Genomic DNA, 56394 nt, shown 5'->3' on the forward strand with positions numbered 1-56394 from the left:
CCGGCGGGCACCTTTTGCCCGGCGCCCGGCTCCGAACTGACGAATGTCCCGGCCTTCTGCCCGGCGCTGCCGGGCACGTCTGCTCCCTTTACCCAGCGCAATCCTGCGTCCTCGATCGCTTTCTGCGTCTGCGCCTCGCTGCTCCCAACGCCGATTGCGGGCACCGAAGATTCCTTGCTCGGGTCAGGGCCCTTGGAGTAGGTGACCGTGATGGTCTCGCCCGGGGCTACCGGGCCGGAGGGCTCAATGTTGGTGACCGTTCCCTGCGCTGCGTCACTGAAGACCGGGTCGCCCTTGACTGTCAGTCCCAAGCCAACGAGCTGGCTGCGGACCGTGTTGTATGGCTGGCCCAGGTAGGCATCAGGGATCAGGTTGATGGTCTCCGGAGTCGATTGCGTGGGAGTGGGCGTCGGACTCGCGCTCGAGGACGTGGGGCTGGCCGAAGTGGACGTCGGTGAGGCGCTGGTGCTGCTGGGCTTGGCGCTGCTCGACGTGGACGTGGACTCGGCCGGACCGGACGGGGAGAAGACGCCTGCCTGGGTAAGCAGGACACCCACCAGAGCGAAGAGGACGAGCACGATCAGGGCGATGAGCGGCCACGTCCACGGGCTCCGGCCCTTGCGCTGCGGCTCATCCACCGGTTCGTCGTAGCGGTCCTGCTCCTCTTCCTGGTCCCAGCTGCGTTGGGCAGCCAGGGCGTCGGCGCGTGACAGTGTGCTGCCCGGACCAGTTGCACCGGCAGCAGCTCCGGCGGCGAGTCCTGCGGCCGCACCGGCGCCCGCGGCGCCGACCACCGGAAGTGCGGAAGTCGCCGTCGTCGATTTGTCCTTTTCGGGTGATTCAATGACGCCGGTGGCGGCGGTGGGAATGTCCACCGGAGCCGTGATCGGTCCCGTGGCCGCTTCGAAAAGCAACATTCCGGGAACGGTGGCATGCGCAGCGGCGATGTCACCGTTGCGGATGGCTTCTGCTGCCTCGGACAGCTTGATGGCGTTGGCCGGGCGGTTCTTGGGATCCTTGGCGAGCATGGACATCAGGAGGGCCCGCACCGGCGTCGGCAGTGTTTCCGGCAGCGGCGGCGGCGCGTCGTTGACCTGGGCAAGCGCAATGGCGATCTGCGATTCACCGGAGAATGGGCGATGCCCGGTGAGGCACTCGTAGCCGATGACGCCGAGCGAGTAAATGTCCGAGGCGCCGGTGGCCGTCTGTCCGGTTGCCTGCTCCGGTGCGAGGTACTGGGCCGTGCCCATGACCTGTCCGGTCTGGGTCAGCGGGACCTGGTCCGCCAGACGGGCGATCCCGAAGTCGGTCACTTTGACGCGGCCGTCCGGGGTGATCAGCAGGTTGCCGGGCTTGATGTCGCGGTGCACCAGTCCCTGTGAGTGGGCCACCGAGAGGGCACGGGCGGTCTGGGCGATCATGGACAGCGTCCGGTCCGGGGACAGGACCTGTTCGTGCTCAATGATGCTGCTCAGGGGCTGGCCCGGGACCAGCTCCATCACCAGGTAGGCCGATCCCTCTTCTTCGCCGTAGTCAAAGACGTTGGCGATGCCCACATGGTTCAGCAACGCCGTGTGGCGCGCTTCGGCACGGAAGCGCTGGAGGAACCCGGGATCGCCCGTGTACTCCTCTTTGAGCACCTTGATGGCGACAATCCGGCCAAGGATAAGATCCTTGGCCTTCCAGACTTCTCCCATCCCGCCAATCGCAATACGCGTGGTCAGCTGGAATCTCCCGCCGAGGGTGATCCCTGATGTAGGCCTCACTTATTCAACACCGCCTCAAAAATCTTCTTCGCGTTCGGACTGGTTAGCTGTGCACCGGTGGTGATGTCCACGCCCTGCATGACGATGGTCACCGACACCTGGGGGTCGTTGGCCGGGGCGAACCCGGTAAACCATGAGTTGTTCAAGCCGTCGGTTCCCAGCTCGGCGGTGCCGGTCTTGCCGGCCACCTGGACGCCCGGCACGGCAGCCCCGCGGCCGATGCCTTCACTGACTACGCTGGTCATCCACTCGGTGATCTGCCGGGAAATCTCCGGGCTGGTGGACGTCCGGAGGACTTCGGGTTTCGGTTCGCTGATAACGCGCAGGTCCGGGGACCGCACCGTCTTGATCAGGTTGGGCCTCATCTGGACTCCGCCGTTGGCGATGGCTGACGTCATCAGCGCAATCTGCAGCGGAGTAGCACGGACATCGCGCTGGCCGATGGCGGACTGGGCGAGGCCTGCCGGGTCCAACTCCTCCTCCGGGAAGGACTTTTTGGCGTAATCCAGTTTCAGCTGGTCGCCCAGGTCCTGGCCGAAGCCGAACTTTGCGGCCTGATCGGCGATTGCCTTCTGGCCGAGGTCCCGGGCAATGGACGCGAACGGAGTGTTGCAGGACTGCTGAAGGGCGAACGCGAAGCTGGCCGTGTTCTGGGTATAGCAGTTGCCGCCGGCGTAGTTGGGCAGCTTGTACTGGATGCCGGGGAAGCTCATCTCGGCGGGGTTGGGCAGCTCACTGTCCTTGTTGTACTTGCCTGAGCTGAGCGCCGCGGCCGTATCCACGAGCTTGAAGACCGAGCCTGGCGCCAAAAGTGCACCGGTTGGACCGCTGACATTCGGGTTCAGGTTGATTCCGGGGACCTTATTCAGCTCGTTGAAGTTCGCAGCCTCGGCAGCCGCGTCCTGGGTGGCGATCAGGTTGGGATCGTAGGACGGCTTGGAGACCATGGCCAGGATGTCACCCGTTTTCGGGTTCGTCACCACGATGGAGCCGCGCTGGCCGTCCGGAATCAAATCGTAGGCGAGCTTTTGGATCGCAGGGTCCAGGGTGAGTTCCACCGAGGCGCCCTTCGGCTGGTTGCCGAGGAACAGCTGGCCCACGCGGTCCAGGAAGAGCTGGTCCGAGCTGCCGGCGAGCTGCTCGTTGAGTGCACTTTCCAGACCCGTGACGCCGTAGTTCTTGGAAAAGTACCCCGTGATGCCGGCGTACAGTTCGGGCTCCGTGTAGGTGCGCTGGTACTTGCAGCTTTCCGAGGCGGCAACGGACTGTGCGATCGGTTTTCCGCCCACAATGATGGCTCCGCGGTCATTGCAGTAGTTCTGGAGGATGGCGCGCTTGTTCCAGGGGTTGGCCTGCAGTTCGTCGGCCCCTACCACCTGCACATAGCTGAGGGCGCCGAAGATCAGCGCGAACATGGCTACGGCGGCAATCCATGAATTCCGAATGGCGTGGTTCACAGCTGTTTCACCGCTTCAGTTGGCGCGTCGGGATGGGCGGACGAGGGCTGCCGGCCGGGCTGTTTGGCCGGACGCGGCGGGGAAGGCGGAACAGGCTTCTGTTCGCCGGGCGCGGCGCCCTGCGGCATGGGCGTGGTGTCCACCGGGCCGCGGGCCGCGTGCGAAATCATCAGCAAGAGCCCCACGATGATCCAGTTGGCCAGCAGCGAGGAACCGCCAGCAGCCAGGAACGGTGTGGTGAGCCCGGTCAGCGGGATCAACCGCGTCACGCCGCCAATTACCACGAAACACTGAAGCGCGATGGCGAACGACAGGCCGCAGGCCAGCAGCTTCCCGAAGGCATCCCGTGTTCCCAGGGCCGCCCGGAACCCGCGCGTGAACAGCAGCAGGTACATCAGGACGATCGCGAAAAGCCCGATCAGGCCAAGTTCCTCGCCGAAGGAAGCGATGATCATGTCGCTGTTGGCAAACGGGACCAAATTCGGGCGCCCCTGGCCAAGGCCGGTGCCCACGAGGCCGCCGTTGGCCATGCCAAACAGGCCTTCCACAATCTGGAAGCTACCGCCGAACTGCCTCCCGTACACCTCGTCCGTGAAGGCGTTCAGCCACCCGTCGATGCGGAGGCCAACATGGGAGAAAACCTTGGAGGCCACATATCCGCCGCCCAGGATCAGGGCCACACCGATCACTACCCAGCTGATCCGGCTCGTTGCAACGTAGATCATCACAATGAACAGGCCAAAGAACAGCACGGAGGAACCGAGGTCCCGCTGGAAGATCAGCACGCCGATGCTCACCAGCCAGGCGGTGATCATCGGGCCCATGTCCTTGACCCGGGGGAACTGCATCGGGCCCAGTTTGCGGCCTGCGAGGAGAATCAGGTCCCGGTTGGAGGAAAGATACCCTGCGAAGAATATGGCCAAGGTAATCTTGGCGATTTCGCCCGGCTGGAAGGTCATGGGGCCCAGCTTGATCCAGACCCGGGCACCGAGGATTTCACCGGCCGAAATGCCCGGGATCAGCGGCAGGATGAGCAGGAGCGCGCTGGCGGCCAAGGAAATGAACGTAAACCGGCGGAGAATCCGGTGGTCTTTGAGGAACCAGATGACCGCGATGGCCACGGCCATGGCAATCAGGGTCCAACGGAGCTGGTTGTTGCCCGTATCCTCCCCGGGGGCATCCAGCCGGTGGATCATGGCCAGGCCCAGGCCATTAAGGGCCACAACCAACGGAAGTATAACCGGATCGGCATATTTTGCCCGGACGCGCAATACGACGTGGAAGACGAAGGCGGCGGCGGCGAGCAGGCTGGACTGGAACCAGAAATCCTGGTCGAACGCTTTTTCCTGGTCCACGCCCACCAGAGCATTGGCGCCGATGCCCACGGCCAGGGCAAGGATCAGGAGTACCAGTTCGGTGTTCCTGCGCGGCTTGGGGGTGGCCTCAATCTGTGTCACTTGGCCTCCTCGCAAGGGCTGGTGGACGGGCGGGGGGTTGCGGACTGTGTGGCCTTTCCAGGCGGAGCCGCTGTCCCGCTTGGCGCGGGCGCGGCGCCCGAAGCCGACGGGGAGGCAGCGGTGGGCGTGGCTGTAGCGCTGGCGCACTCCTCCGCCGGGGACGTCGTGCCGGTCAGATCAAGATTCTTGACGATCCGCTGCGCATCATAGAGATCCCGGGCCGGGACTGTTTGGCGGACCCGTTGCTGCGAGAACTCCGGCAGATCGGACATGCGGATGTCCGTTACTGTCTCCAGCGTTGAGAGCTGGATTGGTCCGAGCCGCTGGGAGACACCGTTGAAGATGGCAACCCGCGAATCGTATTCGCCGATGTAGTAGCGCGTCTGTGTCCAGGCGTATCCCAGCCACAGCCCGACGCTCAGGATGACGAGCAGGGCCGCCGCCGTGGCGATCGTGACCCAGCGGCGCGGCTTGACGGCGGGCTTGTATTCGTCGGTTTCCTCGCGGTCCTGGTCCGATTTGTGCGTCAGAACGGTCGCGGCCCGGCGCGCCACGGTGCGGCCGGCAATAGTGGGAATGGACCCGGATTCGGCAGCGGCTGCGGCTGCGCCGACGAGCTCATGGGGACGTGTGGAGAGTTCCTCGCGAAGGACGGCGGCAGAGAGGTGCTCGCCCAGGTGCGGGTCCGTTGTGGTGGTTGGTTCACCCGGTTTCGATGCGGGTCCGGAGCGGGCGCCTTGTTCGCCGGAGTCGCTGCCGCCCGTATCTTCGGCAGCTTTTGCCGTGGCATCCTGCGGCAACGGGGCCTTGTCCGGAACGGCCGACTTGTCCGAAGATCCCGCCGTTGTCGTGTCCTCCGAGCCGGCCGGGGGCGGGACGATCTCGACGGCGGCCGTCCGGACGTCGTCGGGCGTTTGTTCCGCGATTTCAAGCATGACAACCGTGACGTTGTCCGGTGCGCCGGCTTCAAGGGTGAGGTCAACGAGCGTTTCGACGCATTCTCGCAGATCTTTGGTTTCGCGGACCGTGCGTTCCACGACGTGTCCCGCAACGTAGTTCAGACCGTCTGAGCAGAGCAGCCACCGTTCGCCGGGTTCGACGTCAAGGGTGGCCAGATCGAGTTCCGGGCTGGCGTCGACATCTCCCAGGACCCGCATCAGGACATTCTTGTGCGGATGGGTTTCCGCTTCCTCGGGGCGCAGCCGGCCTTCGTCGATGAGCCTTTGCACAAAGGTGTGGTCAACGCTGATCTGCTTGAATTCGCCGTTGCGGAGCCGGTAGGCACGGGAGTCGCCGATGTGGGCGAAGTGCAGTTTGCCTTCGGCCAGGAGGAGCGCCGTGACGGTGGTCCCCATGCCGGCGAGCTTGGGATTGATGTGCACCAGTTCAGACAGGAGCGAGTTTGCGGTTTGGATTTCATCCGCCAGCACGGTCCCGGCATCGCCGTCGTAGTGGCCGTGGTCCAGGTGGAGCATGTCCAGTACGGTCGCCGCGGACGCCACGTCACCCCCGGCATGGCCCCCCATGCCGTCCGCCACGATGGCCAGATGGCGGCCGACGTAGGCGGAGTCGTCGTTTTTGGCTCGGATTCGTCCCACGTCCGAGCGGGCGGCGTAGCGCATAATGAGCGGCCGCGTCGGGGTGGAGCCCTTGTCGGCGGGAATTTCCGGGACGGCCACGGCTATGGCCTCAATTCGATGACCGTCTTGCCGATTCTCACGGGGACACCGAGCTCCACCGGGAGGGCTCGGGTGAGCTGCTGGTTGGCCAGGTAGGTGCCGTTGGTCGAGCCAAGATCCTCGATGAACCAGCGGCTGCCCTGCGGGAAGAGCCGGGCGTGCCGGCCTGACGCGTAGTCGTCCTCCAGGACCAGGGTGGCCTCCTGGGCGCGGCCAAGAAGGATGGGACTGTCTGCAAGGGGAATGGTGTGGCCCTTAAGCGGACCCTCCGTGACGACCAGTTGGCGGGCCTGCTGTTTCGCGGGCGGCGGTGCGGTTTCGGCCAGTTCAGGGTGCTTGCGTACCTGGCGGGCGGTCGGAGCGCCCATTGCGGCTTTCCTGCCGATCATCAGGTCGCGGCGCATAGCGGACACGATGCTGAAGATGAGGACCCAGAGCAGCAGGAGGAACCCGAACCGCAGGGCCGTGATGGTCAGTTCGCTCACGGGCGGCCACCGGAGTTGGCGGGCAAAAGGCGGAAGATGATTTTGGTCCGTCCCATCGTGATGGTGGAGCCGTCGGTAAGGTCGACGCTGCCGACGACCTTGCGTCCGTTGACGTAGCTGCCGTTGGTGGATCCCAGGTCGACGGCCTCTGTGGTGCCGTTGGCGGTGCGGATTTCGAGGTGGCGGCGTGAGACCCCGGTGTCGTCCACCAGGATGTCCGCCTCCGAGGACCGGCCCAACACGATCGACGCGGCGTTGAGTGAGTAGCGCTGGCCGTCAATGTCCAGGACCGGCTGAAGCCGCACCGGCTGGCGGCTGGGCGCAGCCGGCACGTTGTTCCGCGGCACGGGAGGGGCCGTGGAAGAACCGGAAGCTTTTTCCGTCTTGGAGTCGATCTCGAAATCGCCGGCGCGGATTTCTCCGTCGGGCCGGAACGAAATCCGGACCGAGCCCTGGAGGGTGTAGCCCTGGCTGCGTACGTGGTTGATCACCACATCGCAGAGTTCTTCGGCCAGGGGTGTGCCCCACTCCTGGGCGCGTTTAAAGTCGTCTTCGCTCAGGCGGACATCAAACACGTTTGGTGCAAGGGTGCGTCCGGCGGCGATGGTGATGGCCTTGTGGTCGACTTCCCGGCGGAGGCGGCTGGCGATTTCCACCGGCTCAACCTGGGCCCGCGAACCGGTGGAGAAGACACCGCGGACGGCCTTTTCGATGCCGCGCTCGACTTTGTCCAGCATTCCCATGGCACCTCTCCTCTCCTGACGGCTGCGGGGCAGCACACGCTTCGGAACTCAGTTCACAACACTGCCGGGAGTGCGCCGGGGGCGGGCACTCCTACATCTGATACTACTGGGCGGGGCTGTGAATGACCTTAATGCACACCGCAGGTGCGGGGAGAATAGTTCGTGTCGGAGCGGGCTGGAGCGGACCCGGGGGCGTTGTTCCACGGGCATATCCACGAGGAGGATCGAGCCGGCCCGGGCTGCACCGAAGCCCGATTGGTGTTTTGCCGTGGTTGTCCGTTATGCTTGATCTCGCTGCTTTTACGAGGCTGGCAGTCCGGAAAACGGGCTCCTGCCGGGTGGAAGAAGTTGCGCGCGAGTGGCGGAACGGCAGACGCGCTGGCTTCAGGTGCCAGTGTCCGAAAGGGCGTGGGGGTTCAAATCCCCCCTCGCGCACGCAATGGAAAGAGCTCCGGTCTTAGGACCGGGGCTCTTTCGCTTTAACGTGTTTAGCGCGCCCAGGCTAAACGACAGTTAACTTCGCTGAAACGGCTCGGGCCGATTCCTGAAACAACCGTTCCATAGTGTCAGAGCGGAGCGGCCTACAAGGCCGCCTGCATACGTGACCGCCTCCCGATTTGGAGAAGAAGAATGACGGCTTTCAGTTCGGACAAAGGCGCCCTGCGCCCATCGCGGCGGATGGTGCTGGCAGGGTTTTCATCGGCGGCGTTGGTGGCACTGACCGGCTGCGGAGGCGGCTCGGGAGCCGCTGCCCCGGCTGCCTCAGGCACCGCGTCAGGGGCGGCGGCCGATTTCGGCACGCTTGAGGTGCAGCTGTCGTGGCTGAAGAACGCGGAGTTCGCCGGGGAGTACTTTGCCGACAGCAAGGGCTATTACAAGGACGCGGGCTTCAGCGCCGTCAACCTGATCGCCGGCGGACCCGGCGGTGCCTCGGCGGAAACCATGGTCCTCTCCGGCAAGGCGCTGGTGGGCACATCGTCGCCCGTGGGAGTGGCGCCGGTGGTCCTCAACGAGGGAGCGCCGCTGAAGATCATCGGTACCACGTACCAGAAGAACCCTTTCACCATCGTTTCGCTGGCTGCCAACTCGATCACCGCCCCGGAGGACCTAATCGGCAAGAAGATCGGTGTGCAGGCCGGCGTGAACGAAACACTCTTCGATGCCCTCCTCGAGGTCAACAAGATTGACCCGTCCAAGGTCACCAAGGTGCCGGTGCAATACGACCCCCAACCACTGCTTAACGGCGACGTCGAGGGGTTCTTCGCGTACCTGACCAACGAAGTGCTCACCCTTGAGCTGGGCGGGCACAAGACGGCGGTCCTGCCGTTTGCCGACAATGGCCTGCCCTTTGTTGCCGAGAGCTTCGTGGTCACGGACGAGTCCATCAAGAACAAAAGGCCGGAGCTGAAGGCCTTCCTGGCGGCGACCATCAAGGGCTGGAAGGACGCCCTGGCTGACCCGGCTGAATCTGCCCGGCTTGCTGTTGAGGTGTATGGCAAAGAGCTGGGCCTGACCCTGGACAAGGAAAAGGGCCAGGCCGAGGCCCAGAACACCAAGCTCATCGCCACTCCGGAGACGGACAGCAACGGCCTGTTCACTGTGTCCAAGGAGCTGATGGACAAGAACATCGAGATCCTCAAGCTGGCCGGCTACGACACCACCGCAGAAACGATCTTTGACCTGAGCCTCCTGGACGAGGTCTATGCCGAAAACCCTGACCTGAAGTAGGACGCATGACTGACGTGAGAACAGAAGCCGTAGCCGGAGGACTGCTTTCCGGAACCGGTATATCGCTCAGCAACCTGGGCAAGAGCTTCCGGATGGGCAGGAAGAGTGTCGTGGCGCTGGAAGACGCCAACCTGATGACGTCCAAGGGAACGTTCCTTTCCTTGCTGGGACCCTCCGGATGCGGTAAATCCACTATCCTGCGGATCCTGGCAGGGCTCGACACCCCCACCACCGGCCAGGTCACGGTGGACGGCCACTCGCCGGCCGAACTGCGGACCCGGCACGAGCTGGGGATTGCCTTCCAGGATCCGGCGCTGCTCCCTTGGCGGAGCGTCGTATCCAACATCCGGCTGCCCTTTGAGGTGGCGGGACTTCCCGTCGACTACGCCATGGTGGACGACCTGGTGGAGCTGATCGGACTCAAGGGGTTTGAAAAGGCGAAGCCGGCCCAGCTGTCCGGCGGCATGCGCCAGCGGGTGTCCATTGCCCGGGCCCTGGCGCTCAAGCCGTCGGTGCTGCTGCTGGATGAGCCGTTCGGGGCGCTGGACGACATGACCCGGCAACGGCTGAACCTGGAACTGCTGCGGATCTGGACGGAGAAGCCCGCCACCACGCTGATGGTCACCCACGGCATCGCCGAGGCCATGTTCCTCTCCGACGTGGTGGCTGTGATGAGCGCCCGCCCGGGCCGGATCAAGGAGATCATCACCGTGGACCTTCCCCGGCCGCGGACGCCCGAAATGATGCGGACGCCGGAGTTCCATGCGCTGTGTGACAGGGCCTCCGAACTCCTGTTCGGCGGCGCCGGCGCGCCCCTTGAGGAAGTGGAGTCACCGTGACGCGGGCTTTCCTGTTGAGTACGACGGCGGCCCGGCCGCTGCCGCCGTGGGCCGCGGCCGGGATCGGCGTGGCGGCCACGGTCGCGCTCTGGTGGCTGGCCGCCGCAACGGTGCTTTCCGGAGTGGGTGCCAGTGCGGACGGCTCCGGCGGCGCCGTGCCGACGCCGCCGGAAGTCCTGGGACAGCTGGCGAGTGACGGCGTCGGGTTTTACTGGCCCAACCTGGCGGTGACAATGGCGGAGGCTTCCACAGGGTACCTGTGGGGAAACGCCGCCGCGCTGCTGCTGTCCGCGAGTGTCCTGGTACTTCCGTCCCTGGAACGGCTGGTCACCCAGTTGGCGGTGATCAGCTATTGCCTGCCCATCGTCGCCATCGGGCCGCTGGCCTTCATCGTCATCGGCTCGCCCGCGCGGGGGGAATCTTCCGGCACGGCCGTCCTGCTGGCAGGCATCTCGGTCTTCTTCACCACGGTGGTGGGGGCCCTGGCGGCACTGAAGAGCGCGGACCGGGCCAGCCTGGACCTCGTGGCCGTCTACGGCGGAGGGCGGCTGAAGCAACTGGTGAAGGTCCAGCTCATTTCCGCACTGCCGGGAATCCTGAACGCGCTGAAGATCGCCGTCCCGGCCGCCGTCCTGGGAGCCGTGCTGGGCGAATACGTGGGCGGCGTGGACCGCGGGATCGGCCCGGCGCTGGTCAATGCGCAACAGAACCTCGAAATTGCCAGGGCGTGGGGAGTTGCCCTGGTGGCGGGGCTGCTTGCCGGTGCCGGATATGGCGTCTTCGCGCTGCTGGCACGATTCGTGACGCCGTGGTCCTCCGGACGCCGGGCGGCGGCATGATGCCGGGATCGGCGGCCGGCCTGGCCGCATTGAAGGGTGCGGGGCGCGCGGTAGTCGGCCTCCTCGTTTCCCTCGTCGTGGTGCTGCTGCTGTGGGTGGCGTTGCTGAAGATCTTCAATATCTCGCCGTTCGTCGGCAAAGGACCGCTGGACGTTGTCAACTTCCTGTTCTCGGTGCCGGCCGCGGAGGCCAACCGGCAGGCCATCCTGCAGAACCTCGGCCAAACCATGGTGGACGCATTCCTGGGGTTCGCCGCGGGAATGGTGGGAGCCGTGGTGATTGCCGGTGTGTTTGTGTTGTTCCGCGGTGTGGAGAACGCGTTGATGCCGGTCGCCATGTTGCTGCGCTCGGTGCCGCTTGTGGCGCTGGCGCCCATCATCATCCTGATTTTCGGCCGTCAGGAGCCGGCAGTTGCGGCCATCGGCGGGATCGTGGTGCTGTTCCCCGCCCTGGTGACGATTGTGTTCGGGCTTCGCTCGGCGTCCCCGGCCATGATCGAAGTGATCGACGTTTACGGCGGCTCCCGTTGGACCGCCCTGCTGAAGGTCGCCCTGCCGTCGTCCCTGCCGGCCTTCTTCACGGCCGTGAAGGTCTCCATTCCGGGGGCGATCACGGGCGCGTTGCTGGCGGAGTGGCTCGCCACCGGCAAGGGAATCGGCTACGCCATTATCTCCGCCGTGTCCCGCGCCAGGAATAACGAGGTCTGGGCATCGGTGGTGGTGATCACGCTCGTTTCGATCATCCTGTATACCGTGGTGGCGCTCCTCGAGGAGGCCATGCTGCGGAGGTCCGGGAGGTTGCCGTCAGCGTCCGGGTAGCGGCGAGAGGGGCGGCGCCTAGCGGGTTACGGCCGGCTGCCGCGTTTCCGCTGCGGGGGCGCCTTCAGCGGGCGCGACGGCGGGCGGTTCCGCCGCCGTCGTCCGTTCCCTGAGGAAGTACACCAGGCCGGCGGCGAGGGTGGATGCCGCCGCCAGGGCGAATAGTCCCGGGACAACGCTTCCGGTCTGTTCCTTGATGATGCCGAAGCCGAACGGGGCCACGAAGCCGCCCAGGTTGCCGAGAGAGTTGATGATGGCGATGGCCGGTGCGAGGACCAGGGGGTGCAGTCCTGACTGTGGGATGGTCCAGAACAGCGGTGACGCGCTCTTGAAACCCATCGCGGCCACAGCGAGGAACACCAGGGCCAGTACCGGGGTGGCTACGGCTGCCGCGAATGTTCCCACTGCGGCAACGAGCAGGGCCACCGCCAGCAGCGGGCGCTTGGACTTTGCCTGGTCCTGCCACTTGGCCGCGAAGTACATGGCGACGACGGCGCAGACCCACGGAATGGCAGACAGGAATCCGACGCTCAGGTCCGTGGTGCCGGGGATCTGCTTCACGATGCTCGGCAGCCAGAAGGTGTTGGCGTAGATGGACAGCTGGACGGAGAAGTAAATGCCGCACAGCAGGAGGATCTGGGGGTTCAGCAGCATTTTCCAGCGGTTGACCTTATTACCCTGACCGCTGGCAGGGGCGTGCTGGGCATCCTCGCTGGCGATGGCGCTGATGAGCGCAGTTTTTTCCTTGAGCGTCAGCCATTTGGCGTCCTCGATCCTGGCGTCCAGGAGGAAATACACGGTGATGCCAACGACCACGGAGAGCAGGCCTTCGAAACCAAAGAGCCACTGCCAGCCGCGGATTCCCAGCGCACCCTGGAGGCTGAGCAGCATTCCAGCGATGGGTCCGGACAGGGCCGCCGCCACCGAGGACCCGGCGATGAAGATGGCGGTGGCCTTGCCCCGCTGGCCGGTTGGCACCCAGCGGGCGAAATAGAAGATGACGGCAGGGAAGAAACCTGCTTCGGCTGCGCCCAGGAGGAACCGCAGCACATAGAACATCGTCTCGTTCTGGACGAACGCCATCAGGAAGGAGACGATGCCCCAGCTGACCATGATCCTGGTCAGCCAGATCCTGGCACCGAACTTCTCCATCATTACGTTGCTGGGGAGTTCAAAGATGGCGTAGGCGATAAAGAACAGCCCGGCTCCGAAACCGTAGGCGGCGGCGCCGATGCCGACATCAGCCTGCAGGTGGTCCTGGGTGTAGCCGATGTTTGACCGGTTCAGTTGGTTGCAGACGAGCATGACCAACATGATGGGCAGGACGCGCCGGAAGAACTTCTTGGTGGCAGACGCCAGATCCGTGACAGCGATGTCTACAGATTGCATGGGGGAAAATCCTCTGTATCGATGAATAAAGCTCAGGCTGCGGGGGACGGTGGCCGGCCCTTGTGGTCCCCGCCATAGCTTCCCTTCGACTTTATTCAGGCGCTGTGATGCACGTCCAACATATCTTTTGCATTGCGTGATACCCACAGGGCACTGCTGAGCTCATTCGCTCAGTTTCGCGGGCCCAACCGGCCCAACCGGCAGCGCGGGCACCGTTACCGTCCCGTCCGGAGCCGCCGCTTTGAGTTGGCCAGATGGCTGCGCATGGCAGCCGACGACGACGGCGCGTCGCCTTCCGCGATGGCCGCGTAGATCGATTCGTGCTCATGGACCACCTGGTCGAAGTGGTCGCGGGCGTAGTGTTCGTCGCCGGTCATCAGCCGGGTGCGGGGCATCGCGATCATGGTCTGGCCCAGTGATGCCAGGCAGTCCGAGTAGAAGGGGTTTCCCGACGCGGCGGCGATGGCCTTGTGGAATTCGAAATCGGACTTCATCGCATGCGCCGGGTGGCCGCTGCTGGAGGTGAAGTCCTCCAGGGCTTTCTGCACGGCCCTCAGCTGCCGGTCCGTCCGGTTCCGGGCCGCCAGGGCGGCGGCCTCCGCTTCAACGCCCATGCGGAACTCGAGGAGGTGGAGCCGGTCCTCCAGGCTGGTCAGCGGCCGGCCGCCGGGGGCCTGCGGATCACCGGCCCGGGGCGGGGTCAGCGCGAAGCTGCCCCGCCCGCGTTCGGTTTCAACCAGCCCCTCAGCCTGCAGCCGGGTGAGGGCTGCCCTGACCACGGTGCGGCTGACGCCGAACTCGCCGATCAGCGTGTTTTCGCTGGGCAGCTTGTCGCCGGGCTGGATGACACCGTCAACAATGCGCGTGCGAAGATCGGCGGCGAGGTCCGCGGTCAGGTTCCGGCTCATGCGTTCAAGGTTACGCGCCGAACTCCACGGACTCGGTGGTCCAGGCGCGGGCCTGGTCGCTGAGGGACACGCCGAGGCCCGGGCGGTCCGGAACCAGCATGCGGCCGTTCTTGGTCTCGAGGCGCTCGTTGAACAGCGGGTCGAGCCAGTCGAAGTGCTCCACCCACGGTTCGCGGGGATAGGCGGCGGCGAGGTGAAGGTGGATTTCCATGGCGAAGTGCGGAGCGAGGCCCAGGCCCCGCTCGTCCGCCAGTGCGGCCAGGCGCAGGAACTGCGTGATGCCGCCGACGCGGGGAGCGTCGGGCTGGATGATGTCGCAGCCGTTGGCATTGATCAGGCCCTTGTGCTCGGCCACGGAGGCCAGCATTTCACCGGTGGCGATGGGGGTGTCCAGGTCGCTGGCCAAATGGGCGTGGCCCTCGAAGTCGTAGGCGTCCAGGGGCTCTTCAATCCAGATGAGGTTGAATTCCTCCAGCTGCCGGCCCATCCGCAGGGCGGTAGCGCGGTCCCACTGCTGGTTGGCGTCCACCATGAGGGGCACGTCCCAGCCGATGTGGTCGCGGATTCCGGCCACGCGGCGGAGGTCCTCTTTACTGTCGGGGAGGCCCACCTTGATCTTGATGCCGCCGATTCCCTCATCGATGGACCGGGTGGCGCGGGCCTTGACCTCATCCAGGGAGGCATTCAGGAAGCCGCCGGACGTGTTGTAGGTCTGGACCGAGTCGCGGTAGGAGCCCAGGAGCTTGGCCAGGGGAAGCCCGGCGCGCTTGGCCTTGAGGTCGTAAAGGGCGATGTCGATGGCGGCCAGCGCCTGGGTGGCCACTCCCGAGCGTCCCACGGAGGCGCCGGCCCAGAGCAGCTTGGTGTAGATCTTGCCGATGTCGTTGGGGTCCTCGCCGATGATTCCTTCGGCCACCTCTTTGGCATGCGCGTACTGGGCCGGTCCGCCTGCGCGCTTGGAGTAGCTGAAGCCGATGCCGCTGTGGCCCTGCTCGGTGGTGATTTCAGCGAACAGGAACACCACTTCGGTCATGGGCTTCTGGCGGCCGGTGAAGACTTTGGCATCACTGATCGGCACGGCGAGGGGAAGCCTGGCGGTGGAAAGTTTCACATGGCGAATGAGATCTACGGTGCTCATGGGTGCTCCTCGGAATCGGAAGGGGGCGTCATCGCCCGCACTTCTTATGATACAAGTTTCTAACTTGTATTACAAGCAAAATGGCCGACCGTGATTTGCGTGCCTAGCCCACCAGCCACGCCACCACGAGCAGCGCGCCGATGCTCAGCAGGGTGGTACAAAGAATGACGTCGCGCGCCACGGTCATGCCGCGGCCGTAGGGGGAGGCGAAGAGGAACACGTTCTGGGCGGTGGGGAGTGCGGCCATGATCACGCTGGCCAGCAGGTGCTGCCCTTCCAGTCCGAAGACAAAGCGGCCAAGGACCCACACGACGAGCGGCATTCCGGCGATCTTCAGTAACGTGGCGACGAGGGTCTCGGTACGGCCGTCGTCTTTTTGCAGCGGGGCCCGGCCGGCGAGTGACAGCCCGAACGCCAGCAGCACCATCGGCACCGCGCCCCCGGCCAGCATGTCGATGGGTTTCTGCAGGAGGTCCGGGGCTTTCCAGCCGGTCAGGGCCACCGCTGCCCCCAGTCCTGAGGCGATGATCATCGGGTTGGTGACGGGCTGAAGAAGCAGCTTCTTCCAGGAAATTTTGGAGCCGGAAACCAGGCCCAGCACCGTGACATAGAACGGAGCCATTACCAAAATCTGCACCAGGAGCACGGGCGCCACGTGCTGCGCCGTTCCGACGGCGTAGAGCGACACCGGAATGCCGATGTTGTTCGCGTTGGCGTAGCTGCTGGCCATGGCGCCGACTGCTGTCTCGGCCGCCGGTCGGCGGAAGAACAGGAAACTTGCCAGGCAATAGAGAAACCCCACTATCGCTGCCGAGAGCAGCGCCAGCGGGGCGTCCGTTCCGAGGGCCGCCCGGATATCGCTGCCGGCCACCACTGTGAACAGCAGGGCCGGGTTGGTGACGTAAAAAGCGGTTCGGGTGAGCGCGCCTTGGACTTCCGGTCCCAGGATCCGAAAGCGGGCGGCGAAATAGCCCACGGCAATGACGGCGGAGACGATGAGTATTCCGGAGACAACGCCGCCCAAGAGTGCGCCCTTCTATTTACCTGTTTTTGGGTTCCGCACGGCCGTCTTCCTGTTCCACCAGGAGGGCCGGCCGTGCGGAAGGTTTCGATATTCACGCACCGGCCAGGGCGCTTAGCGCACCAGGCACGGCCGCTTCGGATCGAACGACCAGCCGTCGATGTAGTACTGCATTCCGATGCTGTCGTCGCGGGCATCCAGTCCGTGCTCCAGGTACAGCTGGTGCGCCCTGTCCAGGGCATCCCGGTCCAGTTCGATGCCCAGGCCGGGCGCGTCCGGGACCTCGATGGCGCCGTCTTTGATCTGCAGCGGGTCCTTGGTGAGGCCCTGGCCGTCCTGCCAGATCCAGTGGGTGTCCAGCGCGGTGATCTCGCCGGGGGCTGCCGCACCGGTGTGGGTGAACATGGCCAGCGAGATGTCGAAGTGGTTGTTGGAGTGCGAGCCCCAGGTGAGGCCGAATTCGTGGCAGAGCTGGGCCACCCGGACGGAGCCGTGCATGGTCCAGAAGTGCGGGTCCGCCAACGGAATGTCCACGGCGTTGCTGCGGATGGCGTGGGACATTTCCCGCCAGTCGGTGGCGATCATGTTGGTGGCCGTCTTGAGCCCGGTGGCGCGGCGGAATTCCGCCATGACTTCCCGGCCGGAGAATCGGCCTTCGGCGCCGCAGGGATCCTCGGCGTAGGCCACGACGCCCTGCATCCGCTTGCCGAGCCGGATGGCCTCCTCCAGCAGCCAGCCGCCGTTCGGGTCCAGTGTGACCCGGGCGTCGGGGAAGCGTTTGGCCAGGGCGGTGACCACGTCCACTTCATCGTCGCCGGAGAGCACGCCGCCCTTGAGCTTGAAGTCGCTGAATCCGTAGCGCTCTTGGGCTGCTTCAGCCAGAGCCACGACTGCCGCAGGTGTCATGGCTTCCTGCCGGCGCAGCCTCTCCCAGCGGTCTGCCGGGGCATCCTCCACCAGGTACGGCAGGTCCGTCCGCCGACGGTCGCCGATGAAGAAGAGGTAGCCGAGCATCGGAACGGAGGAGCGCTGCTGCCCGTCACCGAGCAGTTCGGCCACGGGGACGCCCAGGAACCGGCCGTGGAGGTCCAGCAGGGCCGACTCGACGGCGGTGACCGCGTGGACGGTGGTCCGGAGGTCGAAGGTCTGCAGTCCGCGGCCGCCGGCGTCGCGATCGGCGAATTCCGCCGCGATTTCCCGCAGCAGGGAGCGGTAGCGGGCCACCGGCTTGCCGGCGATGAAGGCCCCGGCCTCCGCAATGGTGGTGCGGATTTTCTCCCCGCCGGGGACTTCGCCGAGGCCGGAACGGCCGTCCGAGTCGGTGATGATCACCACGTTGCGGGTGAAGAACGGTCCGTGCGCGCCACTAAGGTTCATCAGCATGCTGTCGTATCCGGCGACAGGGACTACCTCAACCTTGGCGATCGTGGGCTGGGCGTTCATGCGTTGACCTCATCTTTGGCGTCGGCTGCTTCGACGGTGCCGTCGATCCGGCGGTTCAGGTGCCACGGGTTCGCATCCTGCAGCGGAGCGGGGAGCAGGTCCTGGGGCAGGTTCTGGTAGGCGACCGGCCGCAGGAAGCGGTTGATCGCCAAGGTGCCGACCGACGTCGTGCGGGTGTCCGATGTCGCCGGGAAGGGGCCGCCGTGGACCATGGCATGGCCCACTTCGACGCCCGTGGGCCAGCCGTTGACGATGATCCGTCCCACCTTCTGTTCGAGGGCGGGCAGCAGTTGCGCCGCCGTCGGGTAGTCCTCTTCGGTGAGCTGCAAGGAAGCGGTGAGCTGGCCCTCGAGCCGGGTGGTGGCCTCGATCAATTCCTCTGCGGTGGAGTAGCGGATCACCAGGGACGCGGCACCGAAAATCTCGGCATGCAGCACGTGGTTGCTGACGAAGTCCGCGACGCCGGTTCCGAAGATCGTGGGCGCCGGCGCGTTCTCAGTGGGACCGGCGGTGCCCCGGCCGACCACCGTTACGTTCTCGGCGTTCCCCAGCGCAGCGGCGCCGTCGTTCCAGGAACCGGCGATGCCGGCGGTCAGCATGGTCTGGCCGGAACAGGCGGATACTGCGCGTCCGACGGCGGCAGCCAGTTTGTCGCCTGCCTCGCCGGCCGGAGCGAACAGCAGGCCCGGGGACGTGCAGAGCTGCCCCGAACTTCCGGTGACAGCCGCGACGTACTGCTGGGCGAGTGCGTCAATGTGTTCGGCGGAGCCGTTCAGGGCGCCGGGGAAGACGAAGACCGGGTTGAGCGAAGACATTTCCGCATAGACCGGGATGGGCTCGGGCCGCGCCGCCGCGGTGCGCATCAGGGCGATGCCGGCACTTTGCGAGCCGGTGAAGCCCACGGCCTTGATGGCAGGGTCCGCCACGAGGGCTTGGCCGATGCTGCTGCCGGGGCCGTAGATGAGCGAGAAGACGCCGGGGTGCAGACCTGAGTCGCGGACGGCCTTCACGATGGCCTGGCCAACGAGTTCTCCCGTTCCCGGGTGGGCGTTGTGGGCCTTGAAGACCACCGGGCAACCTGCGGCGAGGGCCGACGCGGTGTCCCCTCCCGCCGTCGAAAAGGCCAGCGGGAAGTTGCTGGCACCGAACACGGCTACCGGGCCCAGCGGGATCTGGCGCTGGCGGATGTCGGCGCGGGGGAGCGGCGTGCGCTCCGGCAGGGCGGGATCGATGCGGACGCCGCGGAAATCACCCTGGCGGACAACTGAGGCGAAGAGGCGGAGCTGGCCGGTGGTGCGGGCACGTTCGCCTTGCAGGCGGGCTGCCGGCAGTCCGGTCTCCAGGCCGGCGCGGGTGATGAGTTCATCGCCGATGGCTTCGATGTTGTCCGCGATGGCTTCGAGGAAGCTTGCGTGCGTCTCGGGATCGAGCGTGCTGAAGGACGGGTAGGCCTCGGCGGCCGCGGCGGTGGCTGCCTTGAGCTGGTCCTCGGTGAGCAGGGTGTAGGCGGGCTCAAGCTGTTCATTGCTGGCGGGATTGAAGCCAAAGGCAGTCTTGCCTTCGCCGGCGACGGCCTGGCCGGCGATCAGCGAATGTCCGGTGAGTGTCACGGTGGTTACTCCTTGGAAGCGGTGGGTCAGGTGGCGGCGGGTCAGGAGACGGTGGCGATGAGTGCCTTGAGGTCTGCCAGGTCCTGCGGGGCCAGGTTCTGCAGCGGGGGACGGACGCCGCCGGCAGAGCGTCCGATGGCGTCCAGTCCGCCCTTGACGATGGAAACGGAGTAGCCCTTGACCCGGTCCCGGATATCCAGGTACGGGATGACGAAGTCGTTGAGCTTCTTGTTGACGGCCACGCGGTCGTGGTTGCGCACGTCCTGGTAGAAGTCCAGGGCGAACTGCGGGACGAAGTTGTACATGGCGCTGGAGTAGGTGCTCATGCCTAGCTGCAGCAGCGGCAGCGCGAAAGTCTCAGCCGTCGGGAGGCCGCCGAGGTAGAACAGGCGGTCGCCGAGCTTGGCGTAAACGCGGGCATCATGTTCGAGGTCGCCCACGCCGTCCTTGAACCCGATCAGGTTTTCGTGCCGGTCGGCCAGGGCAGCCACGGTGGTGTCCTTGTAGATCGCGTTGGCGCGGTTGTAGATGATGACACCGAGCGAGGTGGAACTGCAGACGGCGCTGACGTGCTCGATCAGGCCGCCCTGGTCCGCTTCCGTCAGGTACGGCGGCAGCAGCAGGATGCCTTCCGCGCCAGCCGCCTCGGCGGCCTGGGCGTTTTCAATGGCCTGCGCCGTGGAGCCGCCGGCTGACGCCAGGACTGGAACGATGCTGCCGACTTCCTCGACGGCGGCGCGGACAACCCGGGCCGATTCCGCCGGCGTGAGGGAGAAGCCTTCGCCCGTTCCACCGGCGGCGAAGAGCCCGGCCACCGGGTAGCTGGCCTGCCAGGCAAGGTGCTTGCGGTAGTTTTCCTCGTCGAACTGGAGCTGCGAATCGAACGAGGTCACCGGGAAGGAGAGCAACCCGTCTTTGAGAACGCTGGCGAGTTCCTGGGGTGAGTGTTTGGCCACGATTGTCCTCCATGTCGGCGCCGCAGCGGTGCGGCAGATGATGTCTTCCCCTTCAGCCTAGGGAGCCACGTGATGCCTGTCTAAGTTCATTTTTGTATGCATTGATACCGTTCCTGCATCACGCGGGACGAAGGTGGGCTCTGCCCGCGCAACTAGTTGTCCTGGAACTCGAGCGTCCTCAAGGCCTGGGCGAGTGCGGGGTTGGAGATGCTGCGGCTCCAGATGGCGTGCAGCTCCACCGGATCATCCACGCTGCCCTCCAGTGGCAGGAAGTCGACACCGTGGACGCCCAGCAATGTCGCCGAGTGCGGGACGAAGGCCACTCCTCGCTTGGCCGCCACGAGGGACACCATGGTGAGGATCTGGCTGACGGTGTGGACTACATTGGCGTGCTGGATGGGAATCATGCGGACCACCAGGTCGTAGAAGTATCTGGCCTGCGTTGAGGAATGCATGATCAACGGCTCGTCCCTGAGGTCCTTCTCAGTGATGTCCCGCGTGAGTCCGGCCAGCGGATGGCCGGACGGCACCGCCAGCACCATGGCTTCCCGGTACAGAAGATGCGAATCGAACACTTCGTTATCGAAGGGCGGCCTGGCAAGGCCGAGATCGAGTTCGCCGGAGAGGAGCCCGGCGATCTGCTCACCCGTCACGAGTTCCTGAAGGTCGATGTCGACGTCGGGCAAGTTTGCGGAGATCTCCTCCAGCAGGGGCCCGAGAATGCTGAAGCCGCTGGCTGCAGTGAACCCGATCCGGAGCAGCCCGGAACGTCCGGAGGCGATCCGCCGTGCGGTCACGGGTGCGCGGCTGGCCAGGGCCATCAGTCGGCGGGCCTCGTCCAGGAACGCCCGCCCGGCGGCCGTCAGCTGGACTTTCCGGTTGTCCCGTTCAAGCAGCTCCGCGCCCACTGCCTTCTCCAGCTTCTGGATCTGGCGGCTCAGGGGCGGCTGGGTCATGTTGAGGCGTTCCGCTGCCCTGCCGAAGTGGAGCTCCTCAGCGACGGCGATGAATCCTGCCAGCTGGTCAAAGGTAAACATGATGCCTTCCGGGTATCACTCGATGCATATTTGGGCTTAGACATGCATCATAGTGGCTTCCTACACTCGATACAGCCAACCGGCCGTGATCCGGTTCACAACGTATTGGGGCGTAGCCCTGTAGCGCCAACGAGGAGTTCCAATGATGCACTTCCCCACCCGCCGAGCCGTCCTCGGAACGGCTTCGGCCATTACACTCCTGGCCCTGGCCGCTTGCGGCAACGTCGCTGGCGGCGGCAGCAAGGATTCTTCCAAATATCCCAGCGGACCGATTAGCGTGACCGTCGGCCAGGCGGCCGGCGGCAGCACGGACCTCATTGCCAGGGCTGTCGCCGAGGGTGCCTCAAAGACGCTGGGCACGCCGATGCCGGTAGTCAACAAGCCGGGTGCCAACGGTGCCCTGGCCACCAAGGAAGTGGCGGGCAAGCCCGCCGACGGGCAGAACCTCCTGCTGGTGACGGCGTCGCTCGTTACCATCACGCCGCTGGCCGTTACGGCCGACGAAGCCGTCAACATTGACGACCTGGACATCATCACCGGCCTTTCCCAGGACGATTATGTCCTGGTTGCCAGCCCCCAGTCAGGTTTCAAAAGCATCAAGGACGTGACCAGCGCGGGCCGCAACATCACCTTCGGCACCACGGGCGTGGGCACCGGCAGCCAGCTGGCCCAGACGGTGCTGTTCAAGCAGGCCAACGTGAAGGGCACCGACGTTCCGTTCGACAGCGGCAAGCCGGCGCTGACGGCCGTCCTGGGCAACCAGGTGGAGCTGGCAACCATCCAGCTGGGCGAAGCCATGCCGCAGATCCAGGCCGGGAAGGTGGCGCCGCTGCTGGTCTTCTCCGAGGAGCGCAACACCTTCCTCCCGGATGTGCCCACGGCCAAGGAATCCGGTTATGACGTCCCTGTGGCCCAGTACCGTGCAGTCGCAGCACCCAAGGGGACCCCGCAGGATGTGAAGGACAAGCTGCTGGCGGCCTTCAAGGAGACCTTCAAGTCCGAGGCGTACCAGGAGTTCAACAAGAAGAACATGCTGACCCCCAAGGAAGTCTCCGGGGAGGAAGTGGTCACGCAGTGGAAGGACTACGCAGCCAAGTACAAGTCCCTGGTTGAAAAGTACGACATCAGCCTCAGCGGAACGAAGTGATTCCTGTGAAGGAAACCTCGGCGGACCCGGTGGTTGAAGGCGACCTGCCCGATGACCTGACCCCGGAACAGCTCGCCGCGCAGTGGGAAGACGAAAAGCCGCCTGCCGCCGGCGCCCTGGCCAACGCCGCGTCATCCCTGGTGGTCCTCGGCGTCGGCATCGGTGCAGTGATCCTGTCCGTCGCCATGGGCCTCGGCACTCCGTCAGAACCGCAGCCCGGACTGTGGCCGTTCATCATCAGCTGCGTCATGGTGGCCCTCGGGCTGTTCCAGCTGATTGCGGGCCGGCACAACAGGGACGCGGAAAAGTTCACCCGGATGTCCCTCTCCCCGCTGACCGGCCTGGTAACGCTCGCCGCCATGGTGGCCCTGATGCCCCTCATCGGCTTTGAACTGCCGGCAGTCGTGCTGTGCGTCATCTGGATGGGGTTCCTGGGCGGCGAAACCTGGCGCTCCACCGTGCTCATCAGCGCCATCGTCGTAGCGGCGTTTTACGGCATCTTTGTCCTGGCGCTCGGCACCTCCATACCCCACCTCTTCTAGGAGACCACCGTGGATTTTCTAAATCCCGTCATCAACGGATTCGCCGTTGTCCTGGAGCCCACAAACCTCCTGTACTGCTTGATCGGCGTCGTGATCGGGATGCTGATCGGCGTGCTGCCCGGACTGGGGCCCGCGGCAACCATCGCCATCCTCCTTCCGCTCACCTACAACGTGGAGCCTGTTACCGCCATCATCATGCTGGCGGGCATCTTCTACGGTGCCCAGTACGGCGGCACCATCACCTCCGTGCTCCTGCGGCTTCCCGGCGAAGCGTCGTCCGTGGTCACAGTGTTCGACGGCTACCAGATGGCCAAGCAGGGCAAGGCAGGAACGGCACTGGGCCTGGCAGCCATCGGCTCGTTCATCGGCGGAACCGCGGCGATTATCGGCCTGACGTTCCTGGCTCCGCTCGTGGCCAGCTTCGCGCTGGACTTCGGCCCGCCGGAATACACCGCGCTGGCACTACTGGGCATCCTGCTGGTTGCCACGATCAGCAGTGGCGCGAAGGCCAAGGCCCTCATCGCTGCAGCCCTCGGACTGCTTCTCGCCACGGTCGGCCGGGATATCTTCACGGGCGAAAGCCGGTTCACGTTTGGCAGCCTGGACCTGGCGGACGGGATCGACTTCGTCCCGATCGCCATGGGCATCTTTGGCCTCGGGGAAATCCTCTACAACCTCGAGGAACGGCACCGCGCCGCCAAGGCTCCGTCCAAGGTGGCCAACGTCTGGCCGTCGAGCAAGGAACTCAAACAGGCCTCCGGAGCGATCGGGCGCGGCTCTGTACTGGGATTCTTCCTGGGCATCCTCCCGGGCGGCGGCGCCACCATCGCCTCCATGGCGTCCTACGCCATGGAAAAGAAGCGGGCCAAGCAGCCCGAGCGCTTCGGCAAGGGCGCCCCCGAAGGTGTCGCCGGTCCGGAAACAGCCAACAACGCGGCGGCAACCTCCTCCTTCATTCCGCTGCTCACCCTGGGCATCCCGGCGAACGCCACCATGGCGTTGATGTTCGGCGCCCTGCTGATCCAGGGCGTGACCCCGGGCCCGCAACTGGTTGAACAGGACCCGGAACTCTTCTGGGGTGTCGTGAATTCCATGTACATCGGCAACGTGCTGCTGCTGATCATGAGCCTGCCGCTCGTGGGGATCTTCGTCAAAATCCTCCGCGTCCGCGCCGCCATCCTGGCCCCCGTCACGGCACTTATCACGCTGTTGGGTGCCTACACCATTAACAACAGCATGTTCGAGGTCTCGCTGGTGGTGGTCTTCGGCATCGTGGGCTACCTGATGAAGAAGTTCGGCTTCGAACCCGGACCTCTGGTGCTCGCGTTTGTGCTCGGCGAGCTTCTGGAGAGTTCCATGCGGCGCTCTTTGCTGGTCTTCGGCGGCGACCCCACGGGCTTCTTCGGCCGGCCGATCTCCGCCACGCTGCTTGCGGTGTTTGTCCTGGTGGCGGTGCTGCCGGGGATCAAGTCCTTGCTGGCCAAACGCAAAGCCTCCGTGGCGGCAGAGCCCGTTCCCACCAAAATCAAGGAGAAGGTATGAGCATCATCGTCGGATTCGTTCCCACGCCTGCCGGCGAGGCCGCGCTCACGGCGGGCATCGCCGAGGCAACCCTTCGGAACGAGGACCTGGTGATCGTCAACTCGGCCCGTGAAGGCGCGTTGGTGGACAAGTCCGTGGCGGGCGAGGACGACCTGGCCCGGGCAGCGAAGCGGGCGGCGGAGGCCGGTGTCACGGCAAGAGTCATCCAGCCTCCCTACAACCACGACCTCGCCGACGAATTCCTGGACGTTGCGCGCGAGGCCAATGCCTCCCTGATAGTCATTGGCCTGCGGCACCGTTCGCAGGTGGGCAAGTTCATCCTGGGCAGCCACGCCCAGCGCATCCTGATGCAGGCCGACCGGCCGGTCCTGGCAGTGAAAGCTGACGGAGCGCACTTCTAGGAAAAAGTCCCCAGCCAGCCAAACCTTATCCAGGGGCGGGCCGCGACCCTTCACAGGTCCGGCCCGCCCCTTTGCGCTCCCCTACTTCCGCAGCGCCCCGAGCCCTGAAATCAATGCCTCCAGGCCCAGGCTGAAGGCTATGTCAGCGGGCTTTTCGTGGCCTTGTGCAGCGAGGCTCTGCACGGCGGCCGTGAAGTTGGGCGTTGATTCCGCCATGCTGCCCGGATCGAAGATGTCCGCCGGCGCCGTGACATCGAAGGCGGAGCCGAAAATGAAGGACTCAAGCGCCACAATCGAGGAGATGATGCGTTCCTCGGGGAAGCCGGCCTCCCGCAGCCCGGCGCTGACGGTCTCGTACATGGCCAGGGTCTGCGGCGCATCGGTGACCGGCAGGACCGCGATCACCGGGATCAGCGGCGTGTGCTTGGAAAACACGTCCCGGTAGCTCCATGCCCACCGTCGCACGGCCGCGTCCCACGGTTCGCGGCTGAATGCGGACACGTCCACCAGTGCCGCGAGGTGGTCCTCCACCAATACCAGCACGTCCCTTTTGGACGTCACATGGTTGTAAAGGGCCGACGGCGCCACGTCCAGCGAGCGGGCCAGCGCGGCCATGGTGAGGCCGTCGTAGCCGCTTTTCCCGATCAGCCGCAATGCTGCCTCGGTAATGACCGCCTGGTCCAGTACCGCCGAGGCCGGCCGGCCCGCGCGTCGCTTCGGCGGAGTCGCTGCTTCGGGCGGGTCCGCGGGGGGTTGGGTGGTCTGGCGGGCGGCTGCCGGCATCGTCGGCCTTTCTGCTGGCGGGGTCCCCAGCATTATTCCATTGACCCCTTCCGCGACGGCGCCGGAACCGCTATAGTTTTCCTAAATGAATGGCATTCATTTAGTGGTCCGCATCACTTCCGCGGCCACAGAGAGGACATCATGCTGGAACTTGACCGCGACGTCGTCGTCGTAGGCGCTGGCCCCTCGGGACTCACCGCGGCCCGCGAACTGAAAAAGGCAGGCCTCAGTGTCGCCGTGCTGGAAGCGCGGGACCGTGTGGGCGGCCGCACCTGGACGGACACCATTGACGGCGCCATGCTGGAAATTGGCGGCCAGTGGGTTTCGCCGGACCAGACCGTGCTGCTTGAACTCCTGGATGAGCTGGGCCTGGAAACGTACTCCCGATACCGGGAAGGCGAGTCCATCTACATAGGCGCCGATGGCAAGAAGACCCGCTACACCGGGGACTCCTTCCCGGTCAGCGACACCACGGCCGCCGAAATGGACAAGCTGATCGGCCTGTTGGACGGGCTGGCGGCGGAAATCGGCCCCACGGAGCCCTGGGCACATCCCAAGGCCCGGGAGCTGGACACCATTTCCTTCCATCACTGGCTCCGCCAGAACTCCCCGGACGAAGAAGCGTGCAACAACATCGGCCTGTTCATCGCCGGCGGCATGCTCACCAAGCCCGCGCACGCATTCTCCGCGCTGCAGGCTGTCCTGATGGCCGCCTCCGCCGGATCCTTCAGCCACCTTACGGACGAGGACTTCATCCTGGACAAGCGGGTTGTGGGCGGCATGCAGCAGGTTTCGCTGCTGCAGGCACGCGAACTGGGTGACGACGTCGTCCTTAACAGTCCGGTGCGCATTATTAACTGGACGGAAGAGCACGACGGCGGCCCGCGCGTCACCGTGGTGTCGGAACGGGCCACGGTGAATGCCCGCTTCGTGATCATGGCGGTGCCGCCGAACCTGTATTCGCGGGTTTCCTTCAATCCGCCGCTGCCGCGCAGGCAGCACCAGATGCACCAGCACCAGTCACTGGGCCTGGTCATCAAGGTGCACGCCGTCTACAAGACGCCGTTCTGGCGCGACGCGGGTCTCTCCGGAACCTGCTTCAGCGCCGGCTCGCTGGTGCAGGAGGTGTACGACAACACCAACCACGGGGATTCCCGCGGCACCCTGGTGGGTTTCGTCTCGGACGAGAAGGCCGACGCCGTCTTCGAACTGAGTGCCGAAGAGCGCAAGCGCGCCATCCTGGAATCGATCGCCGCCTTCCTGGGCGACAAAGCGCTGGAGCCCGAGGTGTACTACGAGTCCGACTGGGGCGCGGAGGAATGGACGCGTGGCGCCTACGCCTCCAGCTACGACCTCGGCGGCCTGCACCGGTACGGCAAGGACCAGCACCAGCCCGTGGGCCCTATCTATTGGAGCTCCTCCGACCTGGCAGCCGAGGGCTACCAGCACGTCGACGGCGCCATCCGGATGGGTCAATTGACCGCCGCACGGGTTGCTGCCGTCGCCCACCGCGTTTCGGTCACGCAGTAGGAAACCACCCGACAGATCAGAAAGGAACGGCCAGATGCGGTACGTAGTGGGGTATTCAGCAAATGCCAGAGGCCATGATGCCGTCAATCTGGCCGTCTCACTGGCCCGGGGCCGTGGAGCCACGCTGGAGCTTGTGGTGGCCATCCCGGAGGTGTCGCCTTTCAGCGCGGCCCATGCACCGAAGGCCGGGTTCGAAACCCTGCTCCATGAGCAGGCGCGCACGTGGCTCGATGAGGCGCTGGCGCTGGTCCCGGCCGACGTCCCGGCGGAAGGGCATGTACGCAGCGGCGAGTCCGACGCGCAGACCCTCATGGATGCGTGCGAGGAATTCCAGGCGGACATGCTGATCATCGGGGCCACAAGCAACGGGCTGTTCAAACGGTTCACGATCGGATCCGTGGCCGGTGCGCTGCTCCATGCAGCCACCGTCCCGGTGGCCCTGGCCCCCCACGGATACCACCGGCGGGAAGCCCTGACCCGGATCAGCTGCGGACTCGGTACCCGTCCCGGAGCCGGAGAACTGCTCGACTACGCCGTTTCGATGGCGTCGAACCGTGATGTGCCCTTGCGGGTGGTGTCGCTTTTGACGCTCGACGACGGCGGGTTAGGCCCCGACGGCGGCGAGTCGCCGGACGTCGCCGAAGCGGCCCGCAGCCATGCCGGCAATCGCGTCTCGGCCGCTCTTCCCGGCGGCGAGGCGGGCTCCCGGTTCGCCGCCAAGACGGACGTCGTAGTGGCGCAAGGCCGCAGCATCGAGGAAGCCGTGGACCGGCTCGACTGGGAAGACGGCGAAGTCCTGGTGATCGGATCCAGCAGGCTGGCCAAGGGCCGCTCCATCTTCCTCGGCGCCACCGCGAATCGTATTCTCCGCGCCCTGCCGGTGCCCATGATCGTGGTCCCGGGCGACTACGCACTCAAGCACCAGACCCATTCAACGTCGAATGAAACCTCCGGAGAGGCACCATCATGACCACAGAGCACGCGACGTCCGCGACATCTCAAACCGACCACAAGGGCATTAGTGCCAAAGGCCTGAAGGCCGGATCGGTAGGGCTGATCGGCGCAGTCGTCATCGGCGTCTCCTGCATCGCACCGGCCTACACCCTCACTGCAGCGCTCGGGCCAACAGTGTCCGAGGTCGGTGTACACCTGCCGGCCATCTTCCTGGTGGGATTCATTCCCATGCTCCTCGTGGCGTTCGGCTACCGCGAACTCAACAACGCCATGCCCGACGCCGGGACCTCCTTCACCTGGGCCTCGCGGGCGTTCGGGCCGTGGATCGGCTGGATGGGCGGCTGGGGGCTGATTGCGGCCACCATCATTGTGCTGTCCAACCTGGCCGCCGTTGCCGTCGATTTCTTCTACCTCATGCTGGCCCAGCTCTTCAGTAATCCGGAACTGGGCGAGCTGAGCAAGAACCTGCCGCTCAATATCGCCACAACGCTGGTGTTCATTGCGCTGGCCTGCTGGATTTCCTACCGCGGCATGGAGACCACCAAGGGTGTCCAGTACGTCCTGGTGGCGTTCCAGCTCCTGGTGCTCGGCTGGTTCGCGGTTGCTGCGTTCAGCCATGTTGCCAACGGTTCGGCTTTTGATGCCACAGCCATCTCGCCCGACTGGTTCAATCCGTTCGCCGTTGACTCCTTCTCTTCCTTCGCTGCCGGGGTGTCCCTGTCGATCTTCATCTATTGGGGTTGGGACGTCACGCTCACCATGAACGAGGAAACCCGGAACCCGGAAAAGACGCCGGGCCGCGCCGCGACCGTCACCGTCCTGGTCATCGTGATCATCTACATGACAGTGGCGCTCTCCACCCTGGCGTTCGCCGGCATCGGCGACACCGGCCTCGGCGCGGGCAACCCCGACAACCAGGGCAGCATCTTCGCCGTTCTCGCCGGACCGGTCATGGGTCCGTTCGCCATCCTGATGTCGCTGGCCATCCTGAGCAGCTCAGCCGCTTCCCTGCAGTCCACGTTTGTCTCGCCCGCCCGGACCCTTCTTTCGATGGGCCACTACAAGGCATTACCGTCCAAGTTCGGCCGGATCAGCCCCACCTACAAGTCGCCGAGCTATGCCACCGTTGCCGCAGCCATCGCCGCTGCAGCGTTCTATGTCATCACCCGGACCACGTCCGAGAACGCGCTCTGGGACACCATCACCGCGCTGGGCATGATGATCTGCTTCTACTACGGCATCACAGCCCTGGCCTGCGTCTGGTTCTTCCGCGCCCAGGCCTTCAGCGGAGTCCACGCTTTCTTCTTCAAATTCCTGGCGCCGCTCCTGGGCGGAGTGATCCTGCTGGTCATGTTCTTCAAGACAGCCTATGACTCCATGGATCCTGCCTACGGCTCCGGCTCCTCCGTGGGCGGGGTGGGCCTGGTGTTCATCCTGGGCATGGGCGTGATCCTGCTGGGTGTGGTGCTGATGCTGGTCATGTCCAAGCTCCGCCCGGAGTTCTTCAAGGGGCAGGTCCTGGCGCGGGGAATCTGACCCGCGGGTCACTGGGGCCCCGGGACCAGCGGCTTGTGAACCCCGGACCGTCATTGAAAGTAAGCAAACTTACTAATAGGCTGGGCCGGCGGGGAACTTCCCCGTTCGACACGAACGAGGTGAATGCATGTCTGACACTGAGAACATCAGCAAAGTCACGAAGATCATCAACGGTTCCCACATCGGGATGCTGACCACCATCAACGAAGAAGGCGCGCTGGTCAGCCGGCCGCTGGCCGTCCAGGAAGTCAAGGACGACGGCGACATGTGGTTCTTCACGTCATCGGAAACGTCCCAGGTGGCGCACGTCCGCGCCGACCCGCGGGTGAACGTGTCCTTCGGCAGGAACACCGAATGGGTGTCCGTGGCCGGTACCGCGGAAATCGTCACCGACAGGCAGAAGATCCACGACATGTGGAACCAGGTGGTTGAGGCCTGGTTCCCGGACGGGCCGGACACCCCCGAGGTTGTCCTCTTGCGCGTTGATTCCGACTCCGCTGAATACTGGACCAGCCCGGGCGGCCGGGCTGCCACGGTGCTTCAGTGGGTCAAGTCCAAGGTGACGAACAGCCGCATGAGCGTCGGGGAAAGCGGCACAGTGGAGCTGTAGTCCTCACTGCAGTTGCCGGAGGGCCGCCAGCACCTCCGGCAACAGCACGTCGCTCCGGCCCCACACCGGATCCAGGACTTCCACATACCAGGAATCGGCGAGTAGCAGGGCCAGTGCGTCATTGGTTTCCTCGGACCAGTCGCGGAGTGCCTCTTCGTCCACCGGGTTCTCACTGGACCCGAGGACGGTGACCACCGCATCGCCGTCGAACGTTACCGGGACGGCCGCGGCGCTGACCTCGCCCGGGGCGTGGCCAATGGTGATGAGTTCGGACCTGGTGGAGAGGGCCACGAGTTCCGCTGCCGCCGCGGCGCTGCAGAAGCCTGTCACATATTGCCTCTGGGAATGGCCGGCATCGCCGCGCATTCCCGGCTGGGATTCCTTGGTGAAGAGGCCGTTCCTGTTGATCTCCGCCAGTTCGGCGGCGATGGGCCGCGTCTCCTCGTCGATGCTGGGTGCAAATGTTCCAGGCTGGTATTCGCTGTGGGATTCGAGCCACCGCGCAGTCAGTTCTCCGGCCGCTTCGAGGGTCGTTGCCTGCCGCCAGACTCCCCGGTCCGATCGCAACCTGCCGTGCTGGTCTCGTGTGTCCGTGACTAAAGGCTCCATTATGGGATGCTACCGCCGCCTCTTCCGGCCTTTCCAATGGTTCCGACACACCGGTTAACGTCACGGGGCCGTTTAGCGCGCCCGCACGCCCGCTGCGGTTTCTGCGCGGCCCAGGGCATGTTCCAGCCGGGTGACGGCGGGAAGGTAGCCGGCGGGCTCGACTGCCCGGAGCTGTTCGGCCTCCCGCATGGCCTTGATCAGGGCCGCCGTTTCCGGCCGGCGCACATCTGTCATGTCGGGGTAGTCGATGCAGCACGCGGGATCCAGCTCATAGCGCTGCCATCTACTCAGCACTGTGCGGTGCCGTGCGGCCGCGGCTTCGATCTCCGCCTGTGCGGCTGCATCGTGGAGCCGCGCTTCCTGCCGTGCCATCAGGCGGGGACTCCACACATATGCGGTCACGGCGGTGGCGGTGGCAAGGAGTCCCGCGCCGAGGCCCAGCCACGGCGACGCCAGGAAAGGTATGAGGACAGCCGGGAACACCACCACCAGTCCGGCGAAGCCGTCCCAGAAGACGGCGTCTGTCATTTGCCCGGCGTCGCGCCTCGCGTGGTACCGCGCCGAATAGACTGCGCCAGCCACGCCGCACACCACGACGGCGGCACAGACTGCTAGCTGTAGGGGCCCCATAGGGACCGATTCCGTGATGACAGACACCGTTCCACCTCCCACGGAACCTGCCCGGGCTGGCTGGTTCCGCTACTTCAATTGGAATCCCGCCGCACGGGTGCGTCAATGGGCGGTGCCCGGCTTGATGCGCCTGAAAGCGGTGGCCCGGCCCCGTTCCGGGCCGGCCCGCGCCCCGGTAGCCTAGGCACCATGCGACTAAAAATGTGCAGTATCCACGTCAAGGATCCGGCCGCGGCCCACGAGTTCTATACCGAGACGCTGGGTTTTGAAACGCTTATGGCCATGCCCGAATACAACCTGTACATCGTGAAGGACCCCGGCTCCGTCGGGGGTAGTTCGGGATCCGTCGGGCTCCTGCTGGAGCCCAGCGATAATCCCATTGCGGCCACCTACATGAACGGCCTCCACGACGCCGGACTGCCGGCGATCGTCTTCGGTGTCCCCGATGTGCGGGCCGAGTACAAGCGGCTGGCAGCCCTCGGCGTCATCTTCCAGGGCGAACCGGCAGACGGCCCCACGGGGATTTCGGTGGTGCTGGACGACGGCTGCGGGAACTACGTCCAGCTGCACCAGGACTAGTAAGTCGTCACCTGGACTGGGGGCCAGGGGACTCTGGACCGGGCCCGGAGGCCGGCTGGTACTGTGGCCGCATGAGCGCAGCATTGGTACGGCCCAGGAATGGCAAAATGATCGCCGGCGTCTGCGCCGGCCTCGCAGCCCGGTTCGGCGTTTCAAAAGCCCTCGTCCGCATCGGCTTTGTGCTGTTCGGCCTGTTCGGCGTGGGGGAACTGGTCTACATCGCCTTGTGGATCATCATGCCCAAGGAGTAACGCCGCCCGGTCAGCGGGGAGGCGCCACTGATTCCCGAAGAACCAGGGCGCAGTCCAGAACTGCGGGTTGGGCCGCCAACGCGCCTGAATCCGGCTTGCCCTCAATGGCATCCATGAGGTGTTCCGCCGCCAATGCGCCCATCGCGTAGTGGGGCAGTTGTATTGTGGTCAGCGCCGGATATAGGTTTTCGGCAATGAGTTCCTGGTTGCCGAAGCCCACCACCGACAACTCGTCGGGAATCCTGAGGCCCAGTTCGCTGGCGGCCCGGTACAGCCCCATGGCCATCGGGTCGTTGAAGCAGAACGCCGCCGTCGGTGGGTCCTCGAGCTGCAGCAGGCGCAGGGCGGCCTGATACCCTCCGGCCGCGTCGGACCGTCCTGACTGAACCAGTTCGGCACGGACCTCCAGGCCGGCATGGGCCAGTGTCTCCTTGAACGCACGCAACCGGGAATTCCCGGCCGGGACGTCATCCGTGGTGGTGACCATTCCGATCCTGGTGTGGCCGGCATCGACCAGGTACCGGACGGCACTGCCTGCGCCGGCTTCCCGGGCCGGGAGCACCGACAGGACGGACCGGTTGAGGTCCTCGGCGTTCACGAGCAAGGCCGGGCACCCGGCAACGCCGGCTGGCATGCGGAGCCGGCGGTGTGCCGTGGCAACGTAGAGGATCCCGTCCACCTTGCGGCCCAAGAGTGCCGCCACCTGGGATTCCCGGGCGTCCTCGGAACCGGTGCCGGCAAAGTTGATGACCATCATGTTGTAGCCCCGCCGTCTGGCTGCCTCGTCGGTGCCGAGGAGCACCCGGCCGGCCTGCGGAGCCGTGGCCAGGTCTTCACAGATCACCCCGATGACCCCGGAACGCCGGGTCCGCAGGGCCCTGGCCAGCCGGTTCGGATGGTATCCGAGCCGGTGCGCGGCTTCGTGGACCCGGTCCCGGGTTTCAGCGCCTACCCGGGCGTAGGCCACGTTGTTGAGGACCTGGGAGACGGTGGTGACGGACACTCCTGCGGCGGCTGCCACGTCCTTGATTCCCACTGCCTTAGTGTTCATGCATCTCCCGTGTCATCTTGTCCTGAGGCGATTCTATGTCCGGCTCACTCGGCCCGGAGACGGTAGGCGTCACGGGTCACACCTGTTCAATCGTCCGCGGCGGGAGCAGAATGAAGCAACAACATTGGTGGTGATGCCGGTGGCGCTGGTAATCGTGATTGTGTGCACGCTGTTCCTGCTGGTTGCCATTATCCTGGTCATCGTCTGGGGCGGGCGCCCCTTCCGGCGGCCCGCCGACACTAGTGCCCCGGCTTCCCCCTTCCGGCTCTACCTCTGGTGGGCCAACGTGGCAACGGCGGCCGCCCTCGCTTCGGGGATCCTGGTGGCGTGGGCCGGCGGCAGGCTGGCGATGCGCATACTGGCCCTCACCTCTCCGGCATCAGCCCAGGGCCGTCTTACCGAAGCGCAGGCGAACGTCGGATTCCCCACGATCGACGGCAGTATTGCCCTGTTGTTCTTCGGGGGACTGCCGGCAGGCTTCGCCGCGGCTTTCATCTACTTGTTCATCCGCCGCTGGCTCCCCGCCGGCCGCTGGGCGGGCCCCGCGCTGGGGGTGTTGCTCCTCCTGGTCTTCGGAGCCTCCGTGGATCCGCTTCGGGCGGAGAACATCGACTTCGCCATCGTGGGGCCGGGCTGGCTTTCCGTGGCACTCTTTTCGGCGCTGGCCGTCCTGCACGGCGCGGTGGCGGCCGCCGTGGCCGGCGCGTTCAGCCAGCGTCTTCCGCTGCCGTCCGGCCGCGACTGGAAGTACTACCTCCCGCTCGTCGGAGCCATCCTGTTCCTGCCCGTCGGCGTCCTGCTCGGCATCGGTGCGCTGGTTGTCATACTGTGCTCGTGGCTCGCGCATGTTGGCCGCGCCGGGCGGGAACCTGTGCAAAGGGGTCCGAATGAAGTCCGGTCCGCGCGTGCCCTGCGGCGGGCAACAGCGCTGTCCTGGGGCGGCCGCGCGGCTCTGGGCCTGGCTGCAGTCGCGGCCCTGCCCCCGTTCATCACCGCTGTCGTGTCGATTATCTCGCGCTGATCCTGTCCGGCCCTGCAGCGGAAGTTTCGGGAATGGCCGGTGGCGTGCGGGCGTCGATCGCTGCGGTGAGCGCGGCCAGTACCTCGTCCTGGGCACCGCCGGCATCGATGCGGATGAATCCGGGGAACTCGGGAAGGGCGCGGTAGCCCTCGCTAAGGGCCGTCAGTTCTTCGAGCGTTTCGGTGTCCGTGCCGCGCAGGAGGATGCGTTCCAGGGCCTGCTCCGGAGCGACGTCGAAGTGGATCACCAGGTCCGGTTCGGGAAGGCGGCGCAGTAGCCAGCGGAGCAACCGGCCGGGCGGGAGGCCCCGGACGTTGCGCAGGGCAAGCTGGCAATAAAGATGCCGGTCCATGACTACCAGGCCCGAAAAGTTGCGGGCGCGGGCGTGGGACACCAGGACGTTGACCGTCCGGATGACGCTCTCCAGTGCGTCCGCAAGGCGGGGGTTGAGAGGAATTCCGGAGCGCTTCGACCACTGCGAGATATTGCGGCGGCCGGCATGGTTGCGTAGCAGCAGGGCGTTGCCGCCGGACAGGCGTGCGGCTTCGACGGCGCCGCGTGCGGCGGTGGTCTTTCCGGCACCGTCAATTCCGGTGAGGACTATTAGCAGGGGTGGCTCGTTTCGTTGGGGCTGGCAGATCGTGCGCCGGAGGCGTTTCGGCCGTTGACGGGGTTGCCTATCGTTTAACGCGGGGCCGGCCCTGATTGTCCCGGCGGAACTTGTTTTCTGTTTGCCGTCCCGATTTCATGCGCCGTTAATGGCGGGGTTCTAGCGTGGTTCTTCAGGCACCATCCGCTAGAAGGGATCCATCATGGCCGACATTGCTGCTGTGCTGGGACGGCTCACCCCGGAAGAGCTTGACGAGCTCCGGGAGATTGGTCCCCAGGGGCACCTCACCAGGCGACTTGTTGATGCCCTGGACAGGGCGGCCGGCGGTTCAGGCGCGGGCCGGGGCTATTACGTTCCTACGGGGAGCGTGAGTGCAACCGGAGGACCCCACCTCGTGCTGCGGAGCGACGTCTCCGCGTGGCTGTTCGGCGCGGGACCGCAGATTCCGCACGGGAACCAAACGGAAGAAGCAACCGACGGGCCCGGACGGCAGGAATCTGACTGGTCGGAACTGCGTCCCGGCGACAAGGTGGCGGTTGTGCGGGGCAAACGCGTCACGGCGTCGGGAATTGTTGATGCCATGACAGAAGACGCATCCACGGTGTGGGTCCTTTTCGAAGGCGTTGCGCCCCGGCGAATGTTTCACCGAGGCGACCCGGACGACCTTCGTCCCGTTCGCTGAACTCCCCCAGGAATCAGCGGTTTACTCGGCCTTGGCGCGGGCTTTCTTCGCGTCCTTCTTGGCCGCTTCATCCTTGACGCGCTGCGCTTCGGCGCGGACTGCGGCGTGCGTGGAGCGCTCGGCGACCAGCCATGCCGGGGGAGCCTGCAGCAGCGAGGTGATTTCTGCCGTCGTGAGTGCTTCTTCGACACCGCCGCGGGCAAGGCCGCTGATGGAAACGTTCAGCTTCTGCGCCACCACCGGGCGGGGGTGCGGGCCGTTGCGGCGGAGCTCCGCCAGCCACTCCGGCGGGTTGGCCTGGAGTTCGGCGAAATCGGCGCGGGTGATAACCGAATCCTGGAACTCCTGGGGTGTTGCGGGCAGGTAGATGCCAAGCTTCTTGGCAACGGTGGCCGGCTTCATGGACTGGGAGTTTGCAGAGGTCATGCTTCAAGGGTATCCGGCGGGGGACCGTACCCTAGCACTGGCGGTACTGTGAACGTGTGTCCGCTGAAGAAGAATTGCCGCAAGTACCCGCTCCCGCTGAACCGGAAGGCCGCGTGCTGCGCTTCGCCTACGTTGCCGGCGTGACGCCGGGGAAGTGGATCCGGCGCTGGGAAGAGCGGATGCCGGATGTTCCGTTGCAGTCCTTTATGTCCGACGACGGCGCCCAGCTGCTGGTCCTCCGGGACGGTTCCGCCGACCTCAGCTTCGTTCGCCTGCCGGTGGAGCGCGAGGGTCTCAACGTGATTCCCCTGTACGAGGAGCAGCCTGTGGTGGTTGCTCCCAAGGGGCATGAGATCTCGGTGTTCGAAGAGGTGGACCTGGCGGACCTTGCCGCGGAGAACTTCCTGGATGTGGCGGAGCTCGGCGGCCCGGAAGCCGCGTTGCAGGTAGTTGCCTCCGGTGCCGGGCTCGCCATCCTGCCGATGTCCGTTGCCCGCCACTTCAACGTCAAGGACACGGTAGCGCGGAAACTCACCGGCGCACCCACGACACAGATCGCCCTTGCCTGGCCCAACGAGGCCACGCGTGGAGCCGCGGATGACGCCGACAAACTGGCCATGGATGAAGTGATCGAGGAGTTCATCGGGATTGTCCGAGGGCGGACCGCCCAGAGCTCCCGCCAGCCGTCCGCGAAGGTGGAGCCGCCCAAGAAGGAACCGAAGCCGGACCGGAGGGGGACAGGCGTCAAGAAGCCCAAGGTGGCGCAGCGCTACGCTCCCAACCCGGACAAGGGCCGCGGCAAGGGATCGCGCAAGAAGGGCAAGCGCTAGGGCTCAGGCGGTGCAGGCGTCCTTGAGTGCGGTGACGGATTCCGCGGGAACCTGATCGCCCGACGCGGCGATCTGACGCAGCGGAGTGGTGATCTCGGACGGTACGCCTGCGGTCTCGGCGCCGGCCACGAGGCCGCCCAGGAGTTCCTTGTCCTTCACGCTGACAAGCCCGTCCTCCACCAGCGCACACACCTGGCCCTTGACCTGGTCCGCGGCCGCGGTGGCGACTTGGGACGCGCCGTCGCTCACGGCCTTTTCAGCTGCGTCCTGGACCTGCCCGCAACCGGTCAATACAACGATGAGGGCGGCAGTGGACAGGGCGGCGAGGCGGGATTTCATTGTTCCAGCGTAGCAAGCGGTGCTGTGCGGCCGCGGGCGGGGTTCCTGCCGTTAGCCGGTGATGCGCGACGTAGTGCCGCGGACCACGAGTGTGGGTTCGATCAGCTTGCGGCCCGGCGCCTGGCCGGGGTCCTGGATCCGTGCGAGCAGAGTCTGCGCGGAGTCCGCTCCCACCACGTCACTACGGTTGTCCACGGTGGTGATGTCCAGATACCGCGACTTCGCCAGCGGCGAGTTGTCGTAGCCGATCACCGACAAGTCATCCGGAACGGACCGGCCCCGTGCCTTCGCTGCAGCAAAGGCGCCCACTGCCATGGTGTCGTTGGCCGCGAAGATAGCCGTGGTGTCGGAGTAGCGGTCCAGCAGCCAGCAGGCCGACGCGTACCCGTCCTCTTCGGACGTTCCCCCGGATTCTCCTGCGATCCGCGCCTCCAGGCCTGCTGCCGCCATGCGGCCGCGGAAGCCCTCACGCCGGTGCGCAGCCGCCCCGTCCGAGCCGGAAAGATGGCCGATCCGGGTATGGCCGAGCTCCAGCAGGTGGCCGGCTGCGAGGCGGCCGCCGCCGTCGTCGTCGTTCGTGATGAGGTCGGCGCCGGCCGGGACCCCATTCCGCCAGCCGGCGACGACGGTGGGAACCCAGGTGCCTGCGAGCATGGGCTCGCTGGGTTCCGCGGCGATCACCAGGCCCGCGACGTGCATGGCAAGGAGGCCGTCGGTTGCCTCCTTGATCCGGTTCTGGCCCGGCCGCGAGTCCGCCACGGTGACCTGGTAGCCGTGCACCTCGAGGGCGGATTCCATGCCGCGCAACAGATCGACGAACCACGGGTTCCGGAAGTCGTCGATCACCAGCCCGATGCTCTTCGTCTGGCTGCTGGCGAGTGCGGTGGCGGCGCGGCTGGGCCTGTACCCGAGTTGCGAGATGGCGGCCAGCACGGCCTCCCGCCGCTTATCGCTGACCCTGGAGGGGTTCTGCAGGACCAGGGACACCAACGATGGCGAAACGCCGGCGCTTTTGGCGACGTCATAGATCGTGGGGCGTCGGGACCGGGGGGTGTTCAGCGTCATGGAGAGCCTTTCGTGTCTCGCTATCGAGGATAGCCTCACGATCATTGACAGGACATATAGACAAAGCTACGCTCTTTTCAGCGGACATTTTTGTAGCGCTACAATTTTCCGGACAGGCGGCAGGCCTGGCCGAATTTCAAAGGAGAAATCAATGGCTGAAAGCCTCGGCATCGCCGTCATTGGCGCAGGGATGGCCGGCAAGGCCCACGCCGCTGCGTACCGGACGGCCTCCACGCTGTATAGCCCCGTGCTTCCCGAGGTGCGGCTCGTCTCGATCGGCGACGTCAACGCCGAATTCGGGTCGCTGGCTGCCCGGCGCTTCGGCTACGAACGCAACGACACCTCGTGGCAGGCCATCGCCGAAGCCGATGACATCGACGTCGTCAGTGTGGTCATCGCCAACTCCCTCCACCGCGAAGTCGTCGAAGGCCTGCTCGCCGCCGGCAAGCACGTGCTGTGCGAAAAGCCGCTGAGCGACTCCCTCGAGGACGCCCGGGCCATGGCTGAGGCCGCCCGCAATGCGAGTTCGATTGCCCGGATCGGCTTCACCTTCCGCCGAACGCCGGGCATCGCCTACATCCGCGACCTCATCCGCAGCGGCGTCCTCGGCAAAGTGCTGCACTTCAGCGGCCGCTACTGGACCGACTACGGCTTCAGCCCCTCCGCTCCCATGAGCTGGCGCTACAAGGGCAGCCCCGGCTCCGGTGCGCTTGCCGACGTCGGAAGCCACCTGGCCTACGTCTCCGAGTTCCTCTGCGGAGACATCCAGTCCATCAGCGGCGGACGCCTTAGCACTGCGATCCACAAGCGGCCCCTGCCGCTCGGCGCAGTCATCGGGCATGATCATGCCGCGGTCAGCGACACCTTTGAAGCCGTGGAGAACGACGACTACGCAGCATTCAACGCAGAGTTCGCCAACGGTGCCGGCAGCTTTGAAGTCTCGCGGGTTGCAGCCGGACACGCCAACAGCCTCAACTTCGAGGTGTTCTGCGAGAACGGTGCCGCCAAGTTCGACCAGCGCCGCCCTGCTGAAATCCAGCTGTTCCTCAACGATGAATCGGGCAATGAAAACGGCTACCGCCAAGTGATCCTCGGCCCGGGCCACCCCTACATCGCCGGCGGCCTCGCCATGGACGCCCCCGAAGTCGGGTTCGGCCAGAACGATGCCTTCGGCTACCAGGCCCGTGCCTTCCTCGAAGAGGTGGCCGGCCTCAGCGAAGCCGAGTCGCTGCCCCGCTGCGCCACGTTCGACGAGGGCGTGCGCAATATGGAGCTGCTCGGTGCCGTCACTGAATCCGCGCTCAACAACGGAAAGAAAATCACGCTATGAAACTCGGCGTCTACAACGCAATCCTGCACGACCGGCCGCTTCCCGAGGCCCTGAAGGTCATCGCCGACCTCGGACTCACCGGCATTGAAATCAACACCGGCGGATTCCTGCCGGCCGTCCACGTACCCAACATGGACCAGATCCTGGAAAGCGACGCGGCCCGGGATGACTACCTGGCGATCTTCGAAGGGACCGGCGTCTCTATCGCCGGTCTGAACTGCAACGGCAATCCGCTGCACCCGAAGCGGGAGATCGGCGAGAAGCACGCCGAGGACATCCGCCGTTCCATCCGGCTGGCCCACCGCCTGGGACAGGACCGCGTGGTGACCATGTCCGGCCTGCCCGGCGGCGAACCCGGAGCAACCACGGTCAACTGGGTGGTCAACGCCTGGAACTCGGCCGCCCTGGACGTGCTCGACTACCAGTGGGGCATCGCGGCCGACTTCTGGAAGGAAACCGACCGGCTCGCAGCCGATCACGGCGTCAAGGTGGCCCTGGAGCTGCACCCGCAGAACATCGTGTTCAATACCGCCGACGTCCACAAGCTCATCGAACTCACCGGCGCCACCCACGTGGGCGTCGAACTGGACGCCTCACACCTGTTCTGGCAGCAGATGGATCCGGTGGCCGTGGTCCGCGAACTCGGCCCGCTGGTGTTCCAGGCCGCGGCGAAGGACGTCCGCGTCAATACTGAGAACGCGGCGCTCTACGGCGTCCTGGACAACAGCTTCCGCCGGCTCGCACCGGAGGAAAACCGCACCAACCTCGGGGGAGGCGAATGGGCCAACGAGTGGCCCAAAAACTCGGCCTGGGACTTTGTGGCACTGGGCCGCGGGCACGACACCGCGTACTGGACGGAGTTCCTGCGCGCGCTGTACGAGGTGGACCCCAACATGCTGGTCAACATCGAGCACGAGGACACCTCGCTGGGCCGGATCGAGGGCCTCCAGGTGGCAGCCAAGGTCCTCCGGGATGCTGACGCCGCACTGGCGGCGTCGTTGCACCTGACGTCCTAATACCTGTCTGTTCCTTCTGCGGCGGGCGGTTGGGGTCATCATCGGATGACCCCGACCGCTCCTTTTTGCTTTAAAGCGACGCCGGAATTTACCGTGCCGGTTCAGTTCCGTGATCTCCCGGAAATAAAGAAACTATGTACTTGTGGACATCCGATGCTGTAAAAATGAAACAAAACGGCATTGAGAGTTTATTTGGTCCATCTAATAGACACTCGCACGATGGAGTGTTTGCCCAGTTTCCAGAGGAGTACATGTGGTTGTCGCAGCTGTCGATCCCGGTTCCACAGACATCACCCCCTTGATCCACCACCCCGTGCTCTGGGCGGCCGCGGCGGGCGTCTTCGCCGTTGTCATCCTCCAGTCGGTGATCTACTTCAAAGCCATCCGGAAGGCGGCGCCGGCCGCCGACCTGACCGCTGAACAGGTCAACAGTTCCGTGCGCTCCGGGGCCGTGGCGGCGATTGGGCCCTCCCTTGCCGTCGCCCTGATCGCCATCTCGCTGCTGCCCCTGTTCGGAACCCCCGCAGTGCTGACACGCATCGGCCTGGTGGGCTCAGCCGCCTTCGATGTCGCGGCGGCCGGCATCTCGGCAGGCACACAGGGCGCCCAGCTGGGCGGCCCCACCTACACCCAGAGGATCTTCGCCCTCGCCTTTGCCGCCATGACCATCGGCGGCCTGGTCTGGATGCTGACCGCGCTGATCCTGACGCCCATCCTCAGCAAAGGCGACGCGAAGCTCCGCAAGGTAAACCCTGCCGTCATGGCGATTGTGCCGACGGCGGCGCTGCTGGGGGCGTTCTTCACGCTCGCCTTCCAGGAGGTACTCAAGTCTCCTGTCCACCTGGTCACCATGCTCGCCTCAGCGGCGGCGATGGGCGTCTGCCTCCTGCTGGCCCACAAGTTCCGGCTTCCCTGGCTCCGGGAATGGGGATTGGGGATCTCCATCATTGCGGCACTTTCAGCCGCCTTTCTTATGACCGCAGCAGCCTGAAACCGCCGACAGGAGCCATTCTGATGTCCACTTCGACTACCACCGAAACAGCCGCCCGGTTCAGGGCGTTCGACCGCACCACTTCCGTCTGGGGCCCGATCACCCTCGCGCTGGGGCTGCTCATTTCCCTGGCGTCCGCCCTGTTCGCGGCCTTCGGCACAGGCGCGGGCGTGACACCGCTCGAACTGGTCACCGCCGTCGGGGCAGTCCTGGCCACCTTCGGCATCATCGCCGTGATCGAGCCGGTGTCCTACTTCCCCATACTGGGACGCTCGGCCATGTACCAGGCGTTCCTGATCGGCAACATCGCCAACAAACTGCTCCCGGCCGCCATTGTGGCCCAGGCCAACCTGGGTGAAAAGCCCGGCACCCGCCGGGCGGAACTCATCGCCGGAAGCGCCATTATCGGGGCGGTCCTGGTGCACATCACCACGCTCATCCTCTTTGTGGGCGTGCTGGGCACCTGGCTCGTGGGGATGCTTCCGGCCCCGCTCATCGCCACGGCCCGCAGCTACATCCTGCCCGCGATCTTCGGCGCCGTGGTGCTGCAGAGCGTGATGGCCATGAAGAGCCGCCGCACCACGATTGTGGCCGTCATTGTTGCCGCCGTCATCGTTTTTGTCGTGGTGCCGCTGGCTCCCGGGCTGACGTACTTTGCCACGGCCTTGGCCGTCATCATCACCATCGCGGCCTCCTGGTTTGCGCGGCCCAAGGCCCCGCAGCCTCCCGCAGCTACGGGCCCCGGCGCAAGCAGCCCGGCCGACCGGATTTCCGAACCCACCCACTGAAAGGCAAGCCAGCAATGACCTCCACCACCACAGGCGTACGCCTGACCCCCGCCGTCGAAGTTCCCGAATCCTTCCTGGAGGACTACGTCGGCGTGTACAAGCACCTGCATGCCCACCCGGAACTCTCGGCGCAGGAATTCAAGACCGCGGAGTATATCGAACAGCACCTTGCCGGCCTGAGCATCGAATCCTTCCGCTGCGGCGGCACCGGGGTGGTGGGGATCCTGAAGAACGGCGACGGTCCGGTCATCGGATTCCGGGCCGATACCGACGGCCTGCCCATTGCCGAGCAGACCGGCCTGGACTACGCCAGCGAGGACAGCGGCACGCTGCCGGACGGCTCCATCGCTCCGGTGATGCACGGCTGCGGCCACGATACCCACATCGCATCCGCCCTGGCGCTGGCCGCCCTCCTCGCGGACCGCAGCGCCCTCTGGTCCGGAACGCTTGTTCTGATCTTCCAGCCGGGCGAAGAGACCGCCTATGGTGCCAGGGCAATGATCGACGACGGACTCTGGGACCGTGCTCCCAAACCCGAGGTGGTGCTGGCCCAGCACGTGTTGCCGGTCAGCCGGGGCAAGCTGTTGATCCGGGGCGGCCACATGGCCAGCCTGGCCGATTCGTGGAAGATCACCGTCCACGGCAAGCAGGCCCACGGCTCCCAGCCCGAAAAGTCCGTCGACCCGATTGTCGCCGCCGCCGCCATGGTGCTTCGCCTGCAGACCATCGTCTCCCGCGAACTGGCACCCTCGACGCCGGCCGTGGTCACCGTGGGAACCTTCCACGCGGGACTGAAAGAGAACATCATTCCGGAGACCGCCGAGTTCTCCGTCAACGTCCGGACGCCCGATGAGGACACCCGTGCCACGGTTCTTGCCGCCATCCGGCGGATCATCTCCGCCGAGGCTGCAGCCTCGGCGGCGCCGGAACCCACCATCGTGGAACTGAACAACTTCCCCCGTTGCTACAACGACCCAGCCTCCGCGGACCGCGTGATTGAGGCGTTCACCGCGGACTTCGGGGCGGAAGCACTGATCGATGCGCCGCTCGGCATGGGCTCAGAGGACGCCGGATGGCTCAGCGACGCCATCGGTGTGCCCGGGGTCTTCTGGGCCTTTGGGGCCTTCGACCCGGAACTCTTCGAGGACGGGGCGGCACCTGCCGGAAACCACTCACCACACTTCGCCCCGGACGCGCGGGCCGCCGTGGCGGGGGGAACGGCTGCCGCGCTCTCCGGAGTGCTAGCCTATCTGGGCCGGAACTGAGCTACCCGCGGAACGGTACCGGGGCGGCCAGCCCGCTTCTCCGGTACCGTTCAGCGGACGCCGCCTGCCGGCGTCGTACCTCCCTGCCGCACTGAAAGGAGCCGGAACATGGAACAGCTTGATGCCCTGGACCGGCAGATCGTAGCCGCGCTGGTGCGTAATGGCCGCGCCCCCTGGCGCCTGATCGCCGATGTCCTGGGGCAGCAGGAACGCACCGTGGCCCGCCGCGGCAATAAGCTGCTCGAGTCCGGGGTGGTGCGCACCAACTCGTTCATCAACCCCTCCTCCGTCAGTGCGCGCTCTGCCTTCCTGCTCCGCGTGACGGCAGCCCCCCGGGACCTCCGCGGAGTGTGCACATGGCTTGCCTCGCTTGAAGAGTCCTCATGGGTCAGTGCGTTGTCCGGCACGAACGAGGCTGTGGCCGAGCTGTTCCTGTCCCCGGACGAACTGGGCGACCTCCTCTACAACCGCCTGGCCGCCGTGGACGGCGTCCTATCCTTCGCCATGACACCGCTCCTGGAATACTTCCGGACGCCCAGCGGCTGGAAGCCGGACGTCCTGGACCAAGAGCAGTACGCAGCGCTCCATCGCGACGAGGACGGCCAGCTGGCAGGGATCCGCAGCGGGCTCCCCGGGGCGCCCCTTGATGAAACCAACCTGGCGCTGGCGGAGCTCCTCCACCGCAACGGCAGATCCACCGTGGACGAGCTGGCATCGGAGCTGTCCATCTCCAAGGCGACAGTCAGCCGGCGGCTCGAAGCGATGACCAGCTCCGGTGCGCTGTTCATCAGGGCGGTGGTGGATCCCGCCGTGCTGGGGCTTCCGGTTGAATCCCTCATCACCGTGACCCGCACCGGAACAGCGGGACCGGGAAACTACCTGGCCGGCCTGGCCGCCACACGCTGGGCTGCCGCCTCCGGCGAGGACGTCCTGGCGCAAGTGGCGGTGGAAAGCCTGGAGGAGCTGCGGCTGCTGCTGGAGGGCCTCCGCGGGGTGGGCGGGGTGACGTCCGTACGGTCCTCCATCTACGCCGAAATCTTCAAGCGCAGCACCGTGAGGTACCGCGACGGCGTTCCGGAACAGCCGGTGCGGGAAGAACACCCCGTGTGAAGTAACTCTGTTGCATGTTGTTCTGGCAGCGGCTAGTGTGTGAGCCGTGTCACCGACAAGTGATACACGCTTTTGATCTGCGGCGGGAGAGTCCTGCCGGTACGTTCAGCAGGCGCCGTAGGAGCAAATCCTCCCCAGGAATCTCTCAGGCCCACGTACCGCCGCGGCGAGGCAACTCTGGAAAGTAGTCCGGTTACCGGGCTCACCGACGGTGCAAGCGGTTCCTGTAAATAGCAGGGTCCGCGGAAACTCTCAGGTCAGATACAGAGCGGGGAGAAACCCGAATCATCGTGGCGCCCTGCGCCACCTGAATTATGGAGTTCCCCGTGACCCTTACGCCATCCCTCCCGTCCAAGGCCGCTGCCCTGCCGCGCCCGGGCAACTGAGGAATCCCGGCTATGGCTGTTGGTGTCTTTGATCTTTTTTCCATTGGGATTGGGCCTTCGAGTTCGCACACGGTGGGTCCGATGCGGGCTGCCGCGGTGTTCGCTGAGGAGCTTCGGGCCTCCGGTGCCCTGGAGGAGGTGGCGGGGTTGCGGGTGGATTTGTATGGCTCCCTTGCTGCGACGGGTCACGGTCACGGGACGATGACGGCGATCCTGCTGGGGTTGGAGGGGTACCACCCGGAGAAGATCCTCCCCGCGGAGGTGGAGGAGCGGCTCGCGGCGATCGCGGAGACCGGGACCCTGGAGCTGGCCGGTGCGGTTTCGCTGCCGTACGGGGTGAAGGACATGGTGCTGCGGCCGTTGACGATCCTGCCGCGGCATACGAACGGGATGACGTTCACCGTCACGGATGCCGGCGGGGGAGTCCTGCACCAGGCGACGTTCTTCTCCGTGGGGGGCGGCTTCATTGTCCGCGAGGGCGAGGAAGAGGCGGCGCTGAAGGAGCTGGACGAGTCGAAGAAGGAGCTGCCGCTGCCGTTCCGGACCGCGGCGGAGCTGCTGGGCCGGTGCCAGTCCAAGGGCCTGTCCATCGGGGAGATCATGTTCGTCAACGAACGGGCCTCCCGCTCGGAGCAGGAGATCCGCGAGGGCCTGCTGCACATCTATTCGGTGATGGAGGAGTGCGTCGCGGTGTCCCTGAAGCGGGAGGGGTTGCTGCCGGGCGGGCTGAAGGTCCGCCGTCGGGCGCCGGACTGGCACGAACGCCTGTTGAAGGAGAACCGCGGCCAGGACCCCGCCTACCGGGATCCGAAGTATTGGCAGGAGTGGGTGAACCTGATCGCGCTGGCGGTGAACGAGGAGAACGCCTCGGGCGGGCGGGTGGTGACGGCGCCGACGAACGGGGCGGCCGGGATCATCCCGGCGGTGTTGTATTACGCGCTGCATTTCGCGCCGGGGATGGATGTGGCCACGCAGCAGGACCGGGATGATGTGGTGGTGAAGTTCCTGCTGACCGCCGCGGCTATCGGGGTGCTCTACAAGGAGCAGGCCTCCATTTCGGGGGCTGAGGTGGGCTGCCAGGGTGAGGTGGGGTCGGCGTCGTCGATGGCGGCCGCGGGCCTGGCCGAAGTCATGGGCGGGACTCCGGCGCAGGTGGAGAATGCCGCGGAGATCGCGATGGAGCACAACCTGGGGCTGACGTGTGATCCGATCGGCGGGCTGGTGCAGATCCCGTGCATTGAGCGGAACGCGATCGCGGCGGCGAAGGCCATCAACGCCGCGAAGATGGCGTTGTGGGGTGACGGCACGCACCGGGTGTCCCTGGACGAGGTGATCGTGACCATGCGAGAAACCGGCAGGGACATGTCCTCCAAGTACAAGGAAACCGCGATGGGCGGCCTCGCCGTCAACGTCGTCGAATGCTAAAGGAAAAAAGAGAACTATGACACTGGCACCAGAAGGCCGGAAGATGCTGCGTATTGAGCAGCGCAATGCGGCTACACCGGTGGAGCGTAAACCGGAGTGGATCAAGGCCAAGGTCCAGATGGGCCCGGAGTTCGTCCAGCTCAAGAACCTGGTGAAGAAGGAAGGCCTGCACACCGTCTGTGAGGAGGCCGGCTGCCCGAACATCTTCGAGTGCTGGGAAGACAAGGAAGCCACGTTCCTGATCGGCGGGTCCGAGTGCACCCGGCGTTGTGACTTCTGCCAGATCGATACCGGCAAGCCCTCCCCGGTGGACATGTTCGAACCCACCAAGGTGGCCCGGAGTGTGCAGGCCATGCAGCTGCGCTATGCCACCGTCACCGGCGTGGCCCGGGACGACCTCGCCGACGAGGGTGTCTGGCTCTACGCCGAAACGGTCCGGAAGATCCACGAGCTGAACCCGGGCACCGGCGTCGAGCTGCTGATCCCGGACTTCTCCGGCAAGCCCGAGCACATCGCGGCGATCTGCGACTCCAAGCCGGAGGTCTTCGCGCACAACGTCGAGACCGTGCCGCGGATCTTCAAGCGCATCCGTCCGGCGTTCCGCTACGACCGGTCCCTGGATGTCATCACGCAGGGCCGGAACCTGGGCATGGTGACCAAGTCCAACCTGATCCTGGGCATGGGCGAGACCCGCGAGGAAATCTCCGAGGCCCTGCGGGACCTGCACGAGGCAGGCTGTGACCTGATCACCATCACCCAGTACCTGCGCCCGAGTGAACGGCACCTGCCGGTGGACCGCTGGGTCAAGCCGCAGGAGTTCGTGGACCTGCAGCAGGAAGCGGACGAGATCGGCTTCCTCGGCGTCATGTCCGGGCCGCTGGTCCGCTCCTCCTACCGGGCCGGCCGGCTCTGGGCCACCGCGATGCGCAAGAAGGGCTGGGAAATCCCGGCCGAACTCGCGCACATCGAGTCCTCCGGCAGCACCCGGCAGGAAGCCAGCAGCCTCATCGCCGCACACGGTTGAGAAGCACGTGATTGAGAACCGCTTGACAGCCAGAGAGGACCAATGATGTTCCCCACCCGGATCGAAATCATCCCTTCAGAGGGAATCGTTGAACAGGTCCGGGCTCACGTGCCCGTGACCACAACGCTCACCGTGACGTGCCTGCCCCACCATGGCATTGAGCGGACCATGCGTGCCGCCGTGGAGCTGAGCGTGCTCGGTTACTCTGTCATTCCGCATCTCGCGGCGCGGAGCGTGCCCGGCCGCTCCGAACTTACCGGAATCCTGCGTGACTGCGATGTTGCCGGCATCAATGAAGTGTTTGTGATCGGCGGAGACCGGAAACAGCCGGCAGGCCCGTACGAGTCCGCCCTTCCGCTGCTGGAAGACATCGCCCAGTACACCGGCGGCAGGATGCGGGCGGGAGTCTCCGGCTACCCGGAAGGTCACCCCTCGGTGGGCCCGGTGAACCTGCTGGATGCCCTGCTGGCCAAGCAGCACCTGGCATCGAACGTTGTCACGCAAATGTGCTTCTCCGCGACGAAGATCCTCGACTTCGCGACCCTCCTGCGCCGCGAAGGGGTGCAGCTGCCCGTCTGGGCCGGCGTGGCCGGGACCGTCCCGCGGACCAGGCTGGTCTCGCTGGCGACGCAGATCGGCGTCGGAAGTTCCCTGAAGTTCCTTAGCCGCAAAGGGCCGCTGGCGCGCAAGCTCCTGAGCGGTGACCGCTACTCGCCGGAGAGCCTGGTGGCCGGGCTGGAAAGCGAGCCGGGGAACATTGCCGGGATCCATCTGTACAGCTTCAACAACCTCGATGCGGTCCCCAATGGAGCGGGCCATGGCCCGGACGTCCAACTCACTATCACGCACGACGGCGGCGGGTCACCTCGCCGAGGTGGCCCGCCGCCCGTGACGTCGGACTCGTCGGCAGCTTCGGGGGAATAACAGCAGCCTTGATGCGACTTGTTATTACTGGGGCGCCGACCACCGGTTGCCTCGTGAGAGGACCTCTTTTGCCTACTGCCTTTATCCCGTTCACCGTTCGTGCCACCGTCCGTGAGGACCACAAGCGCTCTTTCCGCACGGACATCGAGCGGCTCACCTCCAGCCACCGCGGCTGGGCGCCGCTGGATGTAGTCAAGTCCACCGACACGCAGGCGCTCTTGCGCGGAGCGGTGCCGAATAGCGTTCACACCGCCACGGATGCGAGCCTGGCGCGTTACCTCCAGGACCGTCTGGTGGCCGACAGCGACATTCACCTGGATCTTGCCGTCAGCATCGAGCGGTGACAGTGCCCGAGCCCCGGACCTTAGGTCCGGGGCTTTTTTGCGGCTGGAAACAGCCGGCCGGCCGGGCCGCCGGGATTGCGCCGCCGTCGGGAGGGGAAGCAACGGGAAGATGGTGTAAGTTGCTCCCGGCTAAACAAAACACCGGAAATGAGAACCGCCAAGTCCATGCTCCGCCTCAAACGCCTTGCCGTCTTCTGCCTTGTCGCGACCTGCGTCATTACCGGGCTCCTGTTATGGGTGCTCCGCCCGCACGGCACGGCAGGGCCCTGGGCTCCGTCGGCGCCACCGCGAGCAGGCGCGAAAGTCGCGACGCTGTCCGCGTTCAGCTCCCGAGCCGTAGACATCACCGACAGCACGATTGACGCGGAATGGCTCACCCGGACCGCGGTGCAGACCGGCATTCCTGCCCGGGCGCTCCAGGCCTACGCCGCTGCTGCGGAGCTCGCCAACGCCGCCACGCCCGGGTGCCGGATCGGGTGGAATACCGTGGCCGCCATCGGCTTCGTTGAATCCGCGCACGGGAGCCACGGAGGTGGCACCTTGTCGGACACCGGGCAGGTGAGCAGACCGATTATCGGCCCCAGCCTCGACGGCGGCAGTTTCGCCGCCATCCCGGACACGGACGACGGCGTGCTCGACGGCGACGCCCGCTGGGACCGCGCCGTCGGACCCATGCAGTTCATTCCCTCCACCTGGGAACAGGCAGGGCGGGACGCAAACGGCGACGGCGTCGCCGACCCGCTCAACATCGACGATGCCGCACTCAGCGCCGCCACGTACCTGTGCAAGGCTGACCGTGACCTCACCACCGCCGGAGGGTGGACCGGCGCGGTGCTCTCCTACAACCAGTCCGATTCCTATGTTCGGCAGGTGCGCGACCGGGCCACCGCCTACGCGGAGCAGTCGGGGTCTGCCGGATAGGTCCGGAATAGTGGCAGGAAGATATCGGTTGAGGCCTGCATGAAGGCAATTACTTACAGCGAATACGGAAGTCCGGACGTCCTTGGGTTGACGGAGGAGCCCCTGCCGAAGGTCGGGCCGGGGATGGTCCTGGTCAAGGTCAAGGCGGCGGCGGTGAATCCGGTCGATTGGAAGATCATGGCCGGCTACCTCGACGCAGCCATGGACCTGCAGTTCCCGGCGATCCCCGGGTGGGATGTGGCCGGCGTCGTAGAGTCGGTCGGCATCGATGCGCCGCATTTCCAGCCCGGCGATGAAGTCATTTCCTATGGCCGCAAAGACTATGTCCACGGCGGCAGTTTCGCCGAGTACATCGCGTTGCCGGAACGGCTCCTGGCCCGCAAGCCCGCATCCCTGACGTGGAACGAGGCGGCAGGCCTTCCGCTGGCGGGACTGACGGCATACCAGGTCCTTAACCGCCTGGGCCTCAAGGCGGGGGAGACCGTGTTGATCCATGGCGGCGCCGGCGGCGTCGGGTCCCTGGGTATCCAGATTGCCGCGTCGCGCGGCGCCAAGGTGATTGCGACCGCGTCCGAAAAGAATCACGACTTCATCCGGTCGCTCGGTGCCGAGCCCGTCACCTACGGCGAAGGACTCGCAGACCGGGTGCGCGCCTTGCGCCCTGACGGCGTCGAGGTCGTCGCAGACTTCGTGGGCGGCAATCTCGAATCCACGCTGGCTGTCCTGGCTGATGGAGGCAGGCATGCCTCCATCGCGGACAGCGAGGTGGAGCAGCATGGCGGTACCTGGATGTGGGTAAACCCCGTAGGCGCCGAGCTGCAGGAACTGGCCGATCTGGTCGATGAGCGCAACCTCCGGGTTGAGGTGGCGCAAACCTTCCCGCTGGCGCAGTCGGCAGATGCCTTCCGCCTCAACATGGAGGGGCACACCCGCGGCAAGATTGTGGTTACAGTCGACGACGCCGCGTGATGCGAAGGGGCGGCCGTTTTCCGGCGGCCCCTCCTTCGTTGGGCAGTAGGCTGGGGACCGGCGGGTGAATGACCGGGAGGTTGGAATGTCCGAGACGACAGTTGCCGGGTTGAAAGCCGAACTGGCTCAGCTCGAAGACCCAAGGGTGCGCTCGGTCAACGAGAAGCACGGCGATGATCACGGCGTGAACCTCTCCAGGCTGCGCGCCATCGCTAAGCGGCTGAAGACCCAGCAGACCCTGGCCCGCGAACTGTGGGCGACCGGGGACACTGCGGCCCGGCTGCTCGGGTTGTTGATCTGCCGGCCCAAGGAGTTCGACCGCGAGGAACTGGACGTCATGCTGCGCCAGTCGCGGGCGCCCAAGGTACAGGACTGGCTGGTGAATTACGTGGTCAAGCGGAGCCCGCACGCCGAGGAACTGCGCGTTGCCTGGACTGCGGATTCAGACCCGGTGGTGGCCGGCGCCGGCTGGGCGCTGACCAGCGAGCGGGTCGCGAAGAACCCTGAGGGGCTCGACCTGCCGGGCCTCCTCGACACCATCGAGGCGCAGATGAAGGAAGCACCCGACCGACTGCAGTGGGCGATGAACACCTGCCTGGCGCAGATCGGGATCCACCATGCCGGGTATCGTGCCCGGGCGATCGACATCGGTGAACGGCTCGAGGTGCTCAAGGACTACCCGACGCCGCCGAATTGCACCTCACCGTTCGCACCGGTCTGGATCAACGAGATCGTGCGCCGGCAGAGCGCGGGCTGACCCTCGGAATCCGGCGGGACAGAAGCCGGGAGCCGCGTGGACGGGACGATGAGTACCCGCCCACGCGGGGTGCTCAGGGGAAGTTCGCCACGTAGCTGGGTACTCCGACGGCATCCGTCGATACCGGTGCGCCGGTGTCGTTGACGACGTGGTCCAGGGTGCCGGCGCCGAGGTTGACGGTCAGGAGGCCGTGGAGCTTTACTCCGGGCGTGACCGGGACTTCAAAGCCCCGGGTGGCGTGGATGGTGGGGTCGACGTTGTTGTAGACGTAGCTTCCACCGCCCCAGAGCTCGTGGGTCTTGACCGAATCGGCGATCTTGTAACCGGCCCAGCCCAGGACCCCGTCATGCTGCCAGGCGGCCTGATTCGGGGCGTCGTAGGGCAGCTCGTTCTGGAAGAAGATGGTCTTGCCGTTCTCGCCGTTCCAGATGACGTTGTACTCCTGGTAGTGCTCCACGAACAGGCCGGTGGCCGTGACGTTGTCACCGTTGATGATGACGCCGTTCTCACCGGTGTTGGTGGTCCATCCAACGCCCTTTCCGTGGTCCGCGCGCCAGGCCCAGATGTGGTCCAGGAGCACGTTGTCGCTGTTGACCTCCAGGCTGAGCGAGGCCTTCCCGACGTGCGGTCCGCCGATGCGGAAGAAGACGTCGTGGAGCGTGGTGGGGTTGGCCGGGTCGCTGTGGTTCAGTGAGTTGGAGGGTCCGCCGGCGTCGGAGTCCCGGGCCTTGCCGATCCGCATCAGGGTCGGAGAGCTCACTTCGCCGGCATCGATGGTGACGGCGGCAATGTCGACGCCGGGAACGTCCGCGACGGTCAGCGGCACGGCGCCGTTGACGGCGGTGAGGGTGGCCATGCCGAGTCCAAGGACCACGGTGTTGGCACGCTTGACTTCGATGCTCTGGTCGACGTCATAGAGGCCCGGGGTCAGCAGCAGGTTCTTGCCGCGCGCCAGCTGGGAGTTGATGGTCTTGACCGAGTCGGCGGGGCTGGCGACGTAGAAGTCGGACAACGGGATGCTGTGGCCGGCCGTGGGGCCGTTCTCCCAGGTGGTTCCTGCGGAGTCCGTGCGGACCGCCGGAACGAAAACGCTGTACTGGCCGTCGGCGTCGAGGGTGAGGTAGGGCTTCTCACGGCTGATCGGGGTGCCGGCCAAGGTGGTGTACGGCGGATTGGGGAAGGACTGCGCCGGGGCTCCGTCCACACCGGAGAAGACCTGGTTCCAGACTCCGTTGGACCAGTCGCCGATGCTGCTGTCACGTACGAAGTACTGCTGCTGTGAGCCGTTGATGACGGCGCCGGTCTTCGAATCTGAGATGAAGCCGCCGCTGGCGTACTGCGGCCCGGCAGTGCAGTAGTCCATCAGGGACAGGTTGCCGCCGGTGATGTTGACCCGGCGCATCGGGGAAGCCTGCGAGGCGGCCCAGAAGTTGGCCGAACTCCGGCAGCCCTCGAGGCCCGTGACGTTGATGGTGAGGTTGGACAAGGACCGCCAGAAGTTGTTCAGGGCGATGCAGTTATCCGCTGTCAGGCATCGGTTGTACACGTCAACATGCCCGTTGATGGTGACATCCGTGGGAGAGGCGCCCAGGCCTGCGACCTCGGTGGAGTAGCCAACCTGGACGATCAGCGGCTCCTCGGCGCTGCCGTAGGTGCCGGGCTTGAACAGCAGGGAGTACCGGTTGGTACCCATTTCGTCGTCGACCTGGGTGGCCGCAATGGCGTCCACCTCGGCCTGGATCTCGGCCACGGGCATGCTGGGGTCGAAGATCCGGACGTTGGGACCGAGCTCAGGCGCCGTCTTCGCTTTCGCGGGCTGCGGCTGTCCCGGGGCCAGCTTCGCCGGTGCGGCGGCCTCGGCTGCCGTTGCGGGACCGGCACTGGTGGCCAGCGCGCCCAGCAGAACGGCGACGCTGCCGGCGAAGAGTCGGCTGTGGAGACGCAACGGCCTCCGGAGGCGGGGCTGCGGCGCCCCTGGCCGGAGGCGGAAGTGGGCTAGCGGCATTGTTGGTCCTGCTCTCTGTTGGGGCGGATTTCCCTTCGGCTGAACACGGGGCTGCCGGGGAACTGGAGCCCTGCTCCCGGTGACCTCGGAGGTGTGGGAGCGCTCCCGCCGGGAAGCGTAACACCGCATCCGGCGCCGGGCAAGGGTTCGAAATGGGCAGCGATGCCGTTGTTGACAACTCGGCGTGATGTAGGACACCATGCTTGTGAGAGCGCTCCCATGATCGATCTGGGAGCGCTCTCATGTACCGATCCGGGGCGGCCGGCCCCTTGTTCTTCCGGTCCCCACACCCTGACAAAGGAGTCCCCGCGTGAAATTCCCCCGCAAACTTGCCGCCCTGTCGGCATCGGCCGCCTGCCTCACCCTCGCCCTGAGTGGCTGCGGGGCGGATGCCCCCAAGAACGCCGGGCCCACCGGCGAAACAGGCAAGGAGCCGGTCACCCTCAGCCTCGCGACGTTCAACGAGTTCGGCTACGAGAACCTGCTCAAGGAATACGAGACCCTCAACCCCAACGTGACGATCCAGCACAAGAAGGCCGCCACCACGAACGAAGCGCGCGACAACCTGACCACGCGCCTGGCAGCGGGATCGGGCCTCTCGGACATCGAGGCCATCGAGGTCGACTGGCTGTCCGAACTCAAGGAGTACCCGGACCAGTTCGTGGATCTGAAGGATCCTGCCGTGGAAGGCCGCTGGCTGGACTGGAAGACCGAGGCAGCCACCACCCAGGACGGGCACCTCATCGGATACGGCACGGACTCCGGTCCCGAGGCTGTCTGCTACAACGGGGCACTCCTTGAAGCCGCCGGGATGCCGTCGGACCGCGAGTCTGTCGCCAAAATGCTGGGCACCACCTGGGACAGCTACTTCGACGCAGGCAAGAAGTTCGTTGCCGCAGGAACTGGCCCGGCATGGTTTGATTCCGCCGGTGCCATCTACCAGGGCATGAGCAACCAGATGTCGAAGGCCTACGAGAACGAGGCCGGCACGGTCATCGCCGCCGACAACCCGGAGGTCAAGGAGGTCTACACCAAGGTCCTGAACGCCTCGACGCAGGACAACCTCTCGGCGCACCTGGGCCAGTGGAGCAACGACTGGGTGGCCGGTTTCCAGTCCCAGAAGTTCGCCACGACCCTTTGCCCCGGCTGGATGCTCGGCGTCATTGAAGGCAACGCCGCCGGCGTCGAGGGCTGGGACGTCGCCAACGTCTTCCCGGGTGGCGGCGGCAACTGGGGCGGTTCCTACCTGACCGTCCCGTCGCAGGGCAAGAACCAGGCTGAGGCCAAGAAGCTCGCAGCCTGGCTGACCGCCCCGGAGCAGCAGATCAAGGCGTTCACCGCCAAGGGCACGTTCCCGAGCCAGGTTGAGGCGCTGACCAGTGAGGAACTGCTGGGCCAGACCAACGCGTTCTTCAATGACGCCCCCACCGGCAAGATCTTCGCAGAGCGTGCCAAGGCCGTGGGCGACTCCCCGTTCAAGGGGCCGAAGTTCTTCGCCATCAACGACGCCATGCAGCAGGCTCTTACCCGTGTTGACGTGGACAAGTCGGACGACGCCGAGTCCTCCTGGGCGAAGTTCCTCACGGCTGTGAAGTCGCTCTAAGCCATGTCAGTAACGGACCGGGTCAGGCCCCAAGGCCAATCAACTGACGAGGAAAAACCCGGCAACAGGGACGTCCGGCGGCTCGCGTTTTCGCAGCAGGTGTCGAAGTGGGACGTCAAGCTGTCGCCCTACCTCTACATCTCGCCGTTCTTCCTGCTGTTTGCACTCACGGGACTGTTTCCGCTGCTCTACACAGGCTGGGTGTCACTGCACAACTGGAACCTGATCGGCGGCCAGGGCAAGTTCATCGGTTTAGAGAACTTCGGTTTTGTCCTCGGGCAGCCGTACTTCTGGAACGCGGTGGGCAACACGCTGAGCATCTTCCTGCTCTCCTCCGTGCCGCAAGTGGTGCTGGCGCTGCTGATCGCAGCGGTGCTGGACGCCAACCTGCGGGCCAAGACGTTCTGGCGGATGGGGGTGCTGGTGCCCTTCGTTGTGGCTCCTGTGGCGGTTGGACTGATCTTCAACAACCTGTTTGCCGACCAGTTCGGACTCGTCAATGAATTCCTTGGCCTCCTGGGCCTCGACCCGGTCCGCTGGCATTCCGACCAGCTTGCCAGCCACTTTGCCATCGCCACGATGGTGAACTTCCGCTGGATCGGCTACAACGCACTGATCTTCCTCGCGGCCATGCAGGCCATCCCGCGCGACGTCTTCGAGGCGGCCACCATCGACGGCGCCGGCCGCGTCCGCCAGTTCCTGTCGGTGACGGTTCCGATGCTCCGGCCCACCGTGATTTTCGTGGCCATCACGTCCACCATCGGCGGGCTGCAGATCTTCGATGAGCCGCGGGTGTTTGACCAGTCCGGCCTCGGCGGCGCCGACCGGCAGTGGCAGACACTGACCATGTACATCTGGGAGCTTGGCTGGGGCCAGCGCAACTTTGGCAGGGCATCCGCGGTGGCGTGGCTGCTGTTCCTGATGATTGTGCTGATCGCCCTCGTGAATTTCCTTCTCACCCGGCGCATCGCCAACCAGGGAGGCCGCAAATGAGCTCCATCCCCATGATCCGACAGACCGCCGGGAAAGGGGCCGCAAAGGCAGCCGCTAAGCGCCCCAACCCGCGGGCGGGGAGGCCCCGCAAC

56 protein-coding genes, 1 tRNA gene and 1 riboswitch (2 of these 58 running past the window's edge) are annotated in these 56394 nt (G+C 65.6%); of the genes, 34 read left to right on the plus strand and 23 right to left on the minus strand.

Features of this window, described 5'->3' with window-relative positions:
- The 6 genes in view from ACFVWT_RS09805 to ACFVWT_RS09830 are tightly spaced (at most 2 nt apart) and all read right to left on the minus strand, a layout consistent with a single transcriptional unit that may run on beyond the window.
- Positions 1–1766, minus strand: the 5' portion of a protein-coding gene (locus tag ACFVWT_RS09805) for a protein kinase (protein ID WP_390247511.1). It extends 67 nt beyond the left edge of the window; 1766 of the gene's 1833 nt are visible here — the first part of the coding sequence; it begins with the start codon at positions 1764–1766; its stop codon lies off the left edge, out of view.
- Positions 1763–3223: a peptidoglycan D,D-transpeptidase FtsI family protein gene (locus ACFVWT_RS09810; RefSeq protein WP_390247513.1), complete on the minus strand. Its 1461-nt coding sequence runs from the start codon at positions 3221–3223 to the stop codon at positions 1763–1765. Before ACFVWT_RS09810 ends, ACFVWT_RS09805 begins: the two co-directional genes overlap by 4 nt.
- Positions 3220–4680 carry an FtsW/RodA/SpoVE family cell cycle protein gene (locus ACFVWT_RS09815; RefSeq protein WP_390247515.1) on the minus strand — a complete coding sequence of 487 codons (1461 nt, stop codon included), beginning with the start codon at positions 4678–4680 and terminating at the stop codon, positions 3220–3222. The genes ACFVWT_RS09810 and ACFVWT_RS09815 overlap by 4 nt, the downstream gene beginning before the upstream one ends.
- Positions 4677–6359, minus strand: coding sequence for a PP2C family protein-serine/threonine phosphatase (locus ACFVWT_RS09820; protein ID WP_390247517.1), 1683 nt, complete (start codon positions 6357–6359; stop codon positions 4677–4679). Before ACFVWT_RS09820 ends, ACFVWT_RS09815 begins: the two co-directional genes overlap by 4 nt.
- A gap of 2 nt (positions 6360–6361) precedes the next feature.
- Positions 6362–6844 (minus strand): FHA domain-containing protein, encoded by a 483-nt coding sequence (locus tag ACFVWT_RS09825; RefSeq protein ID WP_011689896.1) that lies wholly within the window; start codon positions 6842–6844, stop codon positions 6362–6364.
- Positions 6841–7587 (minus strand): FhaA domain-containing protein, encoded by a 747-nt coding sequence (locus tag ACFVWT_RS09830; RefSeq protein WP_390247519.1) that lies wholly within the window; start codon positions 7585–7587, stop codon positions 6841–6843. Before ACFVWT_RS09830 ends, ACFVWT_RS09825 begins: the two co-directional genes overlap by 4 nt.
- A gap of 352 nt (positions 7588–7939) precedes the next feature.
- Between ACFVWT_RS09830 and ACFVWT_RS09835 the strand changes: the two genes are divergently transcribed.
- The 5 genes from ACFVWT_RS09835 to ACFVWT_RS09855 all read left to right on the plus strand — a co-directional run bounded on the left by ACFVWT_RS09835 (position 7940) and on the right by ACFVWT_RS09855 (position 11811).
- A tRNA-Leu gene (locus tag ACFVWT_RS09835) sits at positions 7940–8022 on the plus strand.
- A 195-nt stretch (positions 8023–8217) separates the two neighbouring features.
- The gene (locus ACFVWT_RS09840) at positions 8218–9315 is read left to right on the plus strand and encodes an ABC transporter substrate-binding protein (protein WP_390247521.1); all 1098 of its coding nucleotides are present in this window, start codon (positions 8218–8220) and stop codon (positions 9313–9315) included.
- Positions 9316–9320: 5 nt separating this feature from the next.
- Positions 9321–10154, plus strand: a complete 834-nt coding sequence (locus ACFVWT_RS09845; protein WP_390247523.1) for an ABC transporter ATP-binding protein — start codon at positions 9321–9323, stop codon at positions 10152–10154.
- Complete coding sequence (locus tag ACFVWT_RS09850; RefSeq protein ID WP_390247525.1) at positions 10151–10993, plus strand: ABC transporter permease; 843 nt, start codon at positions 10151–10153, stop codon at positions 10991–10993. Before ACFVWT_RS09845 ends, ACFVWT_RS09850 begins: the two co-directional genes overlap by 4 nt.
- Positions 10963–11811, plus strand: a complete 849-nt coding sequence (locus ACFVWT_RS09855) for an ABC transporter permease (protein WP_390247527.1) — start codon at positions 10963–10965, stop codon at positions 11809–11811. Before ACFVWT_RS09850 ends, ACFVWT_RS09855 begins: the two co-directional genes overlap by 31 nt.
- An 18-nt stretch (positions 11812–11829) precedes the next feature.
- On the opposite strand, the gene ACFVWT_RS09860 is transcribed toward ACFVWT_RS09855, so the two are convergent.
- The 8 genes from ACFVWT_RS09860 to ACFVWT_RS09895 all read right to left on the minus strand — a co-directional run bounded on the left by ACFVWT_RS09860 (position 11830) and on the right by ACFVWT_RS09895 (position 21313).
- Entirely contained in the window at positions 11830–13200 is a 1371-nt protein-coding gene (locus tag ACFVWT_RS09860; protein WP_390247529.1) for an MFS transporter, read from the minus strand.
- Positions 13201–13415: 215 nt separating this feature from the next.
- Positions 13416–14108 (minus strand): FadR/GntR family transcriptional regulator, encoded by a 693-nt coding sequence (locus tag ACFVWT_RS09865; protein WP_390247531.1) that lies wholly within the window; start codon positions 14106–14108, stop codon positions 13416–13418.
- A 10-nt stretch (positions 14109–14118) separates the two neighbouring features.
- Positions 14119–15246: a mandelate racemase/muconate lactonizing enzyme family protein gene (locus ACFVWT_RS09870; RefSeq protein ID WP_390247533.1), complete on the minus strand. Its 1128-nt coding sequence runs from the start codon at positions 15244–15246 to the stop codon at positions 14119–14121.
- Positions 15247–15349: 103 nt separating this feature from the next.
- Entirely contained in the window at positions 15350–16270 is a 921-nt protein-coding gene (locus tag ACFVWT_RS09875) for an AEC family transporter (RefSeq protein WP_390247535.1), read from the minus strand.
- Between the two features lie 111 nt (positions 16271–16381).
- Complete coding sequence (locus ACFVWT_RS09880; RefSeq protein WP_390247537.1) at positions 16382–17710, minus strand: enolase C-terminal domain-like protein; 1329 nt, start codon at positions 17708–17710, stop codon at positions 16382–16384.
- Positions 17707–19320 (minus strand): aldehyde dehydrogenase (NADP(+)), encoded by a 1614-nt coding sequence (locus ACFVWT_RS09885; RefSeq protein ID WP_390247539.1) that lies wholly within the window; start codon positions 19318–19320, stop codon positions 17707–17709. The genes ACFVWT_RS09880 and ACFVWT_RS09885 overlap by 4 nt, the downstream gene beginning before the upstream one ends.
- A gap of 41 nt (positions 19321–19361) precedes the next feature.
- Entirely contained in the window at positions 19362–20276 is a 915-nt protein-coding gene (gene kdgD, locus ACFVWT_RS09890) for a 5-dehydro-4-deoxyglucarate dehydratase (protein ID WP_390247541.1), read from the minus strand.
- 152 nt (positions 20277–20428) lie between these two features.
- Positions 20429–21313 carry a LysR family transcriptional regulator gene (locus tag ACFVWT_RS09895; RefSeq protein ID WP_390247543.1) on the minus strand — a complete coding sequence of 295 codons (885 nt, stop codon included), beginning with the start codon at positions 21311–21313 and terminating at the stop codon, positions 20429–20431.
- 142 nt (positions 21314–21455) lie between these two features.
- Here ACFVWT_RS09895 and ACFVWT_RS09900 point away from each other — a divergent pair, with 142 nt between their 5' ends.
- Genes ACFVWT_RS09900 through ACFVWT_RS09915 form a run of 4 tightly spaced genes read left to right on the plus strand, consistent with a single transcriptional unit; the run spans position 21456 to position 24945 of the window.
- Positions 21456–22460: a Bug family tripartite tricarboxylate transporter substrate binding protein gene (locus ACFVWT_RS09900; RefSeq protein ID WP_390247545.1), complete on the plus strand. Its 1005-nt coding sequence runs from the start codon at positions 21456–21458 to the stop codon at positions 22458–22460.
- 5 nt (positions 22461–22465) lie between these two features.
- A complete protein-coding gene (locus ACFVWT_RS09905) occupies positions 22466–23002 on the plus strand; it encodes a tripartite tricarboxylate transporter TctB family protein (protein WP_390247547.1) in 537 nt (178 codons plus the stop codon).
- Between the two features lie 9 nt (positions 23003–23011).
- Complete coding sequence (locus tag ACFVWT_RS09910; protein ID WP_390247549.1) at positions 23012–24544, plus strand: tripartite tricarboxylate transporter permease; 1533 nt, start codon at positions 23012–23014, stop codon at positions 24542–24544.
- On the plus strand, positions 24541–24945 hold the full coding sequence (locus tag ACFVWT_RS09915) for a universal stress protein (RefSeq protein ID WP_390247551.1): 405 nt from the start codon (positions 24541–24543) through the stop codon (positions 24943–24945). The genes ACFVWT_RS09910 and ACFVWT_RS09915 overlap by 4 nt, the downstream gene beginning before the upstream one ends.
- Positions 24946–25026: 81 nt before the next feature.
- Here the strand turns inward: ACFVWT_RS09915 and ACFVWT_RS09920 are convergent, their stop codons facing one another.
- The gene (locus ACFVWT_RS09920; RefSeq protein WP_390247553.1) at positions 25027–25728 is read right to left on the minus strand and encodes a TetR/AcrR family transcriptional regulator; all 702 of its coding nucleotides are present in this window, start codon (positions 25726–25728) and stop codon (positions 25027–25029) included.
- Positions 25729–25869: 141 nt separating this feature from the next.
- Between ACFVWT_RS09920 and ACFVWT_RS09925 the strand changes: the two genes are divergently transcribed.
- The 4 genes from ACFVWT_RS09925 to ACFVWT_RS09940 all read left to right on the plus strand — a co-directional run bounded on the left by ACFVWT_RS09925 (position 25870) and on the right by ACFVWT_RS09940 (position 30358).
- Positions 25870–27258 (plus strand): flavin monoamine oxidase family protein, encoded by a 1389-nt coding sequence (locus tag ACFVWT_RS09925; RefSeq protein ID WP_390247555.1) that lies wholly within the window; start codon positions 25870–25872, stop codon positions 27256–27258.
- Positions 27259–27292: 34 nt separating this feature from the next.
- Positions 27293–28228, plus strand: a complete 936-nt coding sequence (locus tag ACFVWT_RS09930) for a universal stress protein (RefSeq protein ID WP_390247557.1) — start codon at positions 27293–27295, stop codon at positions 28226–28228.
- On the plus strand, positions 28225–29748 hold the full coding sequence (locus ACFVWT_RS09935; protein WP_390247559.1) for an APC family permease: 1524 nt from the start codon (positions 28225–28227) through the stop codon (positions 29746–29748). Before ACFVWT_RS09930 ends, ACFVWT_RS09935 begins: the two co-directional genes overlap by 4 nt.
- A 127-nt stretch (positions 29749–29875) precedes the next feature.
- Positions 29876–30358 carry a pyridoxamine 5'-phosphate oxidase family protein gene (locus tag ACFVWT_RS09940; RefSeq protein WP_390247561.1) on the plus strand — a complete coding sequence of 161 codons (483 nt, stop codon included), beginning with the start codon at positions 29876–29878 and terminating at the stop codon, positions 30356–30358.
- A 3-nt stretch (positions 30359–30361) separates the two neighbouring features.
- Here the strand turns inward: ACFVWT_RS09940 and ACFVWT_RS09945 are convergent, their stop codons facing one another.
- Both ACFVWT_RS09945 and ACFVWT_RS09950 read right to left on the minus strand, forming a co-directional pair.
- Entirely contained in the window at positions 30362–30967 is a 606-nt protein-coding gene (locus tag ACFVWT_RS09945; protein ID WP_390247563.1) for a DUF6919 domain-containing protein, read from the minus strand.
- A gap of 72 nt (positions 30968–31039) precedes the next feature.
- Positions 31040–31549, minus strand: a complete 510-nt coding sequence (locus tag ACFVWT_RS09950; protein ID WP_390247565.1) for a hypothetical protein — start codon at positions 31547–31549, stop codon at positions 31040–31042.
- Positions 31550–31786: 237 nt separating this feature from the next.
- Here ACFVWT_RS09950 and ACFVWT_RS09955 point away from each other — a divergent pair, with 237 nt between their 5' ends.
- Positions 31787–32176, plus strand: coding sequence for a VOC family protein (locus ACFVWT_RS09955; RefSeq protein ID WP_390247567.1), 390 nt, complete (start codon positions 31787–31789; stop codon positions 32174–32176).
- A 71-nt stretch (positions 32177–32247) separates the two neighbouring features.
- Entirely contained in the window at positions 32248–32427 is a 180-nt protein-coding gene (locus tag ACFVWT_RS09960) for a PspC domain-containing protein (RefSeq protein ID WP_209741772.1), read from the plus strand.
- 10 nt (positions 32428–32437) lie between these two features.
- Here the strand turns inward: ACFVWT_RS09960 and ACFVWT_RS09965 are convergent, their stop codons facing one another.
- Positions 32438–33478: a LacI family DNA-binding transcriptional regulator gene (locus ACFVWT_RS09965; RefSeq protein WP_390247569.1), complete on the minus strand. Its 1041-nt coding sequence runs from the start codon at positions 33476–33478 to the stop codon at positions 32438–32440.
- 139 nt (positions 33479–33617) lie between these two features.
- Here ACFVWT_RS09965 and ACFVWT_RS09970 point away from each other — a divergent pair, with 139 nt between their 5' ends.
- Positions 33618–34499, plus strand: a complete 882-nt coding sequence (locus tag ACFVWT_RS09970) for a hypothetical protein (protein ID WP_390247571.1) — start codon at positions 33618–33620, stop codon at positions 34497–34499.
- Here the strand turns inward: ACFVWT_RS09970 and ACFVWT_RS09975 are convergent.
- Complete coding sequence (locus ACFVWT_RS09975; protein WP_390247840.1) at positions 34486–35205, minus strand: dTMP kinase; 720 nt, start codon at positions 35203–35205, stop codon at positions 34486–34488. The two genes, ACFVWT_RS09970 and ACFVWT_RS09975, sit on opposite strands and share 14 nt — an antisense overlap.
- A gap of 106 nt (positions 35206–35311) precedes the next feature.
- On the opposite strand from ACFVWT_RS09975, the gene ACFVWT_RS09980 reads away from it, so the two are divergent.
- A complete protein-coding gene (locus ACFVWT_RS09980; protein ID WP_390247573.1) occupies positions 35312–35791 on the plus strand; it encodes a hypothetical protein in 480 nt (159 codons plus the stop codon).
- Between the two features lie 21 nt (positions 35792–35812).
- Here the strand turns inward: ACFVWT_RS09980 and ACFVWT_RS09985 are convergent, their stop codons facing one another.
- Complete coding sequence (locus ACFVWT_RS09985) at positions 35813–36217, minus strand: DUF5997 family protein (protein ID WP_390247575.1); 405 nt, start codon at positions 36215–36217, stop codon at positions 35813–35815.
- Positions 36218–36273: 56 nt separating this feature from the next.
- Here ACFVWT_RS09985 and ACFVWT_RS09990 point away from each other — a divergent pair, with 56 nt between their 5' ends.
- Complete coding sequence (locus ACFVWT_RS09990) at positions 36274–37047, plus strand: LysR family transcriptional regulator substrate-binding protein (RefSeq protein ID WP_390247577.1); 774 nt, start codon at positions 36274–36276, stop codon at positions 37045–37047.
- Positions 37048–37050: 3 nt separating this feature from the next.
- Here the strand turns inward: ACFVWT_RS09990 and ACFVWT_RS09995 are convergent, their stop codons facing one another.
- Both ACFVWT_RS09995 and ACFVWT_RS10000 read right to left on the minus strand, forming a co-directional pair.
- Positions 37051–37386 carry a hypothetical protein gene (locus tag ACFVWT_RS09995; RefSeq protein ID WP_390247579.1) on the minus strand — a complete coding sequence of 112 codons (336 nt, stop codon included), beginning with the start codon at positions 37384–37386 and terminating at the stop codon, positions 37051–37053.
- Positions 37387–37437: 51 nt separating this feature from the next.
- Entirely contained in the window at positions 37438–38451 is a 1014-nt protein-coding gene (locus tag ACFVWT_RS10000; protein ID WP_390247581.1) for a LacI family DNA-binding transcriptional regulator, read from the minus strand.
- A 151-nt stretch (positions 38452–38602) separates the two neighbouring features.
- On the opposite strand from ACFVWT_RS10000, the gene ACFVWT_RS10005 reads away from it, so the two are divergent.
- From ACFVWT_RS10005 to ACFVWT_RS10065, 13 genes are all read left to right on the plus strand, one after another.
- On the plus strand, positions 38603–39781 hold the full coding sequence (locus ACFVWT_RS10005) for a Gfo/Idh/MocA family protein (protein ID WP_390247583.1): 1179 nt from the start codon (positions 38603–38605) through the stop codon (positions 39779–39781).
- A complete protein-coding gene (locus ACFVWT_RS10010) occupies positions 39778–40797 on the plus strand; it encodes a sugar phosphate isomerase/epimerase family protein (protein ID WP_390247585.1) in 1020 nt (339 codons plus the stop codon). The genes ACFVWT_RS10005 and ACFVWT_RS10010 overlap by 4 nt, the downstream gene beginning before the upstream one ends.
- Positions 40798–41050: 253 nt before the next feature.
- Entirely contained in the window at positions 41051–41788 is a 738-nt protein-coding gene (locus tag ACFVWT_RS10015) for a DUF5058 family protein (protein ID WP_390247586.1), read from the plus strand.
- A 23-nt stretch (positions 41789–41811) separates the two neighbouring features.
- Positions 41812–42576 (plus strand): hypothetical protein, encoded by a 765-nt coding sequence (locus ACFVWT_RS10020; protein WP_390247588.1) that lies wholly within the window; start codon positions 41812–41814, stop codon positions 42574–42576.
- A 14-nt stretch (positions 42577–42590) separates the two neighbouring features.
- Entirely contained in the window at positions 42591–43841 is a 1251-nt protein-coding gene (locus tag ACFVWT_RS10025) for an amidohydrolase (protein ID WP_390247590.1), read from the plus strand.
- Between the two features lie 108 nt (positions 43842–43949).
- Entirely contained in the window at positions 43950–44951 is a 1002-nt protein-coding gene (locus ACFVWT_RS10030; protein ID WP_390247592.1) for an Lrp/AsnC family transcriptional regulator, read from the plus strand.
- A gap of 73 nt (positions 44952–45024) precedes the next feature.
- Positions 45025–45122, plus strand: a riboswitch (glycine riboswitch).
- Positions 45123–45349: 227 nt separating this feature from the next.
- Positions 45350–46762, plus strand: a complete 1413-nt coding sequence (locus ACFVWT_RS10035) for an L-serine ammonia-lyase (protein ID WP_390247594.1) — start codon at positions 45350–45352, stop codon at positions 46760–46762.
- A 16-nt stretch (positions 46763–46778) separates the two neighbouring features.
- Positions 46779–47786: a lipoyl synthase gene (gene lipA, locus ACFVWT_RS10040; protein WP_390247596.1), complete on the plus strand. Its 1008-nt coding sequence runs from the start codon at positions 46779–46781 to the stop codon at positions 47784–47786.
- Between the two features lie 42 nt (positions 47787–47828).
- The gene (locus ACFVWT_RS10045) at positions 47829–48710 is read left to right on the plus strand and encodes a methylenetetrahydrofolate reductase (protein ID WP_390247598.1); all 882 of its coding nucleotides are present in this window, start codon (positions 47829–47831) and stop codon (positions 48708–48710) included.
- 68 nt (positions 48711–48778) lie between these two features.
- Positions 48779–49054, plus strand: coding sequence for a hypothetical protein (locus tag ACFVWT_RS10050; protein ID WP_390247600.1), 276 nt, complete (start codon positions 48779–48781; stop codon positions 49052–49054).
- Between the two features lie 147 nt (positions 49055–49201).
- Positions 49202–49975 (plus strand): lytic transglycosylase domain-containing protein, encoded by a 774-nt coding sequence (locus ACFVWT_RS10055; RefSeq protein WP_390247602.1) that lies wholly within the window; start codon positions 49202–49204, stop codon positions 49973–49975.
- Positions 49976–50014: 39 nt separating this feature from the next.
- A complete protein-coding gene (locus ACFVWT_RS10060) occupies positions 50015–50944 on the plus strand; it encodes an NADP-dependent oxidoreductase (protein WP_390247604.1) in 930 nt (309 codons plus the stop codon).
- A gap of 85 nt (positions 50945–51029) precedes the next feature.
- Positions 51030–51701: a DNA alkylation repair protein gene (locus ACFVWT_RS10065; RefSeq protein WP_390247606.1), complete on the plus strand. Its 672-nt coding sequence runs from the start codon at positions 51030–51032 to the stop codon at positions 51699–51701.
- A gap of 73 nt (positions 51702–51774) precedes the next feature.
- Here ACFVWT_RS10065 and ACFVWT_RS10070 read toward each other — a convergent pair whose 3' ends face one another.
- Entirely contained in the window at positions 51775–53706 is a 1932-nt protein-coding gene (locus tag ACFVWT_RS10070; protein ID WP_390247608.1) for an adenylyl cyclase, read from the minus strand.
- A 310-nt stretch (positions 53707–54016) separates the two neighbouring features.
- Here ACFVWT_RS10070 and ACFVWT_RS10075 point away from each other — a divergent pair, with 310 nt between their 5' ends.
- The 3 genes in view from ACFVWT_RS10075 to ACFVWT_RS10085 are tightly spaced (at most 3 nt apart) and all read left to right on the plus strand, a layout consistent with a single transcriptional unit that may run on beyond the window.
- Positions 54017–55309 carry an ABC transporter substrate-binding protein gene (locus ACFVWT_RS10075; protein WP_390247610.1) on the plus strand — a complete coding sequence of 431 codons (1293 nt, stop codon included), beginning with the start codon at positions 54017–54019 and terminating at the stop codon, positions 55307–55309.
- 3 nt (positions 55310–55312) lie between these two features.
- Entirely contained in the window at positions 55313–56302 is a 990-nt protein-coding gene (locus ACFVWT_RS10080; RefSeq protein ID WP_390247612.1) for a carbohydrate ABC transporter permease, read from the plus strand.
- Positions 56299–56394: the 5' end (the start) of a carbohydrate ABC transporter permease gene (locus ACFVWT_RS10085; RefSeq protein ID WP_390247614.1), read on the plus strand. Its footprint extends 831 nt past the window's final position; 96 of the gene's 927 nt are visible here — the first part of the coding sequence; it begins with the start codon at positions 56299–56301; the stop codon falls past the right edge of the window. Before ACFVWT_RS10080 ends, ACFVWT_RS10085 begins: the two co-directional genes overlap by 4 nt.

Source organism: Arthrobacter sp. NPDC058288, from assembly GCF_042880995.1.
GTDB lineage: Bacteria > Actinomycetota > Actinomycetes > Actinomycetales > Micrococcaceae > Arthrobacter.

Coding starts and splice junctions, on each gene's coding strand:
- ACFVWT_RS09930 (WP_390247557.1), top strand. CDS start 27,293: ATGCGGTACGTAGTGGGGTATTCAGCAAATGCCAGAGGCCATGATGCC.
- ACFVWT_RS09940 (WP_390247561.1), top strand. CDS start 29,876: ATGTCTGACACTGAGAACATCAGCAAAGTCACGAAGATCATCAACGGT.
- ACFVWT_RS10035 (WP_390247594.1), top strand. CDS start 45,350: ATGGCTGTTGGTGTCTTTGATCTTTTTTCCATTGGGATTGGGCCTTCG.
- ACFVWT_RS09960 (WP_209741772.1), top strand. CDS start 32,248: ATGAGCGCAGCATTGGTACGGCCCAGGAATGGCAAAATGATCGCCGGC.
- ACFVWT_RS10005 (WP_390247583.1), top strand. CDS start 38,603: ATGGCTGAAAGCCTCGGCATCGCCGTCATTGGCGCAGGGATGGCCGGC.
- ACFVWT_RS09900 (WP_390247545.1), top strand. CDS start 21,456: ATGATGCACTTCCCCACCCGCCGAGCCGTCCTCGGAACGGCTTCGGCC.
- ACFVWT_RS09895 (WP_390247543.1), bottom strand. CDS start 21,313: ATGTTTACCTTTGACCAGCTGGCAGGATTCATCGCCGTCGCTGAGGAG.
- ACFVWT_RS09870 (WP_390247533.1), bottom strand. CDS start 15,246: ATGAGCACCGTAGATCTCATTCGCCATGTGAAACTTTCCACCGCCAGG.
- ACFVWT_RS09865 (WP_390247531.1), bottom strand. CDS start 14,108: ATGAGCCGGAACCTGACCGCGGACCTCGCCGCCGATCTTCGCACGCGC.
- ACFVWT_RS10055 (WP_390247602.1), top strand. CDS start 49,202: ATGAGAACCGCCAAGTCCATGCTCCGCCTCAAACGCCTTGCCGTCTTC.
- ACFVWT_RS09985 (WP_390247575.1), bottom strand. CDS start 36,217: ATGACCTCTGCAAACTCCCAGTCCATGAAGCCGGCCACCGTTGCCAAG.
- ACFVWT_RS10000 (WP_390247581.1), bottom strand. CDS start 38,451: ATGACGCTGAACACCCCCCGGTCCCGACGCCCCACGATCTATGACGTC.
- ACFVWT_RS09955 (WP_390247567.1), top strand. CDS start 31,787: ATGCGACTAAAAATGTGCAGTATCCACGTCAAGGATCCGGCCGCGGCC.
- ACFVWT_RS10060 (WP_390247604.1), top strand. CDS start 50,015: ATGAAGGCAATTACTTACAGCGAATACGGAAGTCCGGACGTCCTTGGG.
- ACFVWT_RS09830 (WP_390247519.1), bottom strand. CDS start 7,587: ATGGGAATGCTGGACAAAGTCGAGCGCGGCATCGAAAAGGCCGTCCGC.
- ACFVWT_RS09965 (WP_390247569.1), bottom strand. CDS start 33,478: ATGAACACTAAGGCAGTGGGAATCAAGGACGTGGCAGCCGCCGCAGGA.
- ACFVWT_RS09935 (WP_390247559.1), top strand. CDS start 28,225: ATGACCACAGAGCACGCGACGTCCGCGACATCTCAAACCGACCACAAG.
- ACFVWT_RS10010 (WP_390247585.1), top strand. CDS start 39,778: ATGAAACTCGGCGTCTACAACGCAATCCTGCACGACCGGCCGCTTCCC.
- ACFVWT_RS10070 (WP_390247608.1), bottom strand. CDS start 53,706: ATGCCGCTAGCCCACTTCCGCCTCCGGCCAGGGGCGCCGCAGCCCCGC.
- ACFVWT_RS09980 (WP_390247573.1), top strand. CDS start 35,312: ATGGCCGACATTGCTGCTGTGCTGGGACGGCTCACCCCGGAAGAGCTT.
- ACFVWT_RS10065 (WP_390247606.1), top strand. CDS start 51,030: ATGTCCGAGACGACAGTTGCCGGGTTGAAAGCCGAACTGGCTCAGCTC.
- ACFVWT_RS10020 (WP_390247588.1), top strand. CDS start 41,812: ATGTCCACTTCGACTACCACCGAAACAGCCGCCCGGTTCAGGGCGTTC.
- ACFVWT_RS10025 (WP_390247590.1), top strand. CDS start 42,591: ATGACCTCCACCACCACAGGCGTACGCCTGACCCCCGCCGTCGAAGTT.
- ACFVWT_RS09915 (WP_390247551.1), top strand. CDS start 24,541: ATGAGCATCATCGTCGGATTCGTTCCCACGCCTGCCGGCGAGGCCGCG.
- ACFVWT_RS10045 (WP_390247598.1), top strand. CDS start 47,829: ATGATGTTCCCCACCCGGATCGAAATCATCCCTTCAGAGGGAATCGTT.
- lipA (WP_390247596.1), top strand. CDS start 46,779: ATGACACTGGCACCAGAAGGCCGGAAGATGCTGCGTATTGAGCAGCGC.
- ACFVWT_RS09995 (WP_390247579.1), bottom strand. CDS start 37,386: ATGAAATCCCGCCTCGCCGCCCTGTCCACTGCCGCCCTCATCGTTGTA.
- ACFVWT_RS10080 (WP_390247612.1), top strand. CDS start 55,313: ATGTCAGTAACGGACCGGGTCAGGCCCCAAGGCCAATCAACTGACGAG.
- ACFVWT_RS09860 (WP_390247529.1), bottom strand. CDS start 13,200: ATGCAATCTGTAGACATCGCTGTCACGGATCTGGCGTCTGCCACCAAG.
- ACFVWT_RS09880 (WP_390247537.1), bottom strand. CDS start 17,710: ATGAACGCCCAGCCCACGATCGCCAAGGTTGAGGTAGTCCCTGTCGCC.
- ACFVWT_RS10030 (WP_390247592.1), top strand. CDS start 43,950: ATGGAACAGCTTGATGCCCTGGACCGGCAGATCGTAGCCGCGCTGGTG.
- ACFVWT_RS09840 (WP_390247521.1), top strand. CDS start 8,218: ATGACGGCTTTCAGTTCGGACAAAGGCGCCCTGCGCCCATCGCGGCGG.
- ACFVWT_RS09945 (WP_390247563.1), bottom strand. CDS start 30,967: ATGGAGCCTTTAGTCACGGACACACGAGACCAGCACGGCAGGTTGCGA.
- ACFVWT_RS09925 (WP_390247555.1), top strand. CDS start 25,870: ATGCTGGAACTTGACCGCGACGTCGTCGTCGTAGGCGCTGGCCCCTCG.
- ACFVWT_RS09845 (WP_390247523.1), top strand. CDS start 9,321: ATGACTGACGTGAGAACAGAAGCCGTAGCCGGAGGACTGCTTTCCGGA.
- ACFVWT_RS09920 (WP_390247553.1), bottom strand. CDS start 25,728: ATGCCGGCAGCCGCCCGCCAGACCACCCAACCCCCCGCGGACCCGCCC.